The sequence below is a fragment of the Methylobacterium sp. 285MFTsu5.1 genome, assembly GCF_000383455.1.
Lineage (GTDB): Bacteria > Pseudomonadota > Alphaproteobacteria > Rhizobiales > Beijerinckiaceae > Methylobacterium.
The window spans coordinates 1-43,538 of record NZ_KB911303.1 but is presented as its reverse complement, the minus strand read 5'-3'; the positions used below and the strand labels follow the sequence as shown (position 1 = coordinate 43,538).

Sequence of the window (43,538 nt, the reverse complement as noted above, 5' to 3'; positions counted from 1 at the left end):
GGGCAGCGCCGACCGCTCCTTCGGCGGCTACGCCGGCAACGACAGCTTCCGCACCGGCTGGGCCGTCGGCGGCGGCATCGAGTACGCCCTGCCCACCGACTCGTTCCTGAACTTCTTCCGCTCCTCGGCCGTGACGCTCAAGGTCGAAGGCCTGTACGTCAACCTCGACCGCAACACCCGCAACCAGGGCGCGTTCGTCATCAACGCCGCCAACAACTTCCCGGTCGTCTACAGCGGCATCGGCCGCCGCTCCGACGAGTTCGCCGTCGTCCGCGCCGGCCTGAACTACAAGTTCGGCTCCTACTGAGACCGACCAGCGACGGTCGGGTGCGACGCTCGCATCCCGACCGTCGCACCCGACCCGACACGCGAAGGGGCCGCTTCCCACAGGAGGCGGCCCCTTCGCCGTTCGGGCGGGCCGAACGCGGCCCGCCGTCCTCGCGAGCGCGGCGGCGCGGAAGCTCGACGGCCGGCCGACGATGCGGCCGGCCCGGGATCGAGCCTCAGCCGATCGCCCAGAAGAGCGGCAGGGCGCCCGCCAGGAACAGCGCTGAGGAGATGAGCACGGCGACGCGCTCGCGATGGCGGAGGATGAGGGCGTGGGGCTGGGCGAACATGGGATGGCGGAGCTGAGGGAGCCGGATCGGAGGTGCGCGGTCACGCTGGCATCCGAACCTTGACGGATCGGGGGCAGGTCGCGTCATCCACAGGCGGTCGTCGGCGGGTGTCGCGGCCGTGCCACAGAGGCCGGCGGCAGGGCCGCCGCTCGGCGCTCCGCACCGGTACCGCGACGAGCGTTCGGGCGTCCGGGCCGTCGCCGGGGCGTCGCGGCGCGCCTCAGGCGACGGCCGAGTCGGGGCGGCCGGGTGGCACGAACGTTTCGGACGCGTCGATCTGCGCGGCGAACCGCTCGATCGGCTGCGGACTGCTGATCAGGTAGCCCTGGACCTCGTCGCAGGCCTCCGCGGCCAGGAAGCGCATCTGCGCCTCCGTCTCGACGCCCTCCGCCACGACGCTCATCCCGAGGCTGCGGCCGAGCCCCAGAACCGCCCGCACGATCACCGCCGCCTGCGGGCTGACCTCGACATGGCCCACGAAGGACCGGTCGATCTTGATCTTGTCGAAGGGGAAGGCCTGCAGCGTCGCGAGGGACGAGTAGCCGGTGCCGAAATCGTCCATCGCGATGGACACGCCGAAGGCCTTCAGCCGGCGCAGGATGCCGAGCGCCCGCGCCATGTCGTTGATGATCAGGGTCTCGGTGATCTCGAGTTCGAGCCGCGTCGGCGCGAGGCCCGTCTCGGTCAGGATGGCCAGCACGCGCTCGGGCAGATCCGCCTGCTGGAACTGGCGCGGCGACAGGTTCACCGCCACCTTCAGCGGGTGCGCCCAGCGGGCCGCCTCGCGGCAGGCGGCCCGGAGCACCCACTCGCCGAGCGGCAGGATCAGCCCGCTCTCCTCCGCCAGGGGGATGAAGGCGTTCGGCGGCACGAGGCCGCGGGTCGGATGCTCCCAGCGCACGAGCGCCTCGAACCCGAGAAGCCGGCCGGTGGCGGTGCTCACCTGCGGTTGATAGTGCAGGATGAGCTCGTCGCCCTCGATCGCCTGGCGCAGGTCGCGCTCCAGATCGCGCCGGGCCGCCTCGGCCGCGTCCATCGCGGGCTCGAACACCCGGTGGGTGTTCCGCCCCTCGGTCTTCGCCCGGTACAGGGCGAGGTCGGCGCGGCGGACCAGCGTCTCGCTGTCGAAGCCGTGGCCGGGTGCCCGGGCGATGCCGACGCTCAGGCCCACCTTCAGCCGCCGCTTGCCGAAGGGGATCGGCGCCTGGACGGCCGCGATCAGGCGCGCCGCCAGGGCCTCCGCGCGGGTGGGGTCGTCCGCATCGGCAACCAGCACGGCGAACTCGTCGCCGCTGAAGCGCGCCACCATGTCGTCGGCCCGCAGCACCGCGCGGATGCGATGGGCCACCGCCCGGAGCAGGAAGTCCCCGGCCGCGTGGCCGAGGCTGTCGTTGACGGCCTTGAAGCGGTCGAGGTCGAGGCACAGCACCGCGCAGGTGCCGCCGTTCAGATGCAGGTCGGCGAGCCGGATCTCGAGCCGCTCGTAGAACAGGGCGCGGTTGGGCAGGTCGGTGAGGCCGTCGTGGCGCGCCATGTGGGCGACCTGCCCCTCGGCGGCCTTGCGGGCGCTGATGTCGATCTGGGTGCCGATGAAGCGCACCGCGCGGCCGTCGGCGGCGCGCGCCACCACCTTGCCGCGCGTCATCATCCAGGCCCAGGAGCCGTCCTTGCGGCGCATGCGATGCTCGGACATGTAGGTCGGCGCCCGCCCGCTCAGGTGCTCGATCAGGGCCCGCTCGGCCGCGCCCGCATCCTCCGGGTGGAGCAGGGCCCGCCACGTCCGCGCGTGGCTCGCCAGTTCGCCGGGCTCGTAGCCCAGGACCCCCCACCAGCGGTCGGAGGACCACGCCTCCCCGGTCGTGAGATCGCAGTCCCAGAGCCCGTCGCTGCCCGCATCCTGCGCCAGGGCGAGGCGGGTCTCGCTGACCTGCAGCGTCTCCTCCGCCCGCTTGCGCGCGGTGATGTCCGTGAAGGTCCGCACCGCACCGCCGTCGGGCAGCGGCACGGTGCGGATCTCCAGCACGGTGCCGTCGGGGCGCTCGCGCTCGTAGGTGTGGGCGCGGCACTCCAGGCCGCCCGCGGCCACCCAGCGCTGCAGGGTCTCGCTCGCCTTCCCGAACTCGCCCCGCGCGATCTGGTATTGCCGCACCGCCTCGAAGGTCGGGCGGGACCGCATCAGGTCCGGCGGCAGGTCGAGCAGCGCGAGGGCGCGGGCATTACAGACCTGAACGACGCCGGCGGCGTCGATCATCATCAGCCCCTGATCCATCGTGTCGAGAACGGTGTCGAGGAGCTTCGCCTTCTCCCGCAGCGCGACCGTCCCACTGTTCATACCCGGGGATCCCAATCGTCCGCCTGGGCGAACATTCTGCTGGACGGTGCGAGGTCCCACCGGCGCGGACGGTACCATCGGGGAGCTTTCCGGATTCTTTCCGGAGGCCCGCTTTCAATCGCTGCGTGCACTTCCGGGCGGCGGACCGCGACGAGGCCGGGGCGCGGATTCCCGAGGCGCCGTCCCGGGCCTTGCCGGGCCGCCCGCGGAGCCCTCTGATAGGCGGCGCGCAGCGGGGACCGGGCCATGGCCGTGAAGCGGATCGTCACCAACATCCGGACCACGCAGGTCGAGGCGGCGCGGTCCTTCTACGCGGAGGTGCTCGGCCTGGAAGTGGTCATGGATCACGGCTGGATCCTGACCTTCGCGGCCCCCGGGATGTCGGCGACGCCGCAGATCAGCGTGGCCAGCGCGGGCGGCTCGGGCACGCCGGTTCCCGACATCTCGGTCGAGGTCGACGACCTGGCGGAGGTCCTCGCCCGCGTGAGGCGGGCGGGCCTGCCCGTGCTGTACGGCCCGGCCCGTGAGCCCTGGGGCGTGGAGCGGTTCTACGTCCGCGACCCGTTCGACCGGCTGGTCAACATCGTCGCCCATCTGGCGTGAGGCCGCGCGCGAGGCCCTCCGTGAGGCCGGGCCGGCCGCTCACTCGGCCTCGTCCCGGACCAGGGAGATGCAGGTCCGCACCATCTCCTCGAGCCGCAGGTCCTTGGTGTCCCCGATATTGGCGGTCTCCTCCAGACAGCGCATGAAGTACGCCGCGTCCAGCTTGGGCGACAGCGTGTGGAAGGCCCGGCCCATCCGGGTCGAGAAATCGATCTTGTCGGTCGCGCTCGCCCGCGGCCACAGCGAGGCCTTGTCGTCCACGGTCAGGCGGGCGGCCTTCGCCGGCAAAGTCGCGCAGGCCAGAGTCACTAAGACGATTATAAGCTTGGTCTGCATTGTAAATCTCCGATCCAGCGGCATAGAACTGCGCGACTCTTCGCAGCGGTGACGGTCGACGGACGCGCTGCTCCTGCGACTGGATGGGAGAAGCGATGCGCGCGATCCGTCTTTCCGGCCCGATCTCGGCCGGCCTCCTGGGTCTTCTGACGGCCCAGGCCCATGCTCAGGCGCAGCCCCCCGCACAGCCCATCCCGCAACACCCGATCCAGCCCCAGGGACAGCCCCCGATGCAGGCGCAGGACCCGGCGTCCGCCGATCCGCGGCGCAATCAGGCGGCGAAGCTCGCGGGGCTCGCCGGTTTCGTGAACCTCGAATGCCCCGGCCTGCGCAGCGATCCGGCGCGCCTCAAGCAGACCGTCGAGGCCCTGGGCGTCGACGCGGCGAGCCTGGAGACCGGCGACCTGCACCTGACCGCGACCCGCTACATCGCGGCCTACCAGAAGGACGTCGCGGCCAATTGCCGGAAGGCCGAGGCGACGTTCGGGCCGCAGGGATCGATCGTTCCCGGCCTGATCGTGCCGCGGTAGCCCCGGCCCGCTGACGGCGGTCGTCGTCACACCGGGCGCCCGTCCCGCGACAGGGCGATGCGCAGGAGGTCGGCTAGGCTGCCGGCGCCGAGCTTCTGCTTCATGCCCGAGACGACGGCCGACACGCTCCGGTGGCTCATCGACAGGCTGTCGGCGATCGCCTCGTTGGACTTGCCCGCCCCCAGCAGCGACAGCACCTGAACCTCCCGCGCGGTCAGGCGCGCGAGGGGCGATTCCAGGAGCCCGGCATTCAGCATCGCGATCTTGGTCGCGACCTCGTGCGGCAGGTAGCTGTGCCCGGCCGACACGGTCGCCAGCGCCTCGTGGAAGCGCGTCACCGCCGTGTCCTTCAGGACGAAGCCGTGGGCCCCGCCCTCGATGGCCCGGGCGACGATCACCGGATCGTCGTGCATGCTGAAGGCGAGGATCCGGGTCGCCGGCTCGAGGGCCCGCACCCGGCGGATCAGCGACAGGCCCGACAGCCCCTGGTCGCGGAAGCCCAGGTCGGTCACCACCAGCCCGGGCCGGTGGCGGTGGAAGGTGCGGTAGCCCGACACCACGTCCGCGGCCTCGTGGACCGCCCGGACGCCGGCATCCTCGGCGAGATGGCGGAAGCCGCGCCGCACGACCGGGTGGTCGTCGACGATCAGCACCGCGTCGAGAACCCGCGGGCCGTCCCGCCCCGCCGGACGGTCGGCCGAGGCCCGGGCGGCGCTCACGGCGTCCCCTCGCCGACCGGGTGCGGGCCGGCGAGGCGCGCCAGCGCGGCCGCGTGGTCGGCCCCCTGCATCCGGGCGTTGTAGTAGTGCTGGCACATCTCGCCGTAGAGGCTCTTGCGGCGGCCGCGCCCCGCCGCGATGCCGCCGAGACCGTCGAGGATCGCGCCGTAGCCCTCGCCGATGCCGGCCTCGGCCAGCATCTGGCCGAGCTGGACGGTGCGGTTGGCGATCATGCGCGGGTCCTCGATGAAGCCGTCGCGGGCTCCGGCCAGCGCCGTCGCCATCGCGCGCACGCGGGGATCGTCGGCCGGCAGGGCCTTGCCGGCCTCGCGGCCCGCGAGCCAGCGGGCCGGGTCGGTCCCGTCGGTCGGCGCGAGCCAGGCCGGCAGGGTGCCCTCGGCGGTGGTGGCCACCACCGCGCCGGCCTCGTCGGCGCGCGCGTCGGCGCGCTCGTCCGCCCCGCGGTCGCAGGCGCCGAGGGCCAGCAGGACCAGCCCGGACGCGATCCCGATGCGGCCGGCCCGTCTCATCGCGCGGGCTCCCCCGCCAGGACCGTGCGCGGGCCCTCCGCCACCTTGATGCGCGCCGTCTCGCGCCACGTGGCGAGATCGATCACCGAGACGTCGTCCGAGAACCAGTTCGCCACGTAGGCAAGCGGACCGGCCACCGCGATGCCCTCGGGATAGGGGCCCACCGCCACGGTGGCGACGATCTCGAGCCGGGCCGCGTCGATCACCGTCACGGCGGCGGCGTGCTGGTTGGTGACCAGGATGCGGCTGCCGTCCCCGGTAACCGCCACGCCGTAGGGCATCCGGCCGGCCGGAACCGTGGCGCGGGCCCGCAGCGTCGCCGTGTCGATCACCGTGAGGTCGCCGCTGCGCACGTTGGCGACGTAGAGGCTCGCCTCGTCCGGTGCGAGCGCCAGGGCGAAGGGCGCTTCGCCGGTCGGGACCACGGCCACGCGGGCCATCGTCCCGGTGTCGATCACGCTGACCTGACGGCTCTCGCGGTCGGCGACGTAGAGCCGCCCGCGCCGGTCGAGGACGAGATGGGCCGGGTCGCGGCCCACCGCCGCGGCGCCCTCGACGGCGCCGGTCGCCGCGGAGATCCGCAGGACGCGGTCGCCCGACCAGTCGCCGACGTACAGGCGCGCCCCGTCCGGGCTCGCCGCGAGGCCGAAGGCCTGGCCGGGGACGGGCAGGCGGCGGGGCGGCGCGCCGGGCGCGACGACGGTGACGGCGCGCCCGTCCGGGTGGGTCAGATAGAGGCGGCCGGCCCGGTCGGTCGCCGCCGCCACCGGCGCCGGTCCGAGCGGGATCCGCCCGGCCACTTTCCCGGCCTCGATCCGCGCCAGCTCGGCCCCCTGCTGGCTGACGACCCAGACCGGGTCGCCGGCCGCGGACGCGTCACTGGTCCCAGCGCCGGTCCCGGCCGCGACCGCGACCGCGACCGCAAGCGTCGCGATCAGCCACAGGTGGCGCATGCGGGGCCTCAATGGGTCGTCCGGCCCTCGACGGCTGCCTTCAGGCCCTTGAGCCCGTCCGCGAAGTAGCGGTTCATCGCCGTGCGCCCGGCCTCGTCGCTGAGAGTCTCCGGCGGCTCGTTGCCGGTGTCGCCCCGGTAGAAGCGGCCGATCCACGACACCTTGGAGCCGGTCCCGTCCGGGGTCACGGTGAGCGTCGCCGAGTAGGAGGAGACGGGGAGCGCCTTCAGGTCCGGGTCGGACATCCGGTACGAGTAGGTCCGGCCGTCGGCCAGCCACTCGTCCAGCCCCTCGACCAGGGTGCCGCCGGCCTTGAGGGTCACCCGGCGGGTCGTACCCTCGACGTTGCCGCCACTGGCCTCGGCCTTGGCCACGTCCGGGTGCCAGCGCCCGATGCCGCCGAAATCGCCCACCACCTTCCAGACCGCCTCCGGGGGCGCCTGGATGGTGATCGACTGGTCGATCTTCTGCGGCGTCGGCCCGTGGGCCAGCGCCGCGCCGGCGAGGCCGACGACGGCGAGGGCCGCGGCGAGGGCCGGAAAGAGGGCGAGGGGCATCCGCATGGTCAGGTCCTGATCGCTCCGGTTGGAGCAGGGGTTGGAGCAGGGGTTGGAGCAGAGTGGCCCGCGCGCCCGCGGAGCGCGCGAAGGGCGCGGGCGAGGGGCCCCGCCAGGAGGGCCAGGAGCGTCAGAGCCAGGGCCGCCGCCAGGAGGGCGGGCCGCGGGTCGAGGCGGCCGGGCAGCGGGCGCGGCGTCGCCGCGGCGCGCAGAGGGGCGGCGAGACCGCCCGGGCCGTCGAGATGGACGTAGCCGAGGCCGGTCTCGGCGGCGAGGCGCTTCAGGTAGGGCTCGCGGACCGACGAGAGGTGCTCGGTGCCGTGGGCGGCCTGGGCCCCGAAGGGGGCGTTGCGCGGGTTGTAGCCCTCGCGGGATTCCGCGTCCGCCGGGGGCGGCCCGGAGCGGTTCTCCTGCTGGACGTCGCTCTCGCCGAGGAAACCCGTCTCGCGCCCGCGATCGTCGAAGCGCGGGATCGGCGACAGGCCGTAGCCGCCCGCGCCGACGATCAGCCCGCGCACCGCGCCGGGCCTGCCGTCGAAGGTCGGGCCGCCGGAGGCGGGCAGCGGCGGCGTCTCCTGGCCGTCGGTGAGGAACAGGAGGTCGGCGTCGATCTCCCCCGCCATGGCGATCGACCGGAACAGGCCCGCCGCGATGCGGCTGTCCCCCTCCCAGGCCATGCGCGGGTCGAGGGCCGCGATGGCGCCGTCCAGCGGCGCGAAGTCGGCGCAGACCTCGACCGGCGTGAACAGCAGGAACGGCCGCCGGTCGGTGAACAGGCCGAGCGCCACCCGCGAGCCGCAGGGGAGGTCGGGCAGCGTCGCCCGCAGCGCCGCCTTGACGGTCTCGAGCCGGCTCACCGACCCGCCGGCGGCGGGATAGTCGCGCACCGCCATGCTGCCGGTGATGTCGACCACCGCCAGCACCGACACGCCGGTGCGGGTGACCGGGATCGGCGGGGCGACCAGGGCCGCCAGCGCCAGCGCGAGGGCGGCCGCCAGGGCGCGGAACCGCCCGTCGCGCAGGTTGCGGGCGACAAGAGGGGGCAGGACCGAGGGCAGCCCGGGGGGAAGGACGCGCCGCGGGCTCACGGGCCGCCCCGCGGCTGGCCGGGGATGTCGGTCCAGATCTTCTTCGGCTCGGCGCGGAGCTCGTCCCCGGTCTTGCGGTCGAATTCCGGGTAGTCGCGCACGAGGCGCGAGGCGACGTCGAGGTTGTACTTGGCGTCCCAGAACTCGGGCCGGGCCTGGAGGGCGCGGCGGTAATCCTGCCGCGCCAGCGTCACCTGGGGCGCGGCCTTGTCGAGGTCGCCGCGGCCGATCAGCGCGAAGGCCTGCCGCATCCGCGCGTTGCCGATGACGTACCGCGCCCGGGCCGCCTCCCGCACCGCGCCGGCGCGGTCGAGGGCGTCGAGGAGGGGCTCGGTCTCGCCGAGACGGTCCCGGGCGGCGAGGAAGCCGATCCGCGCCGCCAGGAGGGCGGGCCGCGCATCCGGCTTGACCGGCCGGTCGCGGCCCGCCTCCAGGGCGGCGATCCGGTCGTCGTCGCGCGCGGCGCTCCAGCCCGAGACGGCGAACCACAGGGCGGCGGCCGCGAGGACCAGCGGCAGCGCGACCAGCAGGGCCGGCCGGACCCGGCGCCACGCCGCGGCCAAGCCGAGGCGGGGGCGGGCGGTGCGGCGCGGGGCCGGGCCGTCGAGGAGGGCGCCGGCGCTCATGCCGCCCTCCGCGCCGCCGCGCCCGCGGTCTCGGTCTTGGTCGCGGCCTCCGTCGCAGTCTCCGCATCCGCCGGTGCCGCCGCGAGGTCCACCTCCGCGAGCTTGGCCAGGACCAGCAGCGCGAGGCCCAGGGCAGCGAGCGCGGCGGCGAGCCCGGTCAGGTCCCGGCGCGGGCGCTCCTCGACGTAGGGGATCGGGTCCCGCTCCAGGGCCTCGATCTGCCGGATGGCGGCGGCCACCGCCTCGGCGCCCTCGGCCTCGAAGGCGCGGTAGGGCACGCCGAGGCTCTTGAAGAACAGGTCGAGATGGCGCTCCGGCGCGGCCTGGGGCGTGTCCTCGCCGGCCGGCCGGTCGGCGATGCCGGGCGATCCCTGGGTGCGCAGGAACAGCCAGTACAGGTTCGGCCGGATCCGCGCGACCGCGGCGCGCAGCTGGTCCTGGATGCGCGGGTCGATCACCGCCGCGCCGTCGGAGACCAGCAGGAGCACCCGCGAGGCGCCGACATCGATTCCGAACTGCGACAGGGCCATGCCGAGTCCCCGGCCGATATTGGTGTAGTCGAGGCCGGGCCGGTCGATGGCGGCGATCGCCGCTCGCACGGCGTCGTGGCGGTCGGTCATCGGCATGACCAGCATCGGCGCGGTGGAGAAGGCCGTCACGGCGAACAGATCGTGCGCCCGCGCGCCGACGAAATCGGCCAGGAGGCGCCGGGAGGCCGCGGCCTTCGATTCCTCGGCGCCGGAGGGCTGCCGGCCCGCGAAGGTCTCGTTCATGCTGCCCGAGCGGTCGATCAGCAGCGAGACCTGCGCGCCGATGCCGAGGCGCTCGATCCTTGCGCCCGTCCGGTAGGGGCCCGCCAGGGCCACGATCAGGCCGGCGATGGCCAGGACGCCGGCGAGCGTCAGCGCCCGGCCGAGCCAGGCCGAGAGGGGGTCGGCCGGGGCGGCGGCGACCGCCGGCACGGCCGTCCGGCGCAGGGCCGAGCGGGCCAGCGGCAGCAGCGCCAGCGGCAGCAGCCACAGGACCCAGGGATCGGTCGCGCCGAGGCGGGCGAGGAGATCGGTCACGGCCTCACGCGCTCCGCTCCGCCGCCGCGAGGCGCGCCAGGAGCGCCTCGGCCTCGGCGCGGGGCCAAGCCGCGCGCGCGGCCGGCAGGCGACCGCCGAAGAAGGCGAGGCGCGAGGCCTCGAAGAAGCGCGCGAGCCCCGCCGCCTGGCCCCGGAAGGCCCCGTGCCGGGCGAGGAAGGCGCCGAGATCGTCGGCCAGCACCCGCCTCCCGTCGGTCCCATCGAGGCCCCGGTGCAGGGCCAGCAGCGCCGCCCGGTAGGCCTGATCGGGCCCGGCCCCCGCCCGCTGCCGCCGGAGCGCGCGCAGAGCCGCCGCGAAGGGCCGGCCCCGCCGCTGCCGGAACGGTCCCCAGGCCCGATCGTGCGCCAGCGCCAGCGCGGCGAGGCCCGCGAGGGCGCCGAGACCCGCCGCCGCCGCGACGTCCGGCCCGGGATCGATCCGCCCGCTCCGGCCGTCCGGGCGCAGGTACTCGGCCGGATCCTCGCGCCGCTGCGGCTGCACCTCGCGCAGGGGCGAGACGCCGAGGCTCCAGCCCGGCACCTGGACGGCCGCGGTGGTGAGCCCGGTCGCCGCCTCGCTCGCCAGCGTCAGGGGGAAGCCCGGCACCTCCAGGGTGCGGGCGTCGAGGGCGGCGTAGAAGCTCTGGTAGGTGAGGCGCAGGCGCACCCGCCGGCCGCCGGCCGCCGGGGCCTCGTCGACCGCGACGGCGCGCAGGTCGAGCCAGTAGGTCACCGGACCGGGTCGGGGCAGGGTCGCGCGCTGCAGCCGGAAGTCGGGATCGGCCAGGATCTCCACCTGCGCCTCGACCAGGTCGCCCAGGAAGATCCCGAAGGGCTGGGGGCTGCGCACTTCGACGGAGCGCACCTGCGCGGCGGCCGGGCCGGCCGTCAGGGCGAGCGGCGCGGCCAGGATGCCGGCCAGGACACCGGCGAGGACGCCGGCGCGGAGGCTGGCGAAGAGGCTGGCGGAGAGGCCGGCGGAGAGGCCGGCCGGCAGGAGGGCGGGACCGCGCGCGCCCATGCTCAGGTCGTCATCAGGTGGCGGGTGAGCGCCTGGGCGTCGAAGCGCCCGGCGAGCTGGAAGACCCGGCGGGCGAAGGGCGCGGCGGCGCGCTCCAGGGCGGCGATCCGGTCCCGCTCCCGGGCGATCCAGGCCCGGCGCAGGCTCGGGCGCAGCAGGACCACGCGGCGGCCGCCGCCCTCGAGATCGTCGAGTTCGACGAGGCCGAAGGCCGGCAGCGCCTCCGCCTCGGCGGGGTCGGCGAGCAGGATCGGCACCGTGTCGTGCGGCGCCAGGGCGGCGAAGACCCGGACGATCAGGGCCTCCGGCCAGCGGAAGTCGGAGGCGAGGAAGACGAGCTTCGGCCGCCCGGCGAGCCGCCGCGCGGCCTCGAGCATGCCGGCGCAGCCGCGTCCCGCGCGCGGCGCGCCCGCGACCCGCTCGGCCGCGGCGACGGCCGCGCCCCGGTGGCGGGTGGCGGGGAGGGTGAGGTCGTCGCGCAGGGTCTCGTCGCAGCCGATCAGGCCGAACCCGTCGCTGATCCGGGTCGCCGAGACGGCCAGCGCCCGGCAGAGATCACCCGTGAGTCGCGCCCGGTCGGCCGTGCCACGGAAGCCCATCGAGGCCGAGAGATCGACCAGGACCCAGGTCTCGACCGCGGTCCGCGCCTCGAAGCGGCGGACATGCACGCCCTCGAACGGGTCGCGCAGCGTCGCCCGCAGGTCGATGCGGCGGGCATCCGGCAGCTGCAGGAACGGCACCTGATCGCGGAACGGGCCGGCGCCGCCGGCGTCGCGCCCCCGGTGGAGGCCGGCCCGGCTGCCGCGCGGCCGCCAGCGCGGCAGGTAGACGATGTCGGCCGTGCGCGGGTCGCTCACGGCGCCGGCACCGTCTCGAACGCGGCCCGGCACAGGGCGGGCACGATCGCGCCGCGCTGCAATTCGTGGACGGGCTCGAGGAAGACCCGGTGGGCCATCACCTCGGTGAAGACCGCCCGCACGTCCTCCGGCACCAGCCACTCGCGGCCCTCCAGCCACGCCCGCACCCGGGCGGCGCGCACCAGGAAGGCGACGCCGCGCGGCGAGGCGCCGCCCTGCACCAGGGTGGCGGTGTCGAGGCCCGGGAGCCGGATCCCGGCCTCCGCGGGGCGGACCAGCGCGTCCCAGAGGGCCACCACGTAGGCCTCGATCGACGGCTCCGCGCGGACGGCGTGCTGGATCGCGGCCGCGATGCCGCCGATCCGGGCGTGGTCGAGCACGCCCTCGGCGACCGCGCCGACGAGGGCGTCGGTGTCGTGGAAGCGCGGGTCGAAGACCAGGCTCCGGCGCACCGCCGCGTCCCGGGGCGCCTCCAGCCCGATCTCCATCAGGAAGCGGTCGCGGGCCGCGGCCGGGAGCTCGAAGGTCTCCTCCCGCTCGACGCGGTTGCGGTCGGCGAAGACCTGCAGGTTCGGGAACGTGTAGGTGCGGCCGAAGGCCTGGACGCTGCGCTCGGCCATCAGCCGGAGCAGCAGGGCGTGGACCTGCGGCCGCGCCCGGTTGATCTCGTTGAAGAAGAACACCGAGAGATCCTCGGCCCGGGCCAGGACCGGGCCGGGATCGACCCGCGGCCGGCCGTCGGGGCCGAGGTAGGTGTGGTAGATCAGGTCGGTCGGCATCATGTCGACCGTGCCCTCGACGCGCTCGTAGGCCCCGCCCAGCGCCCGGGCCACCGCCCGCAGCAGGGTGGTCTTGCCGACGCCGACGTCGCCCTCGAGCATCACGTGGCCGCGGGCGAAGATCGCGATCGTCACGAGGCGGATCGCCCGCTCCTGGCCGACCACCGCCTTGGCGACCTCCGCCTCGAAGCGGGCCGCCGCCGCCCGCCAGTCGGTGAGCATCGTGTCTCCGGAACGGAGGGTGTTCATGAGGCGGTGCCTGCGGTGTCGGGCGGGGCGCCGGAACGGCGGCGCCGGGTAACGGTGCGGCGTGTCGGTGCGGCGCGGTGCCGAGCGTCGCTGCGGGCCGGCGCCGCGGCGCGGGCCGGCCCCAGGACGGCCGGATCAATCGGCCGCGTTCAGTTGGCCGCGATCAATTCGAAGAAATCTTGGCGACGTCGTACTCGAACTTGCCGGTCTTCTTGGCGTTCTCGATCCGCTTCCTGTTGCGCTCCTCCATCTGCTTGATGGATTCGGCCTGCTTGCTGACCTCCTTCGGGTCGTGCTTGGGATCGTACTTGGTCCCGGCGACCTTCTCGGGGAAGCCGGGCTTCGGCTGCCAGCAATTGCCCGGCGCCTTGCAGGTCTGACCGTCGTAGGCCAGCGCCGGCACCGCGAAGGCCACCCCCGCGATCAGCATCGCCGCCGTGATCACTGTGCGCATCGTAGATTCCTCCGTCTCTTCCTGGGGCGGCCGGTCGGGCCGCCGGTTCGCCCCGTCTCCCGCGGGGCGCGACTTGCCGAGAACGGCTAGTCCAGCGGCTTGCACTGGCCGGGCACGTCCTTGGCAAAGGTCTCGCCCTCCTTGAAGGGCTTGTAAGTCTTCTTCTGCTCGTCGGTGAGCCACTCGGCATCCTTCACCGGGCCCGTGTAGAGATGACGGATCCAGGCGATGACCTGCAGCATCTCGTCGGGATTGAGATCCTCGTTGTGCGGTCCCATCATGCCGTTGGCACCGCCCCAGAGGGTCGCGAACAGGCCGACATCGGTCGTGTTCGCCGGGTAGGTCCAGTAATCGTCGTTGAGGCCGGGCCCGACCTTGCCCTCGCCGAGATGGCCGTGGCAGCCGGAGCACGAGGTCAGGAACAGGCTCTCGCCGTTCCGCAGGCAGGACTTGTCGTCGATGTAGAGGTTCTTCCCGGTCTGGAAGAAGGTCTTGACCGCCTGCGTGTCCCGCCCGCCCGGCTTGCCCTCGGCCGTGTCCATCGCCTCGCCGGTGATGGTGTTGCGGAAGACGATGCCGGTCTGCGGGCCGGACTGGGGCTGCGCGCGGGCCGCGGCGGGCATCGCCACGGCGAGGGTGAGAAGGGCGACGCGGGCCGAACGTACGATGTGCATCTGTTGAGCGGGTCCTGATGTCCTGATCGATGGCCCGGACGCGCCGGGCCGGTCTCGGTGGGGCGGTCTCGGTGGGGCGGTCTCGGTGGGGCAGCCTCAGTTCGAGGCGACGACCGGCACACCGTCCTGCTTGAGGATCGTCGCGATGGCGGGCCGGGCCTTCTCGATCCCGGCGTCGAGGGCCTTGCGCAGGGCCTCGTCGTCCTTGCGCACGCCCATCGACTGGTCGAAGACCTGCGGGACCTTGCGGCCGTCGCTGCCGACCGTGTCGGCCGGGACCAGCGTCATGCGCAGCGGCGTCGGGGAATCCTTGACGTAGCGGGCCACGTCCGGGCCGAAGGCGACGCCGACATCGGCCTTGTCGTTGGCGACCTCGCTGACGATGCGGGCCGGGTCGATCTGGGTGTACTGGTTGCGCGGCGAGCGGAAGTTCACCAGCGAGTAGAGGTAGGCCATGTCCTCCTCGTAGCGGCCGATATCCTTGAGCATCGCCTCGCCGGGGGAGCCGAACGGCACCACCATGTGGTCGAGGGTCTTGAGCCGCGGGTCGGACCAGGACTTCACGTCGAGATCCTTGTCGGCGCGGGTGATGAAGACGTAGCCGCTCCGGTAGTACGGCCGGGTGGTCAGCACCCGCGGGTCGTCGCTGTCGAGGCCGACGACCACGTCGCAGGTCCGCTTCTCCAGGCCGTCGCGGACGAGGTAGATCGCGGGCTTCTCGAGCCAGACGAAGACGGGCTTCTTCCCCATCGCCTCGGCGACGGCGACCGCGACGCGGTTCTCGAGCCCGGAGCCGTCCTTCATCGAGAGGGGCGGCTGCTTCTCGGAGGCGCAGATCCGCAGGGTCGCGGGGTCGGCCGGCGGGGCGGCCGGGGCCTTGCCGGGATCCGACTGGATGGCCTGGGCCTCGGATTCCTGGGCCACCACCGGCCCGGCGGCCAGGGTGGCGAGCGTCAGGACGGCGGCGAAGCGGGCCGCCAGGATGCGTGCGCGCGGGCGCGGCATGGACGTCTATCCCTGTTGTCGAAGCGTTTCTTGTGGCGTGTCCGGTGGGGCCGGAGTGGCGGGGCGGAGGTGGCGGGGCCTGAGGGGGGGCATGGCGTCGCCCCGCCCGCTCGGATCCGTCCCGAGATCCCGCCGGCCGTCGGGCCGGCGGGAGGTCGTCAGGTGGGAGGTCGTCGGGCGGGCCTCGCTCGGAGGCCTGCCGCGCGGCCCTTACTTGGCGGCGTGCTGCGCGTACTCGCCGACGTTCGGGTCGTCGTACGGGCCCTTGCCGTCCAGCGAGAACACCATCACGCCGCCGCCCATCTGGGTGTAGTTGGCGAGCTTCTTGAAGGCGCCCACCGCGCCGAGGCCGGCGGTCGGGTCGGCGAGGTCGAACACCAGGCCCACGCCCGGCCAGCCGCCGACGCCGTAGTAGATGGCGACGTACTGGGTGCCCTTGTGGGTGTAGGTGATCGGGTAGCCGATGGCGCCCGACGGCAGCTTGAACTTCCAGAGGAGGTCGCCGTTGTCGGAGTCGCGCGCCTTGATGAAGCCATCCAGCGTCCCGTAGAGGACGAGGTCGCCGGCGGTGGCGGTGGTGCCGCCCCAGACCGCGAAGCGCTCCATCTTCTCCCAGTTGAACTTGCCGGTGATGGCGTTGTAGCTCTTGATCTGGCCGAGGCCCTCGTAGTTCTGCCGGTCACCCTTCGGGCCCGGATACATGTTCAGCGTCGCACCGACGAAGAACTGACCCGCCCGGTAGGGCAGCATGAAGGGCTCCCAATCCATGCAGATGTGGTTGATGCCCATGTAGAAGGCTTGCCGCTTCGGGTCGTAGGAATCGTGACCCTGGTTGTGGTAGCCCATCGCCGAGGGACAGATGTCCTTGGCGAGATGGTCCATCCGGGTGCCGTATTCCGGATCGCGCACCGGCGTGCCGGTCTTCAGGTCCACCGACTTGAACACGTTGACGGTGTCGTCGATCTTGTTGGCCGAGACCAACGTGCCGTCCGTCCGGTCGAGGGTGTAGACGATGCCGTTGCGGTCCGGGTGGGTGAGGAGCTTCCTCATCTTCCCGTCCTTGTCCTTCTGGTCGGACAGCATCATCACGTTGACGCCGGCATAGTCCCACTCATCGTGGGGCGTCTTCTGGTAGCCGAACTTCGCCTCGCCGGTGTCGGCGTCGCGGCCGAAGATCGTCATCGTCCACTTGTTGTCGCCGGGACGCATGGTCTCGTTCCACGGCGCCGGGTTGCCGGTGCCGAAATAGATCAGGTTGGTGCCCGGATCGTAGGCGTACCAGCCCCAGTTGGTGCCGCCGCCGATCTTCCAGGCGTCGCCCTCCCAGGTCGAGGTGCCGAGGCCCTTCTGGCCGTAATGGGCGTTGTGGATGTTGAAGTCCTTGGCGAGCAGCAGGTCCTCGTCCGGGCCGGTGGCGTAGGCGCGCCAGACCTGCGCGCCGGTCTTGACGTCGTAGGCGGTGAGGTAGCCGCGCACGCCGAGCTCGGCGCCCGAGGAGCCGATGATCACCTTGTCCTTCACCACGTAGGGGGCGATCGTGAGGGTCGAGCCGACCTTGATGTCGGAGTTCTCGACCTTCCACACCGTCTCGCCGGTCTGGGCGTTGAGGGCGGCGACGTTGCCGTCGAGCTGGGTCTTGAGGATCAGCGCCGGGGTCTTGCCGTCGCCGGGCCAGTAGGCGAGGCCGCGGTTCACGAGATCGCAGCAGGCCACCGAGCGCGCGGCCGGGTTCTGCTTGGGCTTGTCCTGCCACAGGATCTTGCCCGGATCGTCGAGGCCGAGGGCGAAGGTGTTGTTGGGGAACGAGGTGTGGATGTACATGACGCCGTCGACGACGAGCGGCGCGCCCTCGTGGCCGTTGAGCAGGCCGGTGGAGAACGTCCAGGACGGCTTGAGCTGCTTGACGTTGCTCTTGTTGATCTGCGTCAGGTCGCTGTAATTGTTCGAGTCGTAGTTCTTACCGGGCATCACCCAGTTCTCGTCGCTCTTCGATTTCTCGACGAGCTTGTCGTTGGCCTGCGCCACGCCCGCCATGGCGACCGGCGCGAGCGCCATGATCGCCAATGCCGAGACGGAATTCCGGAGCCTGATCATCCTGCGTCTCCTCGCCGGACTGCCACGCCGTTTGGCCTCGCAGTCATCGTGGTGTTGATTCGATGGCGACACGACTTTCACCGACAAACCCGCCTCCAGCGTCGCGATAACCGGGCTATTTCCAGTATTCGCTGAGCTTATGAAAGACTTATTATCGTTGTGCGCCACTTGATTATTCGCACGGCTTGTAATGCGTGTCTTTGCAAAACGAAACATTTCTTTTCGGGATGATTTGGCAAAAGAACACCGGAGATCTGGTAAGATCACGGAGACCTTGACCGAGAGCCGGCCGCCATCCCAGACAGGTGGGCCAGACAGGTGGGAACGATACGCGGGCGTGCGGGCCCGGAGCCGGCCGCCGACCCGTCCCGGGAGGACGCCATGGGTCATGTCACGGGCTGCGCGGCCCGCTCTCCGGCGCTGGCCGCCTGCTGGGCGGCTCTCGCCCTGGCGCCTGCGATCCTGGCACCCGCGACCTTGGCGCCTGCGGCCCTGGCGGCCGGGACCGGCGGGGAACGCCGTCTCGCGGCGCTCTACCAGCAGGACGGGCGGCGCGAGCTGACGGGGGCCGACCTGGAGCGCTTTCCCGGCGCGGGCGTCCTGTGGTGCCGGCGCCCGGACGGGATTCCCCAGAAGGCCGCCGCCGCGTGGCTGATCGGGAGCCGGTCCCTCGTGCTGATGAACGCGCACAATTTCCGCAATCGACAACTGGAGGTTACTCGAAACGTCGCCGACTGCTACTTTCAGATAGCAGGTCGGAACTACGCCTTCGTGCCCGAGATCCTGGAACTCGGCGTCGAGCCCGAGGCGCGGCGCCTGCACATCACCGACGACTGGGCGCTGCTGCGCCTCGCCGAGCCGGCCGAGGCGCGGCCGCAGCCGATCCCGGACCCGCCCACCCTTCCGACCGGCGACCTGACGCTCCCGGTGACGATGGTCTCACCGGCCGGGCACGAGAACTACCGGGGGCAGAGCAGCCGGGAATCCTGCGCCGTCCGGCGGATCGATCCGCCGAGCGAGGGCGCGATCCGCCGCGCCCGCCACGATTGCAACGACGGCTACGGCGGATCGGGCTCGGGCCTGTTCGACGCGGAGGGCCATCTCATCGCGATGCAGAGCGCGTCGCTCTCGATGAACCAGCGCCACGCCTTCGACATCGAGTTCCACTACGGCTCGGCCCTGCTGATCGAGGGCCGGCTCCACGAGGCCCTCGAGGCTCAGGCCCGCGCGACCCGGGACCGCTAGGGCGGGCCGCCCCCGGGTGTCCGCGGCGCCTCCCCGGGAATCCGGTAAGCTCCCGGTAAGCAAGGCGGCGTTTTCCGCCCCGGCGCCGGGGGAAGCGCTCGACGGCGCCGCGGCGGCAAGCCAAAACTTAACGTTGAACCTCGAATCTGGTCCCGCGAGGGAGCCGGTATGCCCGCTGTCGGAACGTTCAGGGTCTGCGCGCCGGGACGGCCGCCGTTCGCGGCGGCCGTGGCAGAGGGCGTGGCCGAGGCGGTCGCGCTGCCATCCGTGCTCGTCACGATGCTGGGCAGCCTGATCGAGGCCTGGCCCCGGCAGATCTACACACAACCCCTGGTGACCACCCGCTTCCTCGGCCAGCGGACCACCTACGTCTGCGATCCCGGCCACATCCGCAGCCTGATGGTCGACCAGGCCGAGGCGCTGGAGCGGGAACCCTTCATGCTGCGGGCGCTGGCCCCGGCCCTCGGCGCGGGGGTCCTCACCGCGGACGGGGACCACTGGCGGCGTCAGCGCAGGACCGCGACCCCGATGTTCCGCCCGGACCGGGTCCGGAGCTTCGTGCCGGCCATGGCCCGGGCCGCCGCGGCGACGCGGGCGCGCTGGCGCGACGCCGATCCCGCCGGGAGCGAGCGGGACATCCTGCGCGAGATGATGCGCACGACGTTCGACGTCATCGTCGCCACGATGGTGTCGGGCGATCCCTACCTGGAGGTCGGGCCCTTCGGGGCCGCGATGGACGCCTATCTCGGCCAGACCAGCTGGAAGATCGCCCTGGAGATGCTGCGGGCGCCGGCCTGGATCCCGCATCCGGGGTCCCGGGCCGGGGCGGAGGCGGTGCGCTACCTGCGCGGCGAGGTCGCCCGCACGATCGCGCGCCGCCGGGCCCGCGGCGAGCCCGGCTCCGACCTCCTCGGCCTCCTGCTGCAGGCGCGGGACCCGGAGACCGGCGCGCCGCTCACCGAGGCGAGCCTCGTCGACAACCTGCTGACCTTCGTGTCCGCCGGCCACGAGACCACCGCCCTGGCGCTGGCCTGGACCTTCCGGGTCCTGGCCGAGCACCCGGAGGTGGAGGAGCGCGTCGTCGCCGAGATGGCGCGCCTCGGCGCCGATCCGGAGTCCGATCCCGGTTCCGTGGACCGGCTCCCCTACACGCGTCAGGTGCTCCTCGAGGTGATGCGCCTCTATCCGCCGGCCCCGCTGATCGTGCGGCGGACGCGGGCCCCGGTCCGGCTCGGGGACACGGTCGTGCCGGCCGGGCAGTCGGTCCACGTGCCGGTTTACGCCCTGCACCGGCACGCGCTGCTCTGGGAAAGTCCGGAGGCGTTCGACCCGGGCCGCTTCGCGCCGGAGCGGGCCGCCGCGCGCGACCGCTACGCCTACCTGCCGTTCGGCGCCGGCCCGCGGGTCTGCATCGGCATGGGCCTCGCCCTGACCGAGTGCCTCGTCGTCCTGGCGACGCTGCTGCCCGCCTTCCGCCTCCGGCCGGTGACGGCGGAGATGCCGGCGGCGCAGTTCCGCGTGACCCTGCGGCCCAGGGGCGGCCTGACCATGAGGGTCGCGCCCCGCCACGGGGCCGGGCAGGGGGACGGGCACGGGGCCGAGCACGGGGCCGAGCAGGGGGCGGCCCATGCCGCCTGAGATGTCGCCCGAGGTGTCGCCCGAGATCTCCGCGGGCGCGACCGGGCCGGGCGCGCGGCGGGGGACCTGGCCGGACCGCCGGCCGGGATCGCTGCTCGCCCGCCTCTTCGGTCCCGACGCCGACGACGCGCTGCCGAGCCGCTACCGCCTGCAGGTGCGGGCGGGGCTCCTCGACGAGACGCTGAAGCTCGCCACCTACTCGGCGGTGACGCACCTGATCATCGCGCTGGCCGTCGCGTACTTCTTCTGGGGTTCGGCCTCGCACACCTACCTCCTCGGCCTGCTCGCCGTGGTCGCGGTGCTGATCACGGCGGCGACCTACGCGACCTGGCTCTACTGGCGCACTCACGGCGACACCGCCTCGGCGCACACCGTCCGGTGGGGCTGCCGGATCTCCGCCGGCCTCGCCTTCGCCCTGGGCCTCGCCTGGGCGACCCTGCCGGTCGTGCTGTTCGCCCCCTCCGGCGGCGACGCGCGGCTGCTCGTCGTCGCCATCGTGGCCGGCCTGATCTCGGACGCCTACGTGGTCGGCCCGCTCCTGTCGGTCTCGTACCTGTTCGCGGTCCCGGTCATCGTCGGCAGCTTCGTCGGGCTGGCCCGGTCCGGGGAGCCAGTCGCGCTCAGCATCGGCTTCCTGCTCGCCGTCTACGCGATCTTCGTGGTGACGAGCGTGAGCCGCATGAGCCGCCTGTCGCGCCAGCGCATCCTCGACCGCGTGCGGGTCGAGGACCAGAGCGAGACGATCGGGCTGCTGCTCAACGCCTTCGAGGCGAATGCCAGCGACTAACTGTGGGAGACGGACGGGACCGGACGGTTCCAGCACGTCTCCACCCGGATGGCGGACGTGCTGGCCTGCCCGGTGCAGAGGCTCCAGCACGCCTCGTTCCCGGCGCTGCTCGCCGGCCGGGCGGAGGCGCCCCCCGAGGCCGACCAGAGCGCCGACCTCGTGGACCGTCTCCGGCGGGGCGTCGCCTTCCACCAGCACCTGATCGCCGTCGACACGCCGGCCGGCCGGCGCTGGCTCCGGCTGAGCGGCAAGCCGTTCCTCGACCAGAAGGGGCGCTTCGCGGGGTTCCGGGGCGTCGGCTCCGACGTGACCGAGGCCCGCCGGGCGGAGGCGCACATCGCCTATCTGGCCACCCGGGACCCGATGACCGACCTGTCGAACCGGGTCATGTTCCACGACGTCGCGTCCGAGGCCTGCGCGGCCGCCGCGCAGAACGCGCCGCAGAACGCGCAACCGGCCCCGGACACGACGGTCAGCCTGCTCTACCTCGACCTCGACGGCTTCAAGACCGTCAACGACAGCATCGGCCACGCCGCGGGCGACGCCCTGCTGGGGCAGGTCGCCGATCGCCTGCGCGCCCTGCTCCCGGCCGACGCGCAGGCGTTCCGTCTCGGGGGCGACGAGTTCGCGATCCTGCAGCGCGGCCGGGACGGCGCGGCCGCGCAGGCCCTGGCCGAGGCCACGATCGCGACCCTGCGCGAGCCCTACCTCATCGACGGCGTCCGGGCGGAGATCGGCGTCAGCGTCGGGATCGCCTGCGCCCCCGCGGACGCGACCGAGCCCGAGGACCTGCTCCGGAAGGCGGATCTGGCGCTCTACAGCGCCAAGCAGGGCGGCAAGGGGCGCTGGCGGGGCTTCGACCGCGACCTGGACGTGCGCGTCCAGCGCCGGCACGAACTCGACGAGGCGATGCGCCAGGCCCTCGCCGACGGCGAGATGGCGCTGCACTACCAGCCTTTGGTCAGCCTGCAGGACGGCCAAGTGGTCGGCTGCGAGGCGCTGCTCCGCTGGACCCGGCCCGGTCTCGGCCCCGTCTCGCCCGCCGAGCTGATCCCGATCGCCGAGGGAACGGGCTTCATCCTCGCGATCGGGCGCTGGGCCCTGCGGCGGGCCTGCGCGGAGGCGCTGACCTGGCCGGTGCGCCTGCGCGTCGCCGTCAACATCTCGTCGGTCCATTTCCGCCGGCCCGACTTCTTCGCCGACGTCGCGGCGGTGCTGGGCGAGACCGGCCTCGCGGCGGACCGCCTGGAGATCGAGATCACCGAGTCGATCTTCCTGGCCAACACGCCGCACGTGCTGGACAATCTCCGCTCCCTGCGGGCGCTCGGCGTGCGGATCGCCCTCGACGATTTCGGGACGGGCTACTCCTCGCTGAGCTACCTGACGCAGTTCCCGGTCGACAAGATCAAGATCGACCGCGCCTTCGTGCGCGACCTGAGCAGCCGCCCCGAATGCCTGACGGTGATCGAGGCGATCATGGTCATCGCCCGCGACCTGCGCATCGACGTCACCGTGGAGGGCGTCGAGACCGAGCAGCAGGCCGAGCTGCTCCGGCTGCGGCGCTGCAACAGCGCGCAGGGCTTCCTGTACAGCCCGGCCCGGCCGCCCGAGGAGATCCCCGGCCTGATCGAGAGCCTGCCCCGGCGGGCGCTCCCGACCGAGCGGGCGGTCCGCGCGGTCGCCTGAGGGCGGGCGAGCCCGGATCCGGGTTGCCACGCGGGCCGGAACGGCTCTAGCGGGAGACGATCACGCGGAACCGGGACACAGGCGCGCCATGCCCAAGGTCGTCATCAGCGAGTTCATGGACGAGGCCGCGATCGCGGCCGAGCTCGCCGGCCTCGACGTGCAGTACGATCCTGGCCTCGTCGACCGGCCCGGGGACCTCGCCGCCGCCGTGGCCCGGGCCGACGCCCTGATCGTGCGCAACCGGACCCAGGTCCGCGGCCCCCTGCTCGACGCCGCCCGCGACCTCAAGGTGGTGGGCCGCCTCGGCGTCGGCCTCGACAACATCGACGTCCCAGCCTGCCGGGACCGGGGCATCGCGGTCTACCCGGCCACCGGCGCCAACGACGGCGCGGTCGCCGAGTACGTGGTCGCCACCGCGCTGCTGCTCCTGCGCGGCGCCTACGGGGCCACGGCCCGCGTGGCGGCCGGGACGTGGCCGCGCAACGCCCTGATGGGCCGCGAGATCGCCGGCAAGCGCCTCGGCCTCGTCGGCTTCGGGTCGATCGCCCGCGAGACTGCCCGGAGGGCGGCGGCCCTCGGCATGACGGTCGCCGCCCACGACCCCTTCGTGGCCGCGGACGACCCTGCCTGGAACCCGGCCTACGGCCCCGTGCAGAGCCAGGCGCTCGACGCGCTGATCGCGCAGAGCGACGTGCTCTCGCTGCACGTGCCGCTCACCGATCAGACCCGCGGACTGATCGACGCGGCGGTGCTGGCGCGGATGCCGAAGGGCGCGATCCTGATCAACGCGGCCCGGGGCGGGGTGGTGGACGAGGCCGCCGTGGCGCAAGCCCTACGGTCCAGCCATCTCGGCGGCGCGGCGCTGGACGTGTTCGACCGCGAACCCCTCGACGCGGCGGCGGGCGCCGTCTTCGCCGACGTGCCGAACCTGGTCCTCACGCCGCACATCGCCGGGGTGACGCAGGAGTCGAACGTGCGCGTCTCCGCCGTCACGGCCCAGGCCGTCCGCCGCCACCTCACGAGGGACTGAACCGGGAGGGCCCGCGCGCGGCTGCACATCGACGGCAACCTGCGCGCCGCGCGGGTCGCCTTCGACGGTCTCGACCGGGAGGCTCAGCGCAGGGCGAGCACCTGGGCAGCGTGCGAGGCGACGGCCTGCACGGCCGGGAGATCGTAGGCGTAGACGCGGCCGGCCAGGATCGCGAGCGCCAGCGTCCAGAACACCGCACCGCCGACGCGCCGCGCCGTGCGGTCTCCGGTCGAGGTGGCCGGGCAGGCGCCGGCGACGCCGTCGGCGACGGGCTCGCCGAACGGATCGAAGGCCGGCGACTGGTTTTCAGAGGCGCTGCGCATGGTGCCGAATGTCGCGCTCGGCAGGTCCGTTCGCAATGGACACGTCTTTCGAATTTCGCTGCGCACGGAGATGCTTGTTCTCCATTCGATCCCCACGACAGGCAGGTTCTTCTCAGAGGGCCGGTTCGACCGCCGGAAACGCGATATCTTCTTCCCGGCGGGGGCCGGGGCCGCCCGCTCCCGGGGCGGCGGGCGTGTGGTAGGCCATGCGCTCGCGGCGCCCCCGCAGGGGCTCGCGACTGACTTCGCGCCACGCCTCGGCCGGCGCCCCCGCGGCCCGCCGCGCGGCCTCCGAGACCAGGATCGGGACGCCGTGGAGCTTGGTCGCCTGCTCGAGGCGGGCGGCGACGTTGACGGCGTCGCCCAGCACGGTGAACTCGTAGCGCGCCTCCTCGCCGATGATCCCGCAGAACACCTCGCCGTAATGGACGCCGACACCGATGCGCACGGCCTGCGCGGGTGCGGCCCTGTCGGTCCAGCGGGCGATCACCGCGACGAGGTCCTGCGCGAAGGCGAGGGCGCGGGCCGCGTCGTCGGGCCGGGGCTCGGGCAGACCGAACACCACCAGGGCGCCGTCGCCGATGAACTTGTCGACCACGCCGCCCCGCAGGCGGGCGAGGCGCGTCACCCGCCGCCGGAAGGCGGACAGGAACTCGGAGAGCCGGTGCGGATCCAGGCTCTCGGCCAGGGTGGTCGAGCCGCGCATGTCGACGAACACGATGGCGGCCTGCTGGCGGCGGCCGGCCTTCAGGCTCCCGTCGCCGTCGGCGAGCCGCAGGACCAGCTCCTGCGGCAGGAACCGCGACAGCCGGTTGCGCCGGGTCGCCTCCCGCAGGGCCGACACGGCGAACAGCACGAACAGCACCGCCAGGGCCCCGACCATGACCCAGATGGCCAGGGCGATCCGCGACACCGTCGCCTGCCGCCGCTCCATCCGCCGCGCCTCGTGCGCCTCCATGCGGCGCACCCGGTCGCGGATCGCGTCCATCACCTGCTTGCCGCGCCCGTCCGCCACGGAGGCGCGGGCCGCCGCGCCGTCGCCGGCGCGCATGAGGGCGACGCTGGCGCCGAGCTCGTCGAGCTTCCGGCGGATCAGCCCGGCCAGGGTGTCGAGGTCGCCCCGCTGGTCGGGATCGTCCTGGACGAGGTCGCGCAGGAGATCGAGCTGCTGGTCGACGTTCAGCCGCCCCTCGGTGAAGGGCAGCAGGAAGGCCTCGTCGCCGGTGAGCAGGTAGCCGCGCTGGCCGGTCTCGGCGTCCTGCACCGCCGACAGGACCCGGGCGAGGCGCCCGTCCACCGCCACGGTGTGGCGCACGGCGTCGACGCCGCGCTGCTGGTACACGAAGGCGCCGAGCGCGATGGCGGTCATCACCAGGATCGTGGCGAACCCCACCGTCATCCAGGTCACGGTGCGCGAGCGCAGGGATCGCTGCACCCGCGCGCCCACGCGCGCGCCGACACGCGCCCTGACCGAGGCGGCGTCCGGCGCGGCGTCGCTCCGGTCCGATTCTGTTGCGGTGGCGGGCACGGTGGCGGGCGCGGGCGCTGGGACGGACATGTCAGGCCCCGCCCGCGCCGTGCAGCCGGACGGGCCGCCCGGTCCGCCCCCCGTCCTCGGCCGCCCGCGCCCGGCAATCCGCGATGGTCGCCCGCGCCGTGTCGATCGCGACGGACGCCGCCGACATGGTGCGGGTGTCCGGCTCCCGCTCGCGGGCGTAGCGGACGACGTCCATGGCCAGCGCGTCGACCTCGACGGTGAGCGCCTCGATCGCCGCCGGGTCGCGCAGCGCCCGGGCCTGCCCGGCGATCTCCAGGAGCCGGTCCAGGAGCTCGTCGATGCGCTCGCGGCGCAGGCTGGCGAGGCGCTGCCGGATCCAGGCCAGCACCGAGACGAGGCCGCCCACCAGCGCGCCGAGGAGGTAGAGCGTGTCGCCGTAGCGCTCGATGAAGCCGTGCTGGTCGCGCTCGTAATAGTCGATCGCCCCCGGATGGATCGGGATGCGGGCGCTGGTGGCCGCCACGGTCGTGTCGTAGGCCGGGGCCTGGACGTACTCGGCGGCGTCCGTCGCCAGGGCGGCGGCGCCGCGCTTCTCGAAGAGCTGCTGGGTCACGTCGGCCGCCACGACGCGGCTTAAGGAAGCCCGGGCCATCAGCCGGTACGAGGCGCCCACCGTCTTCACGTCGTCGGCCGGCAGCTTCGGGCGGCCGCCGAACAGGCCGCCCGGGACGGTGACCGCCTGGAGCCGCGGGAAGCGCTCGATCACCGCGCCGTCATCCTCCACGGCGACGAACGCCACCTTGCCGCCGCGGGCGACGCCCTGCACGGCCGAGACCAGGGCCAGCGCCTTCGGCGCCGAGGGCGCGATGATGCTGACGAAGGCGTCGATCCGCCTCTCGCGGAAGGCGCCGGCCACCGCCTCCTGGTCGACCGGGACCAGCAGGACCGTCGAGTCCCGGGCCGGGCCGGCGGCCTCCTCCAGGGTGAGCCCGTAATAGCCGAGGAGGTTCCGGAGCAGCCAGAGATCGGCGTCCCGGTGCGCCGCGATGCCGAGCCGCTTGCCGGCGAGCTTCGGGAAGCTGGTGATCCCGGCCTGCTCGGGCGAGGCGATGACCATCGCCTGGTCGCGCAGGATCGCCAGGGTCAGGCCGTTCGTCGGCAGGAGCACGTCGGGGCGGACCACCGCGAGGTCGGCGCGCCCGTCCTGCAGGGCGGCGGCGCTCTCGCGCACGTCGTCGAAGGACAGGATCTTCAGCCGGACATTCTCGTGCGCGGCCTCGAGCGCGTCTGCGTAGGCCTTGATCAGGCCGGGCTCGGTCCCGTCCCGGGGAGCGACCGCGATGGTGAGCACCGTCGCCTGGAGCAGGTACCACGCCGCGACCCCGCCCGCGCCCAGGAGGGCGGCCCCGGCCAGGAGCAGGGTCTCCCGGCGCAGGATCCAGGCGGGGAGGGTCCACATCGCCCCGGCCACTCAGAACAGCGAGATCAGCACGATGCCGCCGACCATCAGGGCGGCGCCGATCAGGCGCGGCGGGCCGGCCTTGACCCGCTTCATGCCGAACCAGCCGAAATGATCGAGCGCCACCGAGGTCAGGAGGTTGGCGGTGATGAGCAGGCCGTTGAAGGCGCCGGCCCCGACCTTGTCGACGAAGAGCAGTCCGGCGAAGACCGCGACCGCCCCGGTGAGGCCGGCGAGGGGCATCCACCAGCGGACGCCCGCGACGTCGTCGCGGGTCGGCAGCGGCGACGGCCGCAGCAGGAACATCAGCGCGAACACGAACACGACCGGCACGAACGACACCGTCGCGGCGAGCCAGGGATTCTCCAGGGCGCCGCGGAGCTGCGCGTTCCACACCACGCCGATCGCCATCAGGGCGCCGGCCACGAGGATGAACGGGTAGAGCAGCTTGCCGCCGACCCCCGAGCCGCCGCCGTCGCTCTTGCCGCCCGAGCGCGCGATGAAGGTGACGCCCACCGCCATCAGCAGGCCGCCGAGCCAGGGCATCGGCTTGAAGCCCGCCGCCTGCAGGCCGAACAGGCCGAGCGCGTCCATCGCCAGGGAGGTGAGGATGTTGGCGGTGAGCGTCAGGCCGTTGAACGGCCCGGCGCCGACCTTGTCGATGAAGGCGAGGCCGCCGAACACCGCGACCGCGCCGGCCAAGCCTCCGAGGGGCGCGTACCAGGGCATCTTGCCCAGGGAGTCGAGGCTCGGCAGCGGCGTCGGCATCGTGAGGAACAGGGTCGTGAACACGAAGACGATCGGCAGGAACGACACCGTCGCGGCGAGCCACGGATTGACCATGCGGCCGCGCAGCTGCGCGTTCATGGCATTGCCGATCGCCTGCAGCGCGCCCGCCACCAGGATGAAGGGATAGAGGAGGGCAGCCGTCACGCGCGCGGACCTTCGGGTTTGCGGGGAGGGAGGGTCAGACGAGGAGCAGGCCAGCGAGCGCCAGCGCGAGGGCCGGCGGCATCACCAGCAGGCCGAGCTTGAGGAAGGTCCAGGCGCCGACATCCTGGCCCTCGCGGCGGATGGCGGTCAGCCAGAGGATCGTGGCGAGCGAGCCCGTCACCGACAGGTTCGGCCCGAGATCGACGCCGATCAGGATCGCGCCCGCCACCTTCTCGGGCACGTGGGCGGTCTGGACCGCGGCGCCCGCGATCAGCCCGGCCGGCAGGTTGTTGACGAGGTTGCACAGCACCGCGACGAGGCCGCCCGCCCCCCAGGCGGTGGCCTCCGGGGCGGCGTGGGCGTAGCCCTTGAGGAGGTCCGCCAGCATCGCCAGGACGCCGGTCTTCTCCAGGGCCTCCACGAGGACGAACAGCCCGGCCACCAGCGGCAGCACGCTCCACGACACGTCCTTGGCCACCTCGACGAGGCCGCCGCGCTTGAGGAGCAGCACGACGATCGTGGTGGCGAGCCCGGCCACGAAGGTGGGCAGGCCGAGGTCGAGGCCGAGCGCGGAAGCCGCGATCAGCACGCCGCCGGTCGCCACGATGCCGATCCCCGCCACGAGGCCGGTGCGGGACAGTGGCACAGCCTCGACGTCGGTGGCGACCTCCTGCCCGCGCAGGGTCTTCGCCTGGGTCAGCCGCAGCACCGCGTAGGTCGTCGCGATGGCCAGCAGCGAGGGCAGGGCGAACAGGCCGAGCCAGCGCACCAGCGGCGGCATGTGCTCGGCGAAGACCACGAGGTTGGCCGGGTTCGAGATCGGCAGCACGAAGCTCGCCGCGTTGGCGATGAAGGCGCAGATGAACAGGTAGGGGAGGGGGTTCTCCACCTTGGCGGCCTTGGTGGCCGCGTAGACGGCGGGTGTCAGCACCACCGCGCAGGCGTCGTTGGACAGGAACACCGTGACGACGGTGCCGACGAGGTACACGAGGGTGAACAGCCGGGTCGCCGAGCCCCTGGCGGCGCGCACGGCGATCGAGGCGAGCCAGTCGAACAGGCCCTCCTTCCGGGCCACCTCCGACATCAGCATCATGCCGACGAGGAACAGGTAGACGTCGGTCCCCTTCAGCACGCCGTCCCAGGCGGTGGCGGGGGCGAGCAGGCCGAGGGCCACGAGGGCGCCGGCCCCGAGCACGGCCCAGATCGCCTCCGGCCACGCGAACGGCCGCAGGATGACGCCGAGGGTCGCGAGGGCGGCGATCGTCCAGGTCGCGATGTTGGGGGTCAGCGTCAGCGCGCCCATCGGTTGCGGTGGTCCTCTGGTGGGGTGGATCGATCGTGCGGTGCGGTGTGCCGCGATTCGGGCGGGACCGGCTACCAGTGCCGGCCGTTGCGGTTCGGCCCGAGCTGGTCGCCCCGGAGCCCCTTCTCGGGCCAGGCCGGCAGGCGGAACGCGTCGCTGCCGGGCCGCTCGTGCGCGGGCGGCGGCACGAAGCTCCGGTCCACGGGCTCGATCACCTCGGTGTCGGTGTGGCCGGTGCCGTCCGCGACCGTGACGGCGAGGCGGCGCGCGCCGTCCCGCCAGGGGATGCGGGCGTGGACCGTCCGGGGGCCGTCCGGCACCATCGGGTGGGCCGGGCCGCCGTCGACGCGCAGGTGACAGCGCCACGTGTCCTGCGGCCGGTCCGACAGGACGAGGGCGCGCACGGAGACCGTGCCGTCGGCGGCGTCGAGGGGCGCCGTGGCGAGGCGCCGGTCGGCGGGGCTCGTGATCATCACGAAGGGCAGCGCCCGGTCGAGGGGCTTGAACCGCCAGCTCGCGACCGGCCCGTCGATCGCCGCGACCGCGTAGCCGACCGAGCCGTCCTCGTTCTGGCCGACCGAGCGGGCCGCGGCGTAGAGGGTGCGCCCGTCCGGGGCGAGCTCGTTGTAGTGGGTGTGGCCCATCTCGACGAGGCGGACGCCGTAGTGGCGGATCAGGCCGGCGAGCGCCGCCCGCTCGTCGGGCACGCAGAGGTCGTCCGGGTAGGTGTGGGCGAAGACCGCGCAGGGCTGGCCCTCCCGCTCGGCCCGGGCCAGCTCCTCGCCGAGCCACGCGAGCTGGTGGGGGCCGAGGCGAAAATCGAGGCCGAAGCCCTTCTGGCCGTAGCCGGGGCTGACCATGTCGAGGAACAGGCAGCGCACGCCCGCCCAGGTCTCGGCGAAGTAGTAATGCGTCACCGAGACGGGGTCGCGCGGGCGCGGCAGGTCGTGGCGCCGCGCCGCGTGGCCGCCGCCGCGCGGGCTGCCCGCGACCGCGGCGAACAGGGCGTCGAAATCCGCCATCGTGCCGTGCTGGCGGTCGTGGTCGCCGGCGATCAGGCGCACCGGCAGGTCCGGGTGCCGGTCCAGGGCCTCGCGCAGGACCGCGTACTGCTCCGCCCGCCCGTCCTCGGCGAGGTCGCCGGGGATGTAGACGAAGTCGAGGAGACCGTGTCGGTGCAGCCCCGCCACCTCGGCGAGCATCGCCCGCAGGTCGGCGGCGTGGGGGTCGGAGGCCCGCTCGAGATGCAGGTCGCCGATATGCGCGAAGGCGAACACGCCGTGGCTCGCCGTCATGGCGCGCCCGCGCGCCGTCTGTGGTTTCCCTGAGCCATCGTGCCCCCCGGACAGGCCCGTCCGCCCCGGCCGGGAGATCGGCCGCGGTGGTCGCGACCGGCCCGACGTTTCGGAGCCGGCGGGGTTCCGGCCCCGGGGGGAGACGCGCGCCGGTGGGGCCCTACATTTTCGTGAGCGCGGGCCCGATCCGTGTCCGGCGCCGCGAAGTGTCGTGAAAACAGACACTCGCTGTCCTCTCAGCCGACAGATCCGGGCGATGTCGGCGCAAGGTCAGCCCGGGGTCAGCCTGGGGTCAGCCCGGGGTCAGCCCGGGGTCAGCCAATGACTCCGCCGGCCGGCGGGCCTGTCGGCGCGCCTCAGTGCACGCGCCGGAACAGGTCCGGCAGGTAGCGTTCCAGGGTCTCGTGTCCCTCGAACTGCACGTCCACGGTGGCGGCCGCGCCCCACGGGCGGTGGAGCCCCACGACCCGGCCGCGGGCATGGCGCCAGATCCCGAGGATCTCGGCGAGGTCGAGCCGGTCGAACACCACCTCGTCGCCCGGGGCGAGGGCCGGCGCGGCGAGGCCGGACCAGGCCTCGGGGACCGGGCGGCGGGGTATCTCCGCGACCCGGGAAGGCTCATCCCCCGGATCGAGGATGGGGGAGAAGGTTTCGTTCGCGGAGTGCTCGCGGAAGAGCATGATCTTCACTAAGCCGTTGCGATGACTGGATAATCGCAGGTTCATTCCGATCCGACAAGGCTTGTTCCGACGCCCCGCCCGCCGGACCGACCTGTATTCGGCGCTCGGTCCGGCCGGCCGGTCCGGCCGACCGGGACCTGCCCGGGCGCCGCGCCACGTCCCCGCGACCGGACCGCCCGCGGGACCGCGCGCGGGGACGGAGCGGGGCCGGAGAGGAGCCCAGCGGGGGCGCAGCATGCGCCTCTCCGGTTCAGGGGTATCGGGAGATCGTTCGTGTCGTCGAACGACGATCTTTAGAATTTCGGGGCGGGCCGCGCTGATCTAAACCTGACACGAGACAATCATCCACGTGAGACGGCGCCTGTCGATTTGATGGATCGTGTCCGCATGCCTTCGGATGCGGCGCGAACCATCGCGGCCCGGCAGCCGGACTTGCCCCCGTTCATCCTGATCAGAGTTCCCGCCCGATGAAGTTCCTGCGTGTCCTCGCCGTCGCGGCGCTCAGCCTCGGGGCTCTGCCGGCCGGGGCGGAGACCCTCCGGGTCGGCGTCGTGCCCGGGGCCTACGGCGACGCCGTCACGGTCGCGGCCCGGGAGGCCAAGGCCGAGGGCCTCGACGTCAAGGTGGTCGAGTTCAGCGACTGGACGACGCCCAACGTCGCCCTCGACGCCGGCGACATCGACGTGAACTTCTTCCAGCACCGCCCCTTCATGGAGAACGCCGCCAAACAGAAGGGCTACGCGTTCGACATCGTCGGGCTCGGGATCCTGTCCAATATCGGCCTGTACTCCCTGAAGCATAAGAGCTTCGACCAGATCCCGGCGGGCGGCACGGTGGCGATCGCCAACGACCCGGTGAACCAGGGCCGCGGCCTGCTGCTCCTCCAGAAGGCCGGGCTGATCACGCTGAGGGACGGTGTCGGCTTCCTCGGCACCCTCGACGACATCGTCGAGAACCCGAAGACGCTGCGGTTCACCGAGGTCGAGGGGCCGCAGCTCGCGCGGATCACCGGCGACGTCGACCTCGCCCTGGGCTACCCGCACTTCATCGTGGCGGCCGGCAGTTTCGACCCGACCAGCGGATTGATCTATTCCGGTATCGAGGACCGGCGCTTCGCCGTGAGCTTCGTCACCAAGGCCGCCCGCAAGGAGGACCCCGTGATCCGGAAATTCGTGACGCTCTTCCAGAACTCGGAGGCCGTGAAACAGCAGATCCGCAAGTCCTTCGCCAACAGCGACAAGCTGTACCTGCTGGCGTGGCAGAACTGATGGTCGGCCTGATCTTCGACAGCCTGCGCGATCCGGGCACGCCGGCCGCGGCCGGGCGGACGAGCCCGGGCGCCGCGACCGCCGCCCGGACCCCGGCCGCCGCGCCCGGCAGCGAGGCCGACCGGGAGACCGGCACGGTGCGGTTCGAGTCCGTCTCGAAGACCTACCGCTCGGCCGCCGGGCCGGTGCAGGCGCTCGACCGGGTGGACCTCGCGATCCCCGCCGGCGCGATCTTCGGCATCATCGGCCGCTCGGGGGCGGGCAAGTCGAGCCTCCTGCGCACGGTCAACCGGCTGGAGGCGCCGAGTTCGGGCCGGGTCCTGGTCGACGGCGCCCCGATCGACGCCCTCGACACCGACGGGCTCGTCGCCCTGCGCCGGCGCATCGGCATGATCTTCCAGCACTTCAACCTGCTGGCGGCCAAGACCGTCCGGCAGAACGTGGCGCTGCCGCTCACGGTCGCGGGCGTCCCGCGGCACGCGATCGGCCCGCGGGTCGCGGAGGCCCTGCGCCTCGTCGGCCTGGAGGACAAGGCCGACACCTACCCGTCGCGGCTCTCCGGGGGCCAGAAGCAGCGGGTCGGCATCGCCCGGGCGCTCGTGAGCGATCCGGAGATCCTGCTCTGCGACGAGGCGACCTCCGCCCTCGACCCGGAGACGACGCTGGCGATCCTCGACCTGCTGCGCGACATCAACCGGCGGCTCGGGATCACCATCGTCCTGATCACCCACGAGATGAGCGTGATCCGCGAGATCTGCAGCGACGTGGTGGTGCTGGAGGGCGGCCGGGTCGTCGAGACCGGGCCGGTCTGGCGCGTGTTCGGGGCGCCCGAGCACCCGACCACCCGGGCGCTGCTCGAACCCCTGACCCGCGGCCTGCCGCCGGATCTGGCGGCCCGGCTGCAGCCGCGGCCCGCGCCGGGCGGCTGGGCGATCCTGCGGATCACCTGCTCGGGCCGGGCCGCGCCGGATCTGTCGGGCCTCGCGGGGGCCGGGGCGCCGGTGCGCCTGCTCCAGGCGGGCATCGAGCGGATCCAGGGCCACGCGGTCGGCCGGATGCTGGTGGCCGTCCCGGCCGAGGACCCGGGCGCGGAGGCGCGGCTGCGGACGCTCGGCGGCGACGTGGAGCGGGTCGGCTACGTCCCCGCCGACCCGGCGGAGGGGTGAGACGATGCGGGACTGCTCCTCCCCCGATACCCCGACCGCTGCACCGCCGCCCCTGCACCCCGAACCCGGAGGCCCGCCATGTCGCCGCAGATGATCGAACGCCTCTGGCAGGCCTTCCTCGACACCGCGCTCATGGTCGGGGTCTCGGCCGGGATCGCCGTGGTCGCCGGCATTCCCCTGGCGCTGTTCCTCGTCACCTCCGGGCCCGGCGGCATCTTCGCGGCGCCGACGGCCCACCGGGTGGTCGGGACCGTGGTCAACGGCTTCCGGGCCGTGCCCTTCATCGTGCTGCTGGTGGCGCTGATCCCGTTCACCCGGCTGGTGGCCGGCACCACGATCGGCGTCTGGGCGGCGATCGTGCCGCTCTCGGTGAGCGCGACCCCGTTCTTCGCCCGAATCGCCGAGGTCTCGCTGCGGGAGGTGGATGCGGGCCTGATCGAGGCCGCCCAGTCCATCGGCTGCCGGCGCCGGCACATCCTCGCCCACGTGCTCCTGCCCGAGGCGCTGCCGGGCATCGTGGCCGGCTTCACCATCACGGTGGTGGCGATGATCGGCGCCTCCGCGATGGCCGGCGCGGTGGGCGCGGGCGGGCTCGGGGACGTCGCCATCCGGTACGGCTACCAGCGCTTCGACACCACCGTGATGGTGGTGGTGATCGCGATCCTGATCGCCCTCGTGTGCGCGGTCCAGTTCGCGGGCGACACCGCGGTGCGGCGGCTCCGGGCCCGCTGAGCGAAACCGTCCGATCTGGGCGATCCGACCGGGAGCCTGCAGCCATGGATCGTCCCCGGTCGACGACCTCGACATCGCCGTCCGCGCGCGCGGAGCGAAGCGATCCAGGCAGCGCCGCGTCTTCCGACCGCGCGCGGCCCCGGGGCGCTTCGCAGCGCTCGCGATGACGGCGGGACGTCCCAACCCGAGCGGTCAACCGGAAACCGTATGAGCCTGCACCTGGACGATCCCGTCACCGACCCGGTCGAAGATCGGCTGCCGCCGCCGCCGGCGCCGCCGCACCGGATCCGCTCGGACGCCGAGGCGATCGCGGCCGCGCGGGCCGTGGCCCGGATCTTCGCGGCGGGCGCGGCCGAGCGCGACCGCGACCGGCGCCTGCCCTGGGCGGAGATCGCGGCCTTCACGGAGAGCGGGCTCGGCGGCATCACGGTGCCGCGCGAACACGGCGGCGCCGGGGTCTCGCACGCGACGCTCGCGGAGGTCTTCGCGATCCTCGCCGCCGCCGACGGCTCGGCGGCGCAGATTCCCCAGAACCAGTTCGGCGTCCTGGCGCTGGTCGCGGCCACCGCCAGCCCCGCCCAGCAGGCGCGGATCTACCGGGACGTGCTCGCCGGCCACCGGATCGGCAATGCCGGCCCCGCCCGCAACGGCAAGGCGATCACCGGCGTGGACACGCGGCTGACCGCCGGGCCGGAGGGCCCGCGGCTCAGCGGCACGCGCTTCTACTCCACGGGCGCGCTCTTCGCCCACTGGATCCCGACGCGCGCGGTCGGCCCCGACGGCGGGCCGCTCCTGGTCTTCGTGCGCCGGGACGCCCCCGGCGTGCGGGTGGTGGACGACTGGCAGGGCTTCGGCCAGCGCACCACGGCGAGCGGCAGCGTGATCTTCGCGCAGGCCCCGGTCGAGGCGGAGCTGACGATCGACCTCGCGCCCCTCGCCGGGCGCCCGGGCCTGTTCGGGCCGGTCTCGCAGCTGATCCACGCGGCGATCGACGCCGGGCTCGCCCGGGGCGCGGCCGCCGCCGCCCTCGACTTCCTGCGCACCCGGACCCGGCCCTATCCCTTCACCGCCGAGACCGTCGCGGAGGATCCCCACATCCTCGGCGAGGTCGGGCGGCTCACCGTCGACCTGCACGCCGCCGAGGAGGTCCTGGCCCGGGCCGGACGGGCGCTCGACCGGATCGCCGCGGCCCCCGTCACCGCCCAGAGCGCGGCCGAGGCTTCGGTGGCGGTGGCGCAGGCCAAGATCCTCACCACCGAGGCGGCCCTGGAGGCCTCCGAGCGGCTGCTCGAGCTCGCCGGCGCCTCGGCGACCCGCGACGGGTACAATCTCGGCCGGTACTGGCGCGACGCCCGGGTCCACACCCTGCACGACCCCGTGCGGTGGAAGTACCACCTCCTCGGGAACCACGCCCTGAACGGCGTGCTGCCCGCCCGGCACCAGTGGAACTGAGGACCGGGCGATGCCGCTCCAGCCCCACGAGACCGCCTTCACGCAGGCACCCGCGCCGCCGCGCCCGGTGCCGGTCCTTCCGGACGCCGCCGCGGCGCTCGCCGTCGCCGACCGGCTGGCGGAGGCCTTCGCCGAGGCCGCCGCCGAGCGCGACCTGGAGCGCCGCCTGCCGCTCGCCGAGATCGCGCGCTTCACCGAATCCGGCCTCTGGGCGATCACGGTGCCGAGGAAATACGGCGGCCCCGGCCTCGACAGCGCCACGGTCGCCCAGGTGATCGCCCGGATCGCCGCGGCGGACGGCTCCCTCGGCCAGATCCCGCAGAACCATTTCTACGCCCTGGAGGTGCTCCGCAACGGCGGCACCGAGGCCCAGAAGCGCGCCCTCTACGGCCGCGTCCTGGCGGGCGAGCGCTTCGGCAACGCGCTCGCCGAGACCGGCGCGCGCGACCACACCCGCCGCACCCGCCTCGTGCGCGACCCGGCTGGCTGGACTGTCGAGGGCCGCAAAGACTACTGCACCGGCTCGCTCTACGCCCACCGCATCCCCACCCTGGCCAATGCCGAGGAGGACGGCCGGGCGGTCACCTACCTCGTCTTCGTCCCCCGGGACGCGCCGGGCGTGACCCTGGTCGACGACTGGGACGGGTTCGGGCAGCGGCTCACCGGCTCGGGCTCGGTCCTGTTCGACCGCGTCGCCGTGGAGCCCGACTGGGTGGTGCCGTTCCAGGCCTCGCTGGAGCGGCCCACCGCCCTCGGCCCCTTCGCGCAGATCCTGCACGCCGGGATCGATCTCGGCATCGGCGCGGGCGCCTTCGCGGCGACCTTGCCCTTCGTGCGCGACCGCGCCCGGCCGTGGATCGATTCCGGGGTCGCGCGGGCGAGCGAGGATCCCCTGACCCTCCACGCGCTGGGCGACGTCCAGGTGCGCCTCGCGGCGGCCGACGCCCTGCTGGCGCGGGCCGGCCGCTACGTGGACGCCGCGCAGGAAGCCCCCGACGCCGACAGCGTCGCGGCGGCCTCCGTGGCGGTGGCCGAGGCCCGGGCGGCGAGCCACCGGGCCGGCCTGCTCGCGGCCAACAAGCTCGTCGAGCTCGGCGGCACCTCGGCCACCGACCGGGCCGAGGCGCTCGACCGCTACTGGCGCGACGTCCGCACCCACACCCTGCACGATCCGGTGCGCTGGAAGTACCACTGGATCGGCGCCTACCACCTCGACGGCCGGCAGCCGCCCCGGCACGGAGCGCTCTGATGGCCGCCGCGACGAAGCAGATCCTGCTGAACGCCTTCAACATGACCTGCGCGGGCCACATCAACCACGGGCTCTGGACCCACCCGCGCGACCGCTCGGCCGATTACAACACGCTGTCCTACTGGACCGAGCAGGCGAAGCTCCTGGAGCGCGGCCTGTTCGACGGCCTGTTCATCGCCGACATCATCGGCGTCTACGACGTCTACGGCGGCGGCATCGACGTGACCGCCCGGGAGGCCGTGCAGCTCCCGGTCAACGACCCGACCGTGATGATCTCCGCCATGGCGGCGGTGACCGAGCATCTCGGCTTCGGGGTGACGATCAACGTCCACCAGGAGGCGCCCTACACCTTCGCCCGGCGCCTCTCGACCCTCGACCACCTGACGGGCGGCCGGATCGGCTGGAACGTCGTCACCGGCTACCTCGACAGCGCCCACCGCGGCCAGAGCGGCGGCGCGTTGCCGGCGCACGACCGGCGCTACGACTACGCCGACGAGTATCTGGAGGTGCTCTACCGGCTCTGGGAGGGCAGCTGGGACGACGCGGCCGTGCGCCGCGACCGGGCGGCCCGGGTGTTCAGCGATCCCGCCCATATCCGCAAGGTCGTCCACCGGGGCGAGTTCTTCGCGGTCGAGGGCTACCACCTGTCGGAGCCGTCGCGCCAGCGCACGCCGGTGCTCTACCAGGCCGGCGCCTCGGGCCGCGGCCGCGCCTTCGCGGGCCGCCACGCCGAGTGCGTGTTCATCTCGGCCCGCGACCCGGCCACCGCCCGCGACTCCGTCCGCGCCATCCGGGCCGAGGCGGTCGCGGCCGGCCGGGAGCCCGACGACGTGAAGGTGTTCGTCGGCCTCGCGGTGATCCCCGGGCGGACCCGGGCGGAGGCCGAGGCCAAGCGCGACGAGTACCTGTCCTACGCGAGCCCGGAGGCGGGCCTCGCGCATTTCTCCGCCTCCACGGGGATCGACTTCGCCCGCTACGGCCTCGACGAGCCGATCCCCTACGCGCCGGGCAACGCCATCCAGTCGGCCACCGCGGCGGCGGCCAGGCGCGGACTGACGAAGCGCGACCTCCTCGCCGAGTTGCAGCTCGGCGGCCGCTACGCGGTGCTCACCGGCGACGCCGTGACGATCGCCGACGAACTCCAGGCCTGGATCGCGGAGGGCGAGGTCGACGGGTTCAACCTCAGCCGGATCGTCGTGCCGGAGAGTTTCTCGGACTTCATCGACCTCGTGATCCCGGAACTGCAGGACCGCGGCCTCTACAAGACCGCCTACGCCGAGGGCTCGCTGCGGGCGAAGCTGTTCGGCCAAGGGGACCGGCTGCCCGCCCGCCACCCGGCCGAGGCCTATCGCGGCGCGCCTCGGCGGCCCTGATCAGCGCCCCTGGGACTCGCCGCTCTCGGAGCCGAACCAGCGGCCGTAGATCTCGTCGTAGCGGCCGTCCTCCCGCAGGCCCAGCAGGGCCTGGTTGACGCGCTTGCGCCGGGGATCGTTGGCCGGGAACAGGATGCCGTAGGATTGCCGGTTGAACGCGGTGCCGACCAGGCGCAGGGCGTCGTGGCCGGGCCGGGTCGCGTAGTAGCTGAGCGCGGGGGCATCGTAGACCACCGCCGCGACCGTGCCGGCCTGCAGCGCCGCGCAGGCCTCCTCCAGGGTCGCGAAGCCCACCGGCGTGGCGAAATGGTCCGCCAGGTAGGCGACCGAGGTCGTGTCGGCGACCGTGCCCACCCGCTTGCCCGGCAGGTCCTGCGGGCCGTTGATCGCGCCGCGCAGGCGCTCCACGGTCGCCGTGCTGGTCAGGCCCGCGGTGAACCACGCCACCAGGGCGATGCAGGTGAACAGCCAGAGCACCGTGACGGCCCGCGCCAGCGGGCTGCGCGGCATCTCCTCCGCCTGGGCGGCGAGGCTGCTCAGGGCCCACCAGACGACGTGGGCGAAGCCGCGCGCCGGTCCCGAGCGCGCCGCCATGCCGCCGGGGTGGCGCCGCTCGAGCCACCAGACCAGGGCCGCCACCGCCAGGATCAGGGCGGCGAGCCCCAGCAGGACCTGCAGGAAGGCGGCGTCGCTCAGGAGCGCCTGGAGAGCCCGCGCGGTGGCCGAGCCGGTCGCGTCCGGCTCCGACCGGACGGCGATGCGCAGGCCGGTCTCCAGCATCGTGACGGAGAAGTCGAAACGCCGCTCGCGCTCCGCGGTGATCGACACCGCCGCGATGGCGAGGTCCGCGCGCCCGTCCGAGACCGCCGCGAACAGCGCCGGCAGGTCGTCGACGCGCAGGTAGGCCGTCCGGACGCCGAGATCCCGCGCGATGGCGTTCCAGAGATCGATGCTGAACCCGCGCAGCCGGCCGTCCTCGTCCATGACCAGGGGCGGCACCGGATGGGTCGCGACCCGCCACGTCTCGGGCTCGCCGGTGCGGAGCGCGGGCGCCGCCTCCCGGGTCTCGGCCTGGACGGGGCCCGGGGCGAGCGGCGCGGCGGCCGCGCAGCACAGGGAGAGGCACAGGCAGAGGGACAGGACGCCCGCGGCGCCGGCGCGCCGCCGGCCGGCGGACCGGCGCGGCACGTCAGAGGCTCTCGATCCAGTTGCGCAGGACGGCGCCGGGCGCGGGTTCGGGGCCGGTCTCCAGGCGCTGGGACGCGTCGCTCGGGATGAAGCCGAACCGGCGCTTGAACGCCCGCCGGAAGGTCCGCTCGTCCGAGAAACCGACCGCGAAGGCGACCTGCGAGATGCGCAGGGGTTTGGGGGCATCGTCGCGCACGAGCATCCGCATCGCCGCCATGAGGCGGCGGTCGCGGATATACGCCACGATGCCGTTGGGGGCGAACAGCCGGTACAGGGTCGAGCGCGACAGGCCGAGCCGGGTCGCGATCAGGGCGGGCGTCAGCTTCGGGTTGCCGAGTTCCGCCTCGACGAGGCGGCGGACGCGGATCCGGATGTCCTGGTGCTGGGAGGGGCGCCCCTCCTCCTGCCCGCGCAGCCAGCTGGCGCAGAGCTGGGTGATCGCCGCCGAGGCCGCCAGGGCCTCGCGGCGGTCGAGGAGGTCGCCGCAGGCGACGACGTTGGCGACGAAATTATGGACCAGCCGCCCGAACGGGTCGCCGTCGTGGTCGAGGGGGCGCCCGTGCAGGGCGTCGGGGTGGCAGCCCTGCTTCTCCAGCAGGGCGCGGGGGATCACGACGTTCGTGGCGTCGACGGCAGCCGCCACGATGCGCACGGGCTGGGCGAGGTCGAAGACGATGCACTGCACCTCGTTCACGGGGCCGGTGCCCTGCTCGGTCTCCACGCGGCTCTGCCCCCGCCGGTAGAACTGGAGCAGGATGTGGTCGAGGCCCTGCTGGCCGATCATCTCCCGCGTCCGCACGAGGGTGTGGGCCGGCGCCACCACGTCGCCGACCAGCAGGTCGCCGAGATGGTAGCTGCGCATCGCGATCGGGACGGTGAGATCGGTCTCCGGGCGGAAGCTCACGTCGAAGATGGGCGCGAGATGGTCCTGCCACGCCCGCCCCAGCGCCGCGGGATCCCCGGGCGGCTCGAACCGCAGGCAGGCGATCTCGCCGCCCGGCGCCTCCCCCCCGGCCGGTGCCGCGTCCAGGTCGTGGTTTCTCTCCTCGGAAGACATACGTAGAGCCTGACACCTGCTGTTCGCGCGACCGATGAAGAACGGGGGCCTGTCCCAAGGTGACGCGTGGCAACGCGGTCCGGTCGTCCCGCACGTTAGCCGCGTCCACCCGGACAGTCCTCCTGTCTCCCGCCGACCCGAGCGGCTGTACACTGTCGTTTGCCCGGGCGGCGTGCGATTCGACGCGGGGGCCGCCCGACCGGACCGCCCCCGGCGCAACGTCCGATCAACGTGACCCGCGAGCCGGCGGTGTGGTTCCATCCGTCCCAGAAAGGGGGATCCCCGTTTCAGGACGTCGCGCGCGGCGCCGGGTGTGGCCGCGATGTGATAGTCCGTTAAAGCCGCATTTCCTAACCCCCGTGCAAAGCTTGCGGCAGGCATGACGGGGGTCAGTCTGGTGGTCCAACAGTATAGCGATGTAGAGCGTGTGACCGGATCCTGTGATCCGAGCCGGGGCGCGCGCGCCGGAACCCGGCGGCGCGGCCCCGTACGGCTCGGATTGCTGGTCGGCAGCTCGCTCGCCACCCTCACGCTGGCTCTCGGACCTGTTGCGGCGCAGACCGTGCCGGCGCGCTCGCCTTCGACGTTCGATGCTTTTGGCGTTCCCCTGACCGCGGCGCAGTTCGACACGCCCGAATACAGAGCCGACTGGGGCTTGTCTGCGATTAATGCCGCCACCGCTTACGCCCGAGGCTTCACCGGTCTAGGCGTATTGGTTGCCGTGATTGACTCCGGGATCGACCCCACGAATCCAGAATTCCGAGGACGGATCTCTCAGCAATCAAGAAATTTTATTCCCGGACTAAATCAAACCCTTATATTCGATACGGACACTGCATCCAGTCATGGAACCCATGTGGCTGGTACAGTTGCGGCTGCCCGTGATGGCGTCGGGATGATGGGGGTCGGTTTCGACAGCAAGATATTGGCGTTATTCAATTTACGCAATACAATCTCTGCAGTGGAGGCAGCAACTCAAAGCGGCGCCCGGGTCTTGAATGGCAGTTATGGACCGACGACCTCTTCTCCGATCGTCGATGGATTTTTAAATCCTAACTATAGAAGAATGTCAATTCAAGAATTCGAGATATCAGATGAAAGAGAGGCCAGTGCGCTTCTTGGGGCCGCACAGTCAGACATGCTCATGGTCTTTGCCGCAGGCAACGATCGAAGAAGTCAACCCGATGTAACTCAAAACCCGAGCGGCGCCGCATTCTATCCATTCATCAAGCCAGCGAATGCGAATAGCGGTCTCTACCAATTTTATACCACCTACGGGACTGACCCTAATGGCGATCCCAGCCCCGACTATGCGCCGACCGGCCCCGTCGACCAAAGCAAAATTGATTTTTCGAAGCTGGACGGCTTTATCGTTTCAGTAGTCGCAGTCAACGAAAACAAGAAGATCGCCAATTTCAGCAACTGGTGCGGTGTTACGGCAGCGTGGTGCATCGCGGCACCGGGCGTCAATATCTATTCAACCGTGCAGGTCGGACAGGGCTACAGCGGCTTCGACGCCAACAACAATAAAATTCTCAATGGTTCAAACTATGGGCCTCTGCAAGGCACCTCAATGGCCGCGCCGCACGTGGCCGGTGCTGCGGCCGTATTGCGTCAGGCGTTCCCGTTCCTGACGGCGCCGCAGATCGCCCAGACCATGTTCACAACCGCCACCCATCTCGGTGACGGGCCCGCCAACGCCCCGAACGCCATCTACGGCTGGGGCCTGCTCAACCTCGGCAAGGCCATCGACGGCCCGGGTCAGTTCACCTCCACTTGGACGGTCAACACCACCTACAATGGCCAAGCCTATTACGGCCGCTTCGCCAACGACATCTCGGGCGTCGGCGGTCTGATCAAGGTTGGTCTCGGCACACTCGAACTCGCCGGTACCAACACCTATGCCGGCGGCACCGCCGTCCTCGGCGGTACCCTGGCCGTCTCCCGCGACGCCAATCTCGGCGCCGCCGGCACCGGCCTGACCCTCGGCGGCGGCACCCTCGAGGTCCTGGCCGACGGCTTCGCCACCGCCCGCCCGATCACGCTGGCCGGCCCCGGCACCCTGCAGATCGACCTCGGCACCGCCACCTTCGCGGGGCCGATCGACGACGGCAGCCAGCCGGGCGTGCTCGTCAAGACCGGCCCCGGCACCGCCGTGCTCTCGGCCGCCAACACGTTCACGGGCGGCGCCCTGGTCGGCACCGGCACCCTGGCCCTGACCGCCACCGGCAGCCTCACCGCGCCCGTTCTCGTCGGCTCGGCGGCGAGCTTCCTCAATGCCGGCCTCGTCTCCGGCAACGTCGGCAACTTCGGCGTCCTCGCCAACAGCGGCACCATCACGGGCGGCCTCGCCAATGCCGGTCTGGCCCTCAACACCGGCACCGTCGCGGGCGGGCTGGCCAATGCCGGTCTGGCCCTCAACACCGGCACCGTCGGCGGCGGCGCGACCAACAGCGGCAGCCTGATCAACGCCGGCACCCTCGCGGGCGGGCTGACCAACACCGGCACCGCCCTCAACACCGGCGCGATCGCCGGCGGCGTCATCAGCAGCGGCATCCTGAGCAACAGCGGCGCCATCGGCGGCGGCGTCGCCAACACCGGCCTCCTCGCCACCAGCGGCACGATCAGCGGCGGCCTGACCAATGCCGGCACCGTGCTCGCCAGCGCCGGCCGCATCGACGGCGCCATCGCCAACAATGCCGGCCTGCTCGCCGTCGCCGGATCCGTGGCCAGCAGCGGCCCCTTCGCCAACGCCGCCGGCGCGACGCTCGCCGTCACCACGGGCGGCAGCTACAGCCTCGCCGGCCCCCTCGCCAATGCCGGCCTCGTCGCCGTCGCCCAGAGCGCCAGCCTCACCGCCTCCGGCGGCCTCAGCAACGCCGGCCTCGTCGCCAGCGACGGCACCCTCACCGCCGACCTGACCAACACCGGCGTCGCCCGCCTGTCCGGGCAGTTCAACGGCACGCTCACCAACACCGGCCTCGTGCAGATCACCGGCCCGCTCGCCGGGCTCACCGGCCTGACCAACACCGGCGCCCTCGACCTCGGCGGCACCGCCCTCACGCTCACCGACCTCGCCGGCCCG

The 43,538-nt window shown here is 73.0% G+C and carries 39 protein-coding genes and 1 pseudogene; 15 read left to right on the top strand and 25 right to left on the bottom strand.

The window, feature by feature from the left end; genetic code table 11:
• Nucleotides 1-307: pseudogene (locus H288_RS0128810) on the top strand (porin family protein); the annotation flags it as partial.
• 530 nt (nucleotides 308-837) lie between these two features.
• Here H288_RS0128810 and H288_RS0128800 read toward each other — a convergent pair.
• Nucleotides 838-2,949: an EAL domain-containing protein gene (locus H288_RS0128800; protein WP_020096044.1), complete on the bottom strand. Its 2,112-nt coding sequence runs from the start codon at nucleotides 2,947-2,949 to the stop codon at nucleotides 838-840.
• 246 nt (nucleotides 2,950-3,195) lie between these two features.
• Here H288_RS0128800 and H288_RS0128795 point away from each other — a divergent pair, with 246 nt between their 5' ends.
• Entirely contained in the window at nucleotides 3,196-3,552 is a 357-nt protein-coding gene (locus tag H288_RS0128795; protein WP_020096043.1) for a VOC family protein, read from the top strand.
• A gap of 39 nt (nucleotides 3,553-3,591) precedes the next feature.
• On the opposite strand, the gene H288_RS0128790 is transcribed toward H288_RS0128795, so the two are convergent.
• Entirely contained in the window at nucleotides 3,592-3,888 is a 297-nt protein-coding gene (locus H288_RS0128790) for a hypothetical protein (RefSeq protein WP_234081578.1), read from the bottom strand.
• 95 nt (nucleotides 3,889-3,983) lie between these two features.
• On the opposite strand from H288_RS0128790, the gene H288_RS33015 reads away from it, so the two are divergent.
• Nucleotides 3,984-4,418, top strand: a complete 435-nt coding sequence (locus H288_RS33015) for a hypothetical protein (protein WP_043713321.1) — start codon at nucleotides 3,984-3,986, stop codon at nucleotides 4,416-4,418.
• A gap of 26 nt (nucleotides 4,419-4,444) precedes the next feature.
• On the opposite strand, the gene H288_RS0128780 is transcribed toward H288_RS33015, so the two are convergent.
• The 14 genes from H288_RS0128780 to H288_RS0128715 form a co-directional block, all read right to left on the bottom strand.
• The gene (locus tag H288_RS0128780) at nucleotides 4,445-5,137 is read right to left on the bottom strand and encodes a response regulator transcription factor (protein WP_020096040.1); all 693 of its coding nucleotides are present in this window, start codon (nucleotides 5,135-5,137) and stop codon (nucleotides 4,445-4,447) included.
• Complete coding sequence (locus H288_RS0128775; protein ID WP_020096039.1) at nucleotides 5,134-5,667, bottom strand: hypothetical protein; 534 nt, start codon at nucleotides 5,665-5,667, stop codon at nucleotides 5,134-5,136. Before H288_RS0128775 ends, H288_RS0128780 begins: the two co-directional genes overlap by 4 nt.
• Nucleotides 5,664-6,620: a YncE family protein gene (locus H288_RS0128770; protein ID WP_020096038.1), complete on the bottom strand. Its 957-nt coding sequence runs from the start codon at nucleotides 6,618-6,620 to the stop codon at nucleotides 5,664-5,666. The genes H288_RS0128775 and H288_RS0128770 overlap by 4 nt, the downstream gene beginning before the upstream one ends.
• An 8-nt stretch (nucleotides 6,621-6,628) precedes the next feature.
• Nucleotides 6,629-7,177, bottom strand: a complete 549-nt coding sequence (locus tag H288_RS0128765) for an SRPBCC family protein (protein WP_181049239.1) — start codon at nucleotides 7,175-7,177, stop codon at nucleotides 6,629-6,631.
• Between the two features lie 8 nt (nucleotides 7,178-7,185).
• A complete protein-coding gene (locus tag H288_RS0128760; RefSeq protein WP_020096036.1) occupies nucleotides 7,186-8,265 on the bottom strand; it encodes a vWA domain-containing protein in 1,080 nt (359 codons plus the stop codon).
• Nucleotides 8,262-8,891, bottom strand: coding sequence for a hypothetical protein (locus H288_RS0128755; RefSeq protein ID WP_020096035.1), 630 nt, complete (start codon nucleotides 8,889-8,891; stop codon nucleotides 8,262-8,264). Before H288_RS0128755 ends, H288_RS0128760 begins: the two co-directional genes overlap by 4 nt.
• Complete coding sequence (locus H288_RS0128750; protein ID WP_020096034.1) at nucleotides 8,888-9,958, bottom strand: vWA domain-containing protein; 1,071 nt, start codon at nucleotides 9,956-9,958, stop codon at nucleotides 8,888-8,890. Before H288_RS0128750 ends, H288_RS0128755 begins: the two co-directional genes overlap by 4 nt.
• A 4-nt stretch (nucleotides 9,959-9,962) precedes the next feature.
• A complete protein-coding gene (locus tag H288_RS0128745; protein WP_020096033.1) occupies nucleotides 9,963-10,979 on the bottom strand; it encodes a hypothetical protein in 1,017 nt (338 codons plus the stop codon).
• Nucleotides 10,980-10,981: 2 nt separating this feature from the next.
• On the bottom strand, nucleotides 10,982-11,836 hold the full coding sequence (locus tag H288_RS0128740; protein WP_026605376.1) for a DUF58 domain-containing protein: 855 nt from the start codon (nucleotides 11,834-11,836) through the stop codon (nucleotides 10,982-10,984).
• Entirely contained in the window at nucleotides 11,833-12,864 is a 1,032-nt protein-coding gene (locus H288_RS0128735) for a MoxR family ATPase (protein WP_026605375.1), read from the bottom strand. Before H288_RS0128735 ends, H288_RS0128740 begins: the two co-directional genes overlap by 4 nt.
• Before the next feature lie 163 nt (nucleotides 12,865-13,027).
• A complete protein-coding gene (locus tag H288_RS0128730) occupies nucleotides 13,028-13,318 on the bottom strand; it encodes a methanol dehydrogenase [cytochrome c] subunit (RefSeq protein ID WP_020096030.1) in 291 nt (96 codons plus the stop codon).
• A gap of 86 nt (nucleotides 13,319-13,404) precedes the next feature.
• On the bottom strand, nucleotides 13,405-13,992 hold the full coding sequence (moxG, locus tag H288_RS0128725) for a cytochrome c(L), periplasmic (protein ID WP_020096029.1): 588 nt from the start codon (nucleotides 13,990-13,992) through the stop codon (nucleotides 13,405-13,407).
• Nucleotides 13,993-14,088: 96 nt separating this feature from the next.
• Nucleotides 14,089-14,997 carry a methanol oxidation system protein MoxJ gene (gene moxJ / locus H288_RS0128720; protein WP_020096028.1) on the bottom strand — a complete coding sequence of 303 codons (909 nt, stop codon included), beginning with the start codon at nucleotides 14,995-14,997 and terminating at the stop codon, nucleotides 14,089-14,091.
• A gap of 210 nt (nucleotides 14,998-15,207) precedes the next feature.
• Nucleotides 15,208-17,091 (bottom strand): methanol/ethanol family PQQ-dependent dehydrogenase, encoded by a 1,884-nt coding sequence (locus H288_RS0128715; protein ID WP_026605374.1) that lies wholly within the window; start codon nucleotides 17,089-17,091, stop codon nucleotides 15,208-15,210.
• 381 nt (nucleotides 17,092-17,472) lie between these two features.
• Here H288_RS0128715 and H288_RS0128710 point away from each other — a divergent pair, with 381 nt between their 5' ends.
• From H288_RS0128710 to H288_RS0128695, 5 genes are all read left to right on the top strand, one after another.
• On the top strand, nucleotides 17,473-18,336 hold the full coding sequence (locus H288_RS0128710; protein WP_020096026.1) for a serine protease: 864 nt from the start codon (nucleotides 17,473-17,475) through the stop codon (nucleotides 18,334-18,336).
• Between the two features lie 168 nt (nucleotides 18,337-18,504).
• Complete coding sequence (locus H288_RS0128705; protein ID WP_020096025.1) at nucleotides 18,505-19,974, top strand: cytochrome P450; 1,470 nt, start codon at nucleotides 18,505-18,507, stop codon at nucleotides 19,972-19,974.
• Nucleotides 19,964-20,761 (top strand): hypothetical protein, encoded by a 798-nt coding sequence (locus tag H288_RS36135; protein ID WP_020096024.1) that lies wholly within the window; start codon nucleotides 19,964-19,966, stop codon nucleotides 20,759-20,761. The genes H288_RS0128705 and H288_RS36135 overlap by 11 nt, the downstream gene beginning before the upstream one ends.
• Complete coding sequence (locus H288_RS33010; RefSeq protein ID WP_267965805.1) at nucleotides 20,762-22,447, top strand: EAL domain-containing protein; 1,686 nt, start codon at nucleotides 20,762-20,764, stop codon at nucleotides 22,445-22,447. It begins immediately after the preceding gene.
• An 88-nt stretch (nucleotides 22,448-22,535) separates the two neighbouring features.
• Nucleotides 22,536-23,477 carry a hydroxyacid dehydrogenase gene (locus H288_RS0128695; RefSeq protein ID WP_020096022.1) on the top strand — a complete coding sequence of 314 codons (942 nt, stop codon included), beginning with the start codon at nucleotides 22,536-22,538 and terminating at the stop codon, nucleotides 23,475-23,477.
• 83 nt (nucleotides 23,478-23,560) lie between these two features.
• Here the strand turns inward: H288_RS0128695 and H288_RS0128690 are convergent, their stop codons facing one another.
• From H288_RS0128690 to H288_RS33005, 7 genes are all read right to left on the bottom strand, one after another.
• On the bottom strand, nucleotides 23,561-23,800 hold the full coding sequence (locus H288_RS0128690) for a hypothetical protein (protein WP_020096021.1): 240 nt from the start codon (nucleotides 23,798-23,800) through the stop codon (nucleotides 23,561-23,563).
• A gap of 112 nt (nucleotides 23,801-23,912) precedes the next feature.
• Nucleotides 23,913-25,358, bottom strand: a complete 1,446-nt coding sequence (locus H288_RS0128685; protein ID WP_026605372.1) for a CHASE3 domain-containing protein — start codon at nucleotides 25,356-25,358, stop codon at nucleotides 23,913-23,915.
• Between the two features lies 1 nt (nucleotide 25,359).
• Complete coding sequence (locus H288_RS0128680) at nucleotides 25,360-26,757, bottom strand: TAXI family TRAP transporter solute-binding subunit (protein WP_043713328.1); 1,398 nt, start codon at nucleotides 26,755-26,757, stop codon at nucleotides 25,360-25,362.
• A gap of 12 nt (nucleotides 26,758-26,769) precedes the next feature.
• Nucleotides 26,770-27,690: a DMT family transporter gene (locus H288_RS0128675; protein WP_020096018.1), complete on the bottom strand. Its 921-nt coding sequence runs from the start codon at nucleotides 27,688-27,690 to the stop codon at nucleotides 26,770-26,772.
• A 34-nt stretch (nucleotides 27,691-27,724) separates the two neighbouring features.
• The gene (locus H288_RS0128670) at nucleotides 27,725-28,993 is read right to left on the bottom strand and encodes an arsenic transporter (protein ID WP_020096017.1); all 1,269 of its coding nucleotides are present in this window, start codon (nucleotides 28,991-28,993) and stop codon (nucleotides 27,725-27,727) included.
• Between the two features lie 71 nt (nucleotides 28,994-29,064).
• Nucleotides 29,065-30,288: a metallophosphoesterase gene (locus H288_RS0128665; protein WP_020096016.1), complete on the bottom strand. Its 1,224-nt coding sequence runs from the start codon at nucleotides 30,286-30,288 to the stop codon at nucleotides 29,065-29,067.
• A gap of 356 nt (nucleotides 30,289-30,644) precedes the next feature.
• Entirely contained in the window at nucleotides 30,645-30,887 is a 243-nt protein-coding gene (locus H288_RS33005; RefSeq protein ID WP_051123794.1) for a hypothetical protein, read from the bottom strand.
• Between the two features lie 548 nt (nucleotides 30,888-31,435).
• On the opposite strand from H288_RS33005, the gene H288_RS0128655 reads away from it, so the two are divergent.
• The 6 genes from H288_RS0128655 to H288_RS0128630 all read left to right on the top strand — a co-directional run bounded on the left by H288_RS0128655 (nucleotide 31,436) and on the right by H288_RS0128630 (nucleotide 38,208).
• Nucleotides 31,436-32,236: a MetQ/NlpA family ABC transporter substrate-binding protein gene (locus H288_RS0128655; RefSeq protein ID WP_020096014.1), complete on the top strand. Its 801-nt coding sequence runs from the start codon at nucleotides 31,436-31,438 to the stop codon at nucleotides 32,234-32,236.
• A complete protein-coding gene (locus tag H288_RS0128650; protein WP_020096013.1) occupies nucleotides 32,236-33,402 on the top strand; it encodes an ATP-binding cassette domain-containing protein in 1,167 nt (388 codons plus the stop codon). The genes H288_RS0128655 and H288_RS0128650 overlap by 1 nt, the downstream gene beginning before the upstream one ends.
• Before the next feature lie 78 nt (nucleotides 33,403-33,480).
• Entirely contained in the window at nucleotides 33,481-34,134 is a 654-nt protein-coding gene (locus H288_RS0128645; RefSeq protein WP_020096012.1) for a methionine ABC transporter permease, read from the top strand.
• Between the two features lie 207 nt (nucleotides 34,135-34,341).
• On the top strand, nucleotides 34,342-35,586 hold the full coding sequence (locus tag H288_RS0128640; protein WP_020096011.1) for an SfnB family sulfur acquisition oxidoreductase: 1,245 nt from the start codon (nucleotides 34,342-34,344) through the stop codon (nucleotides 35,584-35,586).
• A 10-nt stretch (nucleotides 35,587-35,596) separates the two neighbouring features.
• Nucleotides 35,597-36,835 carry an SfnB family sulfur acquisition oxidoreductase gene (locus H288_RS0128635; protein WP_020096010.1) on the top strand — a complete coding sequence of 413 codons (1,239 nt, stop codon included), beginning with the start codon at nucleotides 35,597-35,599 and terminating at the stop codon, nucleotides 36,833-36,835.
• On the top strand, nucleotides 36,835-38,208 hold the full coding sequence (locus H288_RS0128630; protein ID WP_020096009.1) for an LLM class flavin-dependent oxidoreductase: 1,374 nt from the start codon (nucleotides 36,835-36,837) through the stop codon (nucleotides 38,206-38,208). Before H288_RS0128635 ends, H288_RS0128630 begins: the two co-directional genes overlap by 1 nt.
• On the opposite strand, the gene H288_RS0128625 is transcribed toward H288_RS0128630, so the two are convergent.
• Nucleotides 38,209-39,396 (bottom strand): transporter substrate-binding domain-containing protein, encoded by a 1,188-nt coding sequence (locus H288_RS0128625; protein WP_020096008.1) that lies wholly within the window; start codon nucleotides 39,394-39,396, stop codon nucleotides 38,209-38,211.
• Between the two features lies 1 nt (nucleotide 39,397).
• Entirely contained in the window at nucleotides 39,398-40,453 is a 1,056-nt protein-coding gene (locus H288_RS0128620; protein ID WP_020096007.1) for a helix-turn-helix domain-containing protein, read from the bottom strand.
• 499 nt (nucleotides 40,454-40,952) lie between these two features.
• Between H288_RS0128620 and H288_RS36340 the strand changes: the two genes are divergently transcribed.
• A partial coding sequence (locus H288_RS36340; protein ID WP_280806669.1) for a S8 family peptidase occupies nucleotides 40,953-43,538 on the top strand: 2,586 nt, incomplete at its 3' end.

Bases quoted from the DNA above. Each gene is read 5' to 3' on its own strand.
- H288_RS0128800 (WP_020096044.1), bottom strand. From the start codon at position 2,949: ATGAACAGTGGGACGGTCGCGCTGCGGGAGAAGGCGAAGCTCCTCGAC.
- H288_RS0128795 (WP_020096043.1), top strand. From the start codon at position 3,196: ATGGCCGTGAAGCGGATCGTCACCAACATCCGGACCACGCAGGTCGAG.
- H288_RS0128790 (WP_234081578.1), bottom strand. From the start codon at position 3,888: ATGCAGACCAAGCTTATAATCGTCTTAGTGACTCTGGCCTGCGCGACT.
- H288_RS33015 (WP_043713321.1), top strand. From the start codon at position 3,984: ATGCGCGCGATCCGTCTTTCCGGCCCGATCTCGGCCGGCCTCCTGGGT.
- H288_RS0128775 (WP_020096039.1), bottom strand. From the start codon at position 5,667: ATGAGACGGGCCGGCCGCATCGGGATCGCGTCCGGGCTGGTCCTGCTG.
- H288_RS0128770 (WP_020096038.1), bottom strand. From the start codon at position 6,620: ATGCGCCACCTGTGGCTGATCGCGACGCTTGCGGTCGCGGTCGCGGTC.
- H288_RS0128765 (WP_181049239.1), bottom strand. From the start codon at position 7,177: ATGCCCCTCGCCCTCTTTCCGGCCCTCGCCGCGGCCCTCGCCGTCGTC.
- H288_RS0128755 (WP_020096035.1), bottom strand. From the start codon at position 8,891: ATGAGCGCCGGCGCCCTCCTCGACGGCCCGGCCCCGCGCCGCACCGCC.
- H288_RS0128745 (WP_020096033.1), bottom strand. From the start codon at position 10,979: ATGGGCGCGCGCGGTCCCGCCCTCCTGCCGGCCGGCCTCTCCGCCGGC.
- H288_RS0128735 (WP_026605375.1), bottom strand. From the start codon at position 12,864: ATGAACACCCTCCGTTCCGGAGACACGATGCTCACCGACTGGCGGGCG.
- H288_RS0128730 (WP_020096030.1), bottom strand. From the start codon at position 13,318: ATGCGCACAGTGATCACGGCGGCGATGCTGATCGCGGGGGTGGCCTTC.
- moxG (WP_020096029.1), bottom strand. From the start codon at position 13,992: ATGCACATCGTACGTTCGGCCCGCGTCGCCCTTCTCACCCTCGCCGTG.
- moxJ (WP_020096028.1), bottom strand. From the start codon at position 14,997: ATGCCGCGCCCGCGCGCACGCATCCTGGCGGCCCGCTTCGCCGCCGTC.
- H288_RS0128715 (WP_026605374.1), bottom strand. From the start codon at position 17,091: ATGATCAGGCTCCGGAATTCCGTCTCGGCATTGGCGATCATGGCGCTC.
- H288_RS0128710 (WP_020096026.1), top strand. From the start codon at position 17,473: ATGGGTCATGTCACGGGCTGCGCGGCCCGCTCTCCGGCGCTGGCCGCC.
- H288_RS0128705 (WP_020096025.1), top strand. From the start codon at position 18,505: ATGCCCGCTGTCGGAACGTTCAGGGTCTGCGCGCCGGGACGGCCGCCG.
- H288_RS36135 (WP_020096024.1), top strand. From the start codon at position 19,964: ATGCCGCCTGAGATGTCGCCCGAGGTGTCGCCCGAGATCTCCGCGGGC.
- H288_RS0128695 (WP_020096022.1), top strand. From the start codon at position 22,536: ATGCCCAAGGTCGTCATCAGCGAGTTCATGGACGAGGCCGCGATCGCG.
- H288_RS0128690 (WP_020096021.1), bottom strand. From the start codon at position 23,800: ATGCGCAGCGCCTCTGAAAACCAGTCGCCGGCCTTCGATCCGTTCGGC.
- H288_RS0128685 (WP_026605372.1), bottom strand. From the start codon at position 25,358: ATGTCCGTCCCAGCGCCCGCGCCCGCCACCGTGCCCGCCACCGCAACA.
- H288_RS0128680 (WP_043713328.1), bottom strand. From the start codon at position 26,757: ATGTGGACCCTCCCCGCCTGGATCCTGCGCCGGGAGACCCTGCTCCTG.
- H288_RS0128670 (WP_020096017.1), bottom strand. From the start codon at position 28,993: ATGGGCGCGCTGACGCTGACCCCCAACATCGCGACCTGGACGATCGCC.
- H288_RS0128665 (WP_020096016.1), bottom strand. From the start codon at position 30,288: ATGACGGCGAGCCACGGCGTGTTCGCCTTCGCGCATATCGGCGACCTG.
- H288_RS0128655 (WP_020096014.1), top strand. From the start codon at position 31,436: ATGAAGTTCCTGCGTGTCCTCGCCGTCGCGGCGCTCAGCCTCGGGGCT.
- H288_RS0128650 (WP_020096013.1), top strand. From the start codon at position 32,236: ATGGTCGGCCTGATCTTCGACAGCCTGCGCGATCCGGGCACGCCGGCC.
- H288_RS0128645 (WP_020096012.1), top strand. From the start codon at position 33,481: ATGTCGCCGCAGATGATCGAACGCCTCTGGCAGGCCTTCCTCGACACC.
- H288_RS0128640 (WP_020096011.1), top strand. From the start codon at position 34,342: ATGAGCCTGCACCTGGACGATCCCGTCACCGACCCGGTCGAAGATCGG.
- H288_RS0128635 (WP_020096010.1), top strand. From the start codon at position 35,597: ATGCCGCTCCAGCCCCACGAGACCGCCTTCACGCAGGCACCCGCGCCG.
- H288_RS0128630 (WP_020096009.1), top strand. From the start codon at position 36,835: ATGGCCGCCGCGACGAAGCAGATCCTGCTGAACGCCTTCAACATGACC.
- H288_RS0128620 (WP_020096007.1), bottom strand. From the start codon at position 40,453: ATGTCTTCCGAGGAGAGAAACCACGACCTGGACGCGGCACCGGCCGGG.